51 protein-coding genes and 2 riboswitches (2 of these 53 only partly in view) are annotated in these 57,671 nt (G+C 41.8%); of the genes, 23 read left to right on the forward strand and 28 right to left on the reverse strand.

All coding sequences use genetic code 11. From position 1 onward, the window contains the following. Positions 1–938, reverse strand: the 5' portion of a protein-coding gene (locus FJ709_RS16610) for an ATP-binding protein (RefSeq protein WP_226411243.1). 3,616 nt of this gene lie to the left of the window's left edge; 938 of the gene's 4,554 nt are visible here — the first part of the coding sequence; it begins with the start codon at positions 936–938; the stop codon falls past the left edge of the window. Between the two features lie 125 nt (positions 939–1,063). Between FJ709_RS16610 and FJ709_RS16615 the strand changes: the two genes are divergently transcribed. The 11 genes from FJ709_RS16615 (at position 1,064) to FJ709_RS16665 (ending at position 12,846) form a co-directional block, all read left to right on the forward strand. Then, positions 1,064–1,975 (forward strand): LysR family transcriptional regulator, encoded by a 912-nt coding sequence (locus FJ709_RS16615; RefSeq protein WP_226411245.1) that lies wholly within the window; start codon positions 1,064–1,066, stop codon positions 1,973–1,975. Positions 1,976–2,133: 158 nt separating this feature from the next. Beyond that, positions 2,134–3,300 carry a hypothetical protein gene (locus FJ709_RS16620; RefSeq protein ID WP_226411247.1) on the forward strand — a complete coding sequence of 389 codons (1,167 nt, stop codon included), beginning with the start codon at positions 2,134–2,136 and terminating at the stop codon, positions 3,298–3,300. A gap of 90 nt (positions 3,301–3,390) precedes the next feature. After that, complete coding sequence (locus FJ709_RS16625; protein WP_226411249.1) at positions 3,391–4,032, forward strand: SprT family zinc-dependent metalloprotease; 642 nt, start codon at positions 3,391–3,393, stop codon at positions 4,030–4,032. A 198-nt stretch (positions 4,033–4,230) separates the two neighbouring features. Further along, positions 4,231–4,974: an endonuclease gene (locus FJ709_RS16630; protein WP_404829972.1), complete on the forward strand. Its 744-nt coding sequence runs from the start codon at positions 4,231–4,233 to the stop codon at positions 4,972–4,974. Positions 4,975–4,997: 23 nt separating this feature from the next. Beyond that, the gene (gene rsmE / locus FJ709_RS16635; protein ID WP_226411251.1) at positions 4,998–5,738 is read left to right on the forward strand and encodes a 16S rRNA (uracil(1498)-N(3))-methyltransferase; all 741 of its coding nucleotides are present in this window, start codon (positions 4,998–5,000) and stop codon (positions 5,736–5,738) included. 51 nt (positions 5,739–5,789) lie between these two features. Next, complete coding sequence (gshB, locus tag FJ709_RS16640) at positions 5,790–6,740, forward strand: glutathione synthase (RefSeq protein WP_226411253.1); 951 nt, start codon at positions 5,790–5,792, stop codon at positions 6,738–6,740. Positions 6,741–6,899: 159 nt separating this feature from the next. Then, entirely contained in the window at positions 6,900–8,144 is a 1,245-nt protein-coding gene (locus FJ709_RS16645) for an alkaline phosphatase (RefSeq protein ID WP_226416031.1), read from the forward strand. Positions 8,145–8,254: 110 nt separating this feature from the next. Further along, the gene (locus FJ709_RS16650; protein WP_226411255.1) at positions 8,255–9,292 is read left to right on the forward strand and encodes a methyltransferase; all 1,038 of its coding nucleotides are present in this window, start codon (positions 8,255–8,257) and stop codon (positions 9,290–9,292) included. A 270-nt stretch (positions 9,293–9,562) separates the two neighbouring features. Further along, a complete protein-coding gene (locus FJ709_RS16655) occupies positions 9,563–11,227 on the forward strand; it encodes a DUF342 domain-containing protein (RefSeq protein WP_226411257.1) in 1,665 nt (554 codons plus the stop codon). 50 nt (positions 11,228–11,277) lie between these two features. After that, a complete protein-coding gene (locus FJ709_RS16660) occupies positions 11,278–11,580 on the forward strand; it encodes a DUF4144 domain-containing protein (protein WP_264177949.1) in 303 nt (100 codons plus the stop codon). Between the two features lie 90 nt (positions 11,581–11,670). Beyond that, on the forward strand, positions 11,671–12,846 hold the full coding sequence (locus FJ709_RS16665) for a site-2 protease family protein (RefSeq protein WP_226411261.1): 1,176 nt from the start codon (positions 11,671–11,673) through the stop codon (positions 12,844–12,846). A gap of 613 nt (positions 12,847–13,459) precedes the next feature. Here the strand turns inward: FJ709_RS16665 and FJ709_RS16670 are convergent. The 3 genes from FJ709_RS16670 to FJ709_RS16680 all read right to left on the reverse strand — a co-directional run bounded on the left by FJ709_RS16670 (position 13,460) and on the right by FJ709_RS16680 (position 16,941). Beyond that, positions 13,460–14,584, reverse strand: coding sequence for a succinylglutamate desuccinylase/aspartoacylase family protein (locus FJ709_RS16670; protein WP_226411263.1), 1,125 nt, complete (start codon positions 14,582–14,584; stop codon positions 13,460–13,462). Between the two features lie 3 nt (positions 14,585–14,587). Continuing rightward, positions 14,588–15,946 carry a lysine-sensitive aspartokinase 3 gene (lysC, locus tag FJ709_RS16675; protein ID WP_226411265.1) on the reverse strand — a complete coding sequence of 453 codons (1,359 nt, stop codon included), beginning with the start codon at positions 15,944–15,946 and terminating at the stop codon, positions 14,588–14,590. Between the two features lie 79 nt (positions 15,947–16,025). Next, positions 16,026–16,201: riboswitch (Lysine riboswitch) on the reverse strand. 308 nt (positions 16,202–16,509) lie between these two features. Then, positions 16,510–16,941, reverse strand: coding sequence for a DUF3293 domain-containing protein (locus tag FJ709_RS16680; RefSeq protein ID WP_226411267.1), 432 nt, complete (start codon positions 16,939–16,941; stop codon positions 16,510–16,512). 618 nt (positions 16,942–17,559) lie between these two features. On the opposite strand from FJ709_RS16680, the gene arcA reads away from it, so the two are divergent. The 3 genes from arcA (at position 17,560) to FJ709_RS16695 (ending at position 19,767) form a co-directional block, all read left to right on the forward strand. Then, a complete protein-coding gene (gene arcA / locus FJ709_RS16685) occupies positions 17,560–18,276 on the forward strand; it encodes a two-component system response regulator ArcA (RefSeq protein ID WP_226411268.1) in 717 nt (238 codons plus the stop codon). A 200-nt stretch (positions 18,277–18,476) separates the two neighbouring features. Further along, positions 18,477–19,403 carry a D-2-hydroxyacid dehydrogenase gene (locus FJ709_RS16690; RefSeq protein ID WP_226411270.1) on the forward strand — a complete coding sequence of 309 codons (927 nt, stop codon included), beginning with the start codon at positions 18,477–18,479 and terminating at the stop codon, positions 19,401–19,403. Between the two features lie 172 nt (positions 19,404–19,575). Further along, entirely contained in the window at positions 19,576–19,767 is a 192-nt protein-coding gene (locus FJ709_RS16695) for a bacterioferritin-associated ferredoxin (protein ID WP_226411272.1), read from the forward strand. A gap of 136 nt (positions 19,768–19,903) precedes the next feature. Here FJ709_RS16695 and FJ709_RS16700 read toward each other — a convergent pair whose 3' ends face one another. The 6 genes from FJ709_RS16700 to FJ709_RS16725 all read right to left on the reverse strand — a co-directional run bounded on the left by FJ709_RS16700 (position 19,904) and on the right by FJ709_RS16725 (position 24,849). Then, positions 19,904–20,659, reverse strand: coding sequence for a heme ABC transporter ATP-binding protein (locus tag FJ709_RS16700; protein WP_226416033.1), 756 nt, complete (start codon positions 20,657–20,659; stop codon positions 19,904–19,906). A gap of 190 nt (positions 20,660–20,849) precedes the next feature. Next, on the reverse strand, positions 20,850–21,866 hold the full coding sequence (locus tag FJ709_RS16705; protein WP_226411274.1) for a FecCD family ABC transporter permease: 1,017 nt from the start codon (positions 21,864–21,866) through the stop codon (positions 20,850–20,852). A gap of 37 nt (positions 21,867–21,903) precedes the next feature. Then, a complete protein-coding gene (locus tag FJ709_RS16710) occupies positions 21,904–22,854 on the reverse strand; it encodes a heme/hemin ABC transporter substrate-binding protein (RefSeq protein ID WP_226411276.1) in 951 nt (316 codons plus the stop codon). Between the two features lie 53 nt (positions 22,855–22,907). Beyond that, positions 22,908–23,321, reverse strand: a complete 414-nt coding sequence (locus tag FJ709_RS16715; protein WP_226411278.1) for an ExbD/TolR family protein — start codon at positions 23,319–23,321, stop codon at positions 22,908–22,910. Further along, entirely contained in the window at positions 23,318–24,064 is a 747-nt protein-coding gene (locus FJ709_RS16720) for a MotA/TolQ/ExbB proton channel family protein (RefSeq protein ID WP_226411280.1), read from the reverse strand. Before FJ709_RS16720 ends, FJ709_RS16715 begins: the two co-directional genes overlap by 4 nt. A gap of 20 nt (positions 24,065–24,084) precedes the next feature. Then, on the reverse strand, positions 24,085–24,849 hold the full coding sequence (locus FJ709_RS16725; RefSeq protein WP_404829973.1) for an energy transducer TonB: 765 nt from the start codon (positions 24,847–24,849) through the stop codon (positions 24,085–24,087). Positions 24,850–25,212: 363 nt separating this feature from the next. Here FJ709_RS16725 and FJ709_RS16730 point away from each other — a divergent pair, with 363 nt between their 5' ends. The 3 genes from FJ709_RS16730 to hutZ all read left to right on the forward strand — a co-directional run bounded on the left by FJ709_RS16730 (position 25,213) and on the right by hutZ (position 28,426). After that, on the forward strand, positions 25,213–27,249 hold the full coding sequence (locus FJ709_RS16730; protein WP_226411284.1) for a TonB-dependent hemoglobin/transferrin/lactoferrin family receptor: 2,037 nt from the start codon (positions 25,213–25,215) through the stop codon (positions 27,247–27,249). Positions 27,250–27,291: 42 nt separating this feature from the next. Further along, the gene (gene hutX, locus FJ709_RS16735) at positions 27,292–27,789 is read left to right on the forward strand and encodes a heme utilization cystosolic carrier protein HutX (RefSeq protein WP_226411286.1); all 498 of its coding nucleotides are present in this window, start codon (positions 27,292–27,294) and stop codon (positions 27,787–27,789) included. Positions 27,790–27,883: 94 nt separating this feature from the next. After that, positions 27,884–28,426, forward strand: a complete 543-nt coding sequence (gene hutZ, locus FJ709_RS16740) for a heme utilization protein HutZ (RefSeq protein WP_226411288.1) — start codon at positions 27,884–27,886, stop codon at positions 28,424–28,426. Positions 28,427–28,588: 162 nt separating this feature from the next. Here hutZ and parC read toward each other — a convergent pair whose 3' ends face one another. The 7 genes from parC to nudF form a co-directional block, all read right to left on the reverse strand. After that, a complete protein-coding gene (gene parC / locus FJ709_RS16745) occupies positions 28,589–30,892 on the reverse strand; it encodes a DNA topoisomerase IV subunit A (RefSeq protein WP_226411290.1) in 2,304 nt (767 codons plus the stop codon). Next, a complete protein-coding gene (locus FJ709_RS16750; RefSeq protein WP_226416035.1) occupies positions 30,885–32,057 on the reverse strand; it encodes a PQQ-dependent sugar dehydrogenase in 1,173 nt (390 codons plus the stop codon). The genes parC and FJ709_RS16750 overlap by 8 nt, the downstream gene beginning before the upstream one ends. 92 nt (positions 32,058–32,149) lie before the next feature. Then, a complete protein-coding gene (parE, locus tag FJ709_RS16755) occupies positions 32,150–34,036 on the reverse strand; it encodes a DNA topoisomerase IV subunit B (RefSeq protein WP_226411292.1) in 1,887 nt (628 codons plus the stop codon). 50 nt (positions 34,037–34,086) lie between these two features. Beyond that, complete coding sequence (locus tag FJ709_RS16760; protein ID WP_226411294.1) at positions 34,087–34,662, reverse strand: YqiA/YcfP family alpha/beta fold hydrolase; 576 nt, start codon at positions 34,660–34,662, stop codon at positions 34,087–34,089. A 72-nt stretch (positions 34,663–34,734) separates the two neighbouring features. Then, the gene (gene cpdA, locus FJ709_RS16765) at positions 34,735–35,574 is read right to left on the reverse strand and encodes a 3',5'-cyclic-AMP phosphodiesterase (protein ID WP_226411296.1); all 840 of its coding nucleotides are present in this window, start codon (positions 35,572–35,574) and stop codon (positions 34,735–34,737) included. A gap of 36 nt (positions 35,575–35,610) precedes the next feature. Further along, positions 35,611–36,042: a DUF1249 domain-containing protein gene (locus FJ709_RS16770; protein WP_226416037.1), complete on the reverse strand. Its 432-nt coding sequence runs from the start codon at positions 36,040–36,042 to the stop codon at positions 35,611–35,613. A 41-nt stretch (positions 36,043–36,083) separates the two neighbouring features. After that, positions 36,084–36,713, reverse strand: a complete 630-nt coding sequence (gene nudF / locus FJ709_RS16775) for an ADP-ribose diphosphatase (protein ID WP_226411298.1) — start codon at positions 36,711–36,713, stop codon at positions 36,084–36,086. 502 nt (positions 36,714–37,215) lie between these two features. On the opposite strand from nudF, the gene tolC reads away from it, so the two are divergent. Next, on the forward strand, positions 37,216–38,526 hold the full coding sequence (gene tolC / locus FJ709_RS16780) for an outer membrane channel protein TolC (RefSeq protein WP_226411300.1): 1,311 nt from the start codon (positions 37,216–37,218) through the stop codon (positions 38,524–38,526). A 136-nt stretch (positions 38,527–38,662) separates the two neighbouring features. Here the strand turns inward: tolC and lysS are convergent, their stop codons facing one another. Then, the gene (gene lysS, locus FJ709_RS16785) at positions 38,663–40,165 is read right to left on the reverse strand and encodes a lysine--tRNA ligase (RefSeq protein WP_226411301.1); all 1,503 of its coding nucleotides are present in this window, start codon (positions 40,163–40,165) and stop codon (positions 38,663–38,665) included. A gap of 12 nt (positions 40,166–40,177) precedes the next feature. Beyond that, a protein-coding gene (gene prfB / locus FJ709_RS16790) for a peptide chain release factor 2 (RefSeq protein ID WP_226411303.1) occupies positions 40,178–41,276 on the reverse strand; the annotation gives its coding sequence in 2 pieces (ribosomal slippage) (positions 40,178–41,200 and positions 41,202–41,276; 1,098 coding nt in all). A gap of 154 nt (positions 41,277–41,430) precedes the next feature. Between prfB and FJ709_RS16795 the strand changes: the two genes are divergently transcribed. Next, the gene (locus FJ709_RS16795; protein WP_226411305.1) at positions 41,431–42,414 is read left to right on the forward strand and encodes a pentapeptide repeat-containing protein; all 984 of its coding nucleotides are present in this window, start codon (positions 41,431–41,433) and stop codon (positions 42,412–42,414) included. A gap of 107 nt (positions 42,415–42,521) precedes the next feature. On the opposite strand, the gene chrA is transcribed toward FJ709_RS16795, so the two are convergent. From chrA to FJ709_RS16810, 3 genes are read right to left on the reverse strand one after another with little or no spacing between them, the layout of a single operon-like run. Next, positions 42,522–43,673 carry a chromate efflux transporter gene (gene chrA / locus FJ709_RS16800; protein WP_226411307.1) on the reverse strand — a complete coding sequence of 384 codons (1,152 nt, stop codon included), beginning with the start codon at positions 43,671–43,673 and terminating at the stop codon, positions 42,522–42,524. 54 nt (positions 43,674–43,727) lie between these two features. Then, positions 43,728–44,873 carry a 23S rRNA (uracil(747)-C(5))-methyltransferase RlmC gene (gene rlmC, locus FJ709_RS16805; protein WP_226411309.1) on the reverse strand — a complete coding sequence of 382 codons (1,146 nt, stop codon included), beginning with the start codon at positions 44,871–44,873 and terminating at the stop codon, positions 43,728–43,730. Next, on the reverse strand, positions 44,863–45,321 hold the full coding sequence (locus FJ709_RS16810) for a MarR family winged helix-turn-helix transcriptional regulator (protein WP_226411311.1): 459 nt from the start codon (positions 45,319–45,321) through the stop codon (positions 44,863–44,865). The genes rlmC and FJ709_RS16810 overlap by 11 nt, the downstream gene beginning before the upstream one ends. A 214-nt stretch (positions 45,322–45,535) precedes the next feature. Here FJ709_RS16810 and FJ709_RS16815 point away from each other — a divergent pair, with 214 nt between their 5' ends. Beyond that, on the forward strand, positions 45,536–45,724 hold the full coding sequence (locus FJ709_RS16815) for a cytoplasmic protein (RefSeq protein ID WP_226411312.1): 189 nt from the start codon (positions 45,536–45,538) through the stop codon (positions 45,722–45,724). 93 nt (positions 45,725–45,817) lie between these two features. Continuing rightward, positions 45,818–46,486, forward strand: a complete 669-nt coding sequence (locus FJ709_RS16820; RefSeq protein WP_226411314.1) for an MliC family protein — start codon at positions 45,818–45,820, stop codon at positions 46,484–46,486. Between the two features lie 40 nt (positions 46,487–46,526). Here FJ709_RS16820 and FJ709_RS16825 read toward each other — a convergent pair whose 3' ends face one another. Then, entirely contained in the window at positions 46,527–46,901 is a 375-nt protein-coding gene (locus tag FJ709_RS16825; RefSeq protein WP_226411316.1) for a SpoIIAA family protein, read from the reverse strand. Between the two features lie 160 nt (positions 46,902–47,061). After that, complete coding sequence (locus FJ709_RS16830) at positions 47,062–47,622, reverse strand: TMEM165/GDT1 family protein (protein ID WP_226411318.1); 561 nt, start codon at positions 47,620–47,622, stop codon at positions 47,062–47,064. A 91-nt stretch (positions 47,623–47,713) separates the two neighbouring features. Then, a riboswitch (yybP-ykoY riboswitch) is annotated at positions 47,714–47,829 on the reverse strand. A gap of 241 nt (positions 47,830–48,070) precedes the next feature. Between FJ709_RS16830 and FJ709_RS16835 the strand changes: the two genes are divergently transcribed. Both FJ709_RS16835 and FJ709_RS16840 read left to right on the forward strand, forming a co-directional pair. Continuing rightward, complete coding sequence (locus tag FJ709_RS16835; RefSeq protein WP_226411319.1) at positions 48,071–49,273, forward strand: aromatic amino acid transport family protein; 1,203 nt, start codon at positions 48,071–48,073, stop codon at positions 49,271–49,273. A 235-nt stretch (positions 49,274–49,508) separates the two neighbouring features. Further along, positions 49,509–51,665: a S46 family peptidase gene (locus FJ709_RS16840; RefSeq protein WP_226411321.1), complete on the forward strand. Its 2,157-nt coding sequence runs from the start codon at positions 49,509–49,511 to the stop codon at positions 51,663–51,665. On the opposite strand, the gene FJ709_RS16845 is transcribed toward FJ709_RS16840, so the two are convergent. From FJ709_RS16845 to putA, 4 genes are all read right to left on the reverse strand, one after another. After that, positions 51,658–52,380, reverse strand: a complete 723-nt coding sequence (locus FJ709_RS16845) for a 23S rRNA pseudouridine(2604) synthase RluF (protein WP_226411323.1) — start codon at positions 52,378–52,380, stop codon at positions 51,658–51,660. The genes FJ709_RS16840 and FJ709_RS16845 overlap by 8 nt on opposite strands. Positions 52,381–52,386: 6 nt before the next feature. Beyond that, positions 52,387–53,076, reverse strand: coding sequence for a hypothetical protein (locus FJ709_RS16850; RefSeq protein ID WP_226411325.1), 690 nt, complete (start codon positions 53,074–53,076; stop codon positions 52,387–52,389). A gap of 139 nt (positions 53,077–53,215) precedes the next feature. Further along, positions 53,216–54,556, reverse strand: a complete 1,341-nt coding sequence (locus FJ709_RS16855) for a Na+/H+ antiporter NhaC family protein (RefSeq protein ID WP_226411327.1) — start codon at positions 54,554–54,556, stop codon at positions 53,216–53,218. 347 nt (positions 54,557–54,903) lie between these two features. Beyond that, positions 54,904–57,671, reverse strand: the 3' portion of a protein-coding gene (putA, locus tag FJ709_RS16860; RefSeq protein WP_226416039.1) for a bifunctional proline dehydrogenase/L-glutamate gamma-semialdehyde dehydrogenase PutA. Its footprint extends 427 nt past the window's final position; 2,768 of the gene's 3,195 nt are visible here — the last part of the coding sequence; its start codon lies off the right edge, out of view; the stop codon is at positions 54,904–54,906.

Below are 57,671 nucleotides of genomic sequence, written 5' to 3' on the forward strand. Positions count from 1 at the left end.
CGATCATAATGTTCTTTTAAATCGTCAGACTCACGCACAAAGTTCACTGCCGCACGTTCAACCGCTTCGATTGAACTAATAATGGCACGGCGTAAGTTATGTTGACGCTCATCTTTATCACTTGGGGTGAAATCGATAATGCCGTCGATACAGCCTGCGGTATAAAGCTCTTCTGGCGATACGCCCACTGACTTAGCGCATTCTTGCCAAGACAAGTTGTACTTACGTGCAATGCTTTGTAGGCCTTGAGGTTGAATAGTATTGAAAATACCATCACGAATAGACAACAAAATGTTAGCTGCTGCCAGTGGAATAGCACCACCGGAGTAACCTGCACCAATCACAATACCCACTGTAGGCACGTCAACGTTGGCGCTTTCTGCAATGGCTTTAGAAATAGTATGGGCTTGGTTTTGACTATTGGCGATCTCACCCGCATCGGCACCAGGTGTGTCGATAAGGTAAATAATAGGCATTGATAATTCAGCAAAGTGACGAATCGCTTTGCACGCCGCAAGGTGATGCTCAGGCATCCAGGCACCATTAGCGGTACTGCGCTCTTGGGCAATAAAACCAATTCGGCGAGTACGAGTACCAAAATTTAACTCAACTTCAGCACGGTAGAATGACCCTAGGTGGCTTTCTGCAATGATTTTACCTTTTAAATCGGCAATCATGCGTTTAGCGCCAGGACGATTTTTGTCTTGCGATGGTAAAATAACTTTATTGACGTAACCGTCAACATCTAAAGACGCCAAGCCTTTTAAGTTTGCTTGTATAGCATCTTCAGTTAATAACCCTTTAACTTCTTCCGATAAACTCTGCTTACTATGGGCAGGAAATAACGAAAAATCTTTAGCCAGGTGTTCAGCTTGTAAAAATAATGGATCCGCTGATAGTACTTGAGTCTTGTTAGCGGGCTGCTTTTTGCTGGTCATCCTTAGATCCTCTGCGTCGTTAGCCTCTGAAATTTTTAGCCCGTAAATATAACTTTGTTAATAGGCTAATTACCATATAAACTACCTTGGACGCTTTGTTCCATAAATGAGACAGTGAGGGTAATATGCCGGATTTGAACGGTATGATGCTGTTTGCAGCGGTAGTAAGGGCTAACGGATTCTCTCAAGCTGCACGAGACATCGGACAAGCTAAATCAACAATTAGCCGTAAAGTTGCTCAACTTGAGGAAGAATTAGGGGTGCGGTTACTGCAACGCAACACCCGAAATATCAGCTTAACCCAAGTTGGCGCACTATATTTTCAGCATTGTGAAGCCATTAGCCAAGAAATTGAAGCCGCTAATGCCATCATAGAAAACACCCATAATGATATTTCTGGTTCATTAAGAATTGCTATTCCAGTGTCTTTCTCACAAGAAGTAATTGGTCACTTATGCTCTAGTTTTATGCGACTTTACCCCAATATAGAATTAGATATTCAGTTTACCGACAGCGACATTGGCCTAGTGGGTGAAGGTTATGATATTGCCATTAAGTACGGTCCTTTACAGTCTTCTGATTTAGTAGCCAGATTACTGTTTGAAAGACAGCCGATTTTAGTCGCCAGCCCAAATTATATTAAAAAACATGGCGTTCCTGCTTCGCCGCAGGAGCTTAATCAGCACCAGGGCATATTATTAGGTACTAGCTTATCAGCGCCGATTTGGTCGGTAGGCAAAGGCAACCGTAAGTTTATGGCCACCTTTCAACGTAAAGTACGGGTTAACAGTGCAAAAATGGTTAAACGCTTTGCCTTAGATGATTTTGGCATTGCCTTATTGTCCAATACCAGCTGTAAGCAAGAAATTGCCTCAGGCAATTTAGTGCCGATATTGCAAGAATGGCCAATGGACTCGATTAAAGTGTATGGCGTTTACTCAAGCAGACGACAGTTAGCATCAAATATTAGTGCCTTTTTGGACTTTATTGCTAAGCGTTACAGTAATCAAGAATCATTAAGCGCGATAATGAAGTAAAGCATCAGCTTTATAATGGAGCTAATCCATGAATATAAGCTGATATTAATCCATAAACCCCTTTGCCAATAAAGGCTGTTTTTATGGTATAACCAAGTTATTAATGGCGAAATAATCAACTAGCACTCGTCGCTATCAGCTTCTCAAGGACCCCCAAGATGGTATCAATACGCCTACTCATGCTTTCTAGTTTGGCTTTAATGGCCACTGCTACTATCACTCAAGCAAACACGTTAACTAAAGATGTAGAAGAACTGCGCTTACCTTTGGCCAGTAAAACCATGCCACGTATTGTCGACCGCTATCAGGACGTCACCGAAGGCCTTAACAATAAGCTGTCCAGTGCAACCGATGAACTAGCTATTACTCAAATGGTCGCTAACGAAGGGCATCGTTTATGGCTGCAGGCTGTAAAAGACGTACAATCAGGCCATACGGATGATCGCGCTTTATATTGGAGCCGACTGATGATGCGTGAAAGCCTTAAAACACAAAGAGTCGGTTATAACATTGCGCCTTGGCAGCGTGAAATTTTGGTCAGCGCGATTGAAAAAACGTCACGTGGTTTTAGTGATATTCATTTTAAAACTGATACACGTATTAAAATTTTACTGACAGGCTTCGATCCTTTCTTCCTCGATAAAGATATTGGTCAAAGTAATCCTTCAGGTGTCACAACCTTAGCCTTAGATGGTTATCAATTCAATATCGACGGTAAAATAGCTCAAATAGAAACAGTCATGATCCCGGTACGTTTTGCTGACTTTGACAAGGGGATAATTGAATCTTTACTCAAACCTATTTATCGCGATAACAGTGTTGATATGATTTTCACTGTTAGCATGGGCCGTGAACAATTTGATATCGAACGTTTTCCGGCTCGAAATCGCAGCGCTGCAGCACCTGATAACCTTAATGTATTAACTGGTGCCTCTAAAACTAACCCATTGCCGCCAATGCTAAATAACCAACCTTTAAATGGCCCTGAGTTTGTAGAGTTTTCACTGCCAATAATAGCGATGCAAAAAGAAAAAGGTCATTGGCAAGTTAATGATAACCACCAGGTCAGCACCATTGACCGTGGCCAGTTTGAAGCAAAGTCGCTAAATGAACTACAAAGCGAAACGTCTGTTGAAGGCTCTGGTGGTGGCTACCTTTCTAATGAAATCTCTTATCGTAGTATCTTATTGATGCAACAATTTGGTCGTAACATTCCTGTTGGTCATATACACACACCTAAGGTAAAGGGTTATGATTCACAGGCTGAGCATGACATTGTCGAGCAAATTAAAGTGATGATTACGGCTGCGGCAGCAAGCCTATAACTTTTCTAGTTAACGTTATTTAACGGTTTATCGTTAAAACGAATATAATTTAACTCAGCTTGTTCAGCCCACTTATTTAAAGGTGTTACCTTGTCACAACGTTTGTACCAGCATTTTCACACTATGGCTCAAAAACTGGGCCTTAGTGTTAATTCACTTACCGCTAAATCAAAGGCGAGCTTAACTTATTCAAACCAGCAAGCTTTCACTCACACACACATTGTTCATGCTAAGGATATTAGCGAGATTCAGCAAAGTGTTATCGATAAAATTGAAATTGATTATCAATTGGCTGAGCACTATTTTAAGCAAACGTTTCCGCGTCCATTGGTTCAATTTACCTTAAGGGGTAAAAGTGCTGGTACAGCTCACTTGCAACTCAATAAACTGCGCTTTAATCCAATATTACTTGATGAGAACACAGCTATATTTATTGACGATGTGGTACCCCATGAAATCAGCCACTTACTCAGCTTTCAACTATTTGGCCGAGTTAAACCCCACGGGGCTGAATGGCAAACTATTATGCGAAAGGTTTTTAACCGCGCACCCAAAACCACTCACCAGCTTGATACACAGTCGGTACGAGGCAAACAATTCGAGTATTTTTGCGGTTGTGGCAGCGTGCAACTTAGCGTGCGACGCCATAACAATGTGGTAAAGGGCAAAACGCAGTACCGCTGTAAATCCTGTCAGCATACCTTGCAAAATGCACCGCTCTCACAAGCGTAATGCAAACTTACTGCTTACCTCATCTATAACTAATAAGCGCCAAGGTAGTAAACAAGAACCACAGCATCAAACAGATTTCATCCACCTATCATTGCATCAGTCGAAAGTATCCCTTACCATTTCGCCAAAATGACAGGCAAGGCCAGTTTTCATAACAGCTTTAGTCTGCAATATTGACATATTAAGGTCCGCGCTATCATGTTTTATACCCCCCTCAGAATGCGATTATTCGCACTTTGCACTTTGTTGTGTTTATTTTTACTGCCTTTAACAACTGTAGCGGCTGAGCACCCTGCTAGCTTCAGTCAAGCTAAACGTATTATTCGCACTATCTATCAGGACAACCTACCCCTTAAAAGCTTTTATTGTGGTTGTGACATCGCCATTGCTGGTAAAGTTTGGCAACCAGAACATCAAAGTTGTGGCTATCAAGTCCGTAAACAGCAAATTCGCGCCAACCGAATTGAGTGGGAACATGTGATTCCGGCTTGGGAGTTTGGTCACCAGTTACAATGTTGGCAGCAAGGTGGGCGTAAAAACTGCGGTAAAACTAGCCCACAGTTTAAACAGATGGAGTCAGATTTACATAACCTCACCCCAGCAATTGGCGAGGTCAATGGCGATCGCAGTAATTTTCGTTTTAGCCAGTGGAATGGCAAAGCGGGTCAATACGGTCGATGTGAAATGATTGTCGATTTTAAAGGCCGTAAGGCTCAACCGCCGGCACGCAGCCGTGGCGCCATAGCCAGAACCTATTTTTATATGCAGCAAACCTATGCATTACAAATATCATCTAGCCAGCGCCAACTATTTCAAGCATGGGATAAAAGTTATCCGGTAGATAAAACAGAATGTAAACGTGATAAGTTAATTGCTAATTCCCAAGGTAATCATAATGATTTTGTACAAAAACAATGTCAGAATCTAGGGTTAAGCCAATAATACAAGCTCGGATATTACTACCCATGAGAATCCCAAGGATTTACCAAGCGATTGATTCACTCAATATTGATCAAGTCGTTGCTTTAGATGAAGATGGTGCAGCCCACATTGGCAAGGTATTACGCATGGGTGAAGGCGATCAAATCAGTCTTTTTTGTGGTGATGGCAATGACTATTTAGCCGAAATAACTCAATCGAGTAAGAAAAACGTCTCGGTGAAGGTCTTATCTGCCACAGCGAATCAATCTGAATCACCTTTGGATTTGCATTTAGGCCAAGTGATCTCTCGCGGCGATCGCATGGAGTTTACTATTCAGAAATCAGTAGAGCTGGGTGTCACCACCATTACACCGCTATTTTCTGAACGTTGTGGTGTTAAGCTTAATGGCGAAAGATTAGATAAAAAAATTCAACAATGGCAAAAAATTGTCATTAGTGCTTGTGAGCAATCTGGCCGCAGTGTGGTGCCTAAAATTAGGCCTGCTATGGAATTAATGGATTGGTGCCAGGAGCAAACCCAGGCATTAAAACTGAATTTACATCCGCGGGCGGCTCACGGTATTAATGGCTTAACTCAATTAGACCAACATAATAAAGTGCGGCTATTAATTGGCCCTGAAGGTGGCTTGTCGGATCAAGAAATCACCATGACTGAACAATTTACTTTTACCGACGTATTGCTAGGCCCACGCGTGCTGCGAACTGAAACTGCGGCACTGACGGCGATAACAGCATTACAACTCAAATTTGGTGATATCGGTTAATACAATATACTGCAAACCGCTATCACATATTCACACTTTAAGGATATCAACATGATTAAGCTCGGCATCGTGATGGACCCCATTAGCGACATCAATATTAAAAAAGACTCAAGCTTTGCCATGTTACTTGCGGCGCAATCTCGTGGATATCAGCTGTTCTATTTAGAAATGAAAGACCTAGCCATGGTAAATGGCAGAGCAATGGGCAATATGCGATCACTAACCGTGATCAATGATGCCGCTAAATGGTATGAACTCGGCGAGGCCATCGATACACCACTGGCTGACTTAGACGTCATTTTAATGCGTAAAGACCCACCATTTGATACCGAGTTTATTTACGCCACTTATATGCTTGAACGTGCTGAAGAAGAAGGCACATTAATCGTCAATAAGCCGCAAAGCTTACGTGATGCTAATGAAAAGCTATTTACCGCCTGGTTCTCTGAATTTACCCCAGAAACGGTAGTTACCCGTGACGCTCAACGTATTCGCGCGTTCCACCAACAAAAGTCAGATATCATTATTAAACCCTTAGACGGTATGGGCGGCAGCTCTATTTTTAGGATCAAAAAAGATGATCCTAACGTCGGCGTAATTATTGAAACCTTAACTAACTACGGCCAGCAATATGCTATGGCACAGGCGTTCATTCCAGAGATCACCCTAGGCGACAAACGTATTTTAGTGGTCGATGGCGAGCCAGTGCCCTATTCATTGGCCCGTATACCGATGAAAGGCGAAACCCGCGGTAATTTAGCTGCAGGCGGTCATGGTGTGGCCCAACCTTTATCTGAAAGTGATTGGAAAATTGCCCGAGCTATCGGTCCTGAGTTAAAAAAACGTGGCTTAATTTTTGTCGGTTTAGATGTAATTGGTGATAAACTCACCGAAATTAACGTCACTAGCCCAACGTGTATCCGTGAAATTGAAGCGGCATTTGACGTTGATATTACAGGGATGTTGATGGATGCCATCGAGGCACGTGTTAACCCAGCTTAATAATCAGGAAATTTCATGCTGTTTTTAAACACTTATCGTGGATTTGCTAGCGTATTTTTGTTTGCTTTGACTAACCTTGTCGCCACAAACGCATTAGCCAATCAAACCAATATAGTCAGCGAACCCCAAGCACAAGTTAGCACGCCAGCAGCGATAGCTATGGCAAATAGCAGCCAAAACATTTCACAATCACGCCCTAAAAATATTATTGTGATGATTGGTGATGGTATGGGACCTGCTTATACATCAGCCTATCGCTATTATAAAGATAACCCTGAAACAGAAGAAGTAGAGCAAACGGTATTCGATAGACTACTCGTGGGTATGGCAAGTACTTACCCCGCTACCGTAAGTGGCTATGTCACTGATTCAGCCGCGTCAGCAACAGCTTTATCAACCGGTATAAAAAGCTATAACGGTGCTATTAGTGTTGATGTCGAGAAAAGACCCTTAACCACCTTGCTTGAGAAAGCTAAAACACTGGGCTTATCTACTGGTGTAGCCGTTAGCTCACAAGTTAACCACGCGACTCCCGCTGCGTTTTTAACCCATAATGAAAGCCGTAAAAACTATATTGAAATAGCACAAAGCTACCTTGATACTGACGCGGATGTCATTTTGGGTGGCGGACAACGCTACTTTTCAGCCGAGCTACTTAGCCAGTTTACGGCCAAAGGTTATCAGTATATTACTGAGTTTAGTCAGTTAGATACACTCAGTTCACCTAAAGTATTAGGCTTATTTGCAGATGTTCAATTACCTTGGGTTATTGATACTAAGCAAGCACACCATTTAGGCACGTTGACCCAAAAATCAATCGAGTTACTGTCGCAAAACCCAAATGGTTTTGTGCTGTTAATCGAAGGCAGTTTGATTGATTGGGCTGGACACAGCAACGATATAGCTACCGCGATGGCCGAAATGGATGGTTTTGCCCACAGCATTGAAATTGTTGAACAGTTTGTTCGTCAGCAAAAGGATACCTTAATGATAATCACAGCCGATCATAATACCGGCGGACTGTCAGTTGGCGCTAATGATGAATATGTTTGGAAACCGGCGGTGCTGCATAAGGTAAAAGCCAGCCCTGATGTAATTGCTGCAAAGGCTATTGCAGCAGAAGCATGGCAAGCTATTGTCACTAAGCAATTAGGTTTTGAGCCCAATAGTCAAGAATTTACATTACTCAACAACGCACGCATGCAAGGCAATGAAGCCATGGCAATATCACTGCGTAAGTTAATTGATGTTTATTCAAATACCGGTTGGACAACTCTGGGCCACACTGGAGATGACGTGCAAGTTTTTGCTTCAGGCCCTGGTGCTAAGCTATTTTCAGGCCATCAGGACAATACTGAAATAGCTAATAAAATATTCAGCTTATTGCCAAGCTCAGCTCAGTAAAGCACTATTAACGATTAGCTAAGCCGATATTTCAACCTTGGCTAGCTCAATATATTAAAGCGACATTAGTCGCTTTAATTTTTTCATTCTATAAATGATAGTAGGTCAATGTGTTAACTAATCCATCTCAATTATTATTAAGAAACCATCACGAATTTGCAGGCCTTAATATTCTTATCCTCAATTATGAGTCAGATACCTTAGCGCATCACTGTATTGAGAACGCCAAAAGCGTGACTGCATTGGCGTTGGATTATAATCACCACTTAACTCTATCACCTTATGAAAGTGACCGTTTACGCTGTTACTTTGCCCCTAAGTTGCCAGACGCACAGATGTTGGAAAAGTTTGATTGTGTAATTGTATATTTTCCTAAAGCTAAGCCATTAGCGGAATACTTATTTGCCTTAGCAGCCAGCCATCTTGTAGAAGAAGGATTGCTGCTGGTTGTGGGTGAAAACAAGGGCGGCATAAAATCGGTAGATAAACTATTACCCGACGCTTTTAGTTCAGCAGTTAAAATAGACAATGCCCGTCACAGCTTGCTATACCGTGCATATCTAACACAAGACGTAGCACCTTTAAAATTAACTGACTGGATGACACAATACACAGTCGACACACCCCAGGGTAACATTACCATTTGTAATTTAGTCGGTGTTTTTAGCGAGAAGAAACTGGACCTAGGTACTGAATTATTACTGTCTAACTTACCTAAACTGAGTGGTCGAGTATTAGATTTTGGTTGTGGTGCAGGGGTAATATCAGTCGCGCTACTCAAACAATATCCTGAACTTAATATCGAATGTATCGATATCAATGCAATGGCTTTAGCGTCATGTGAGCTCACCTTAGCAGCTAACCACATGCAAGCTAAGGTTTACCCATCAGATGGATTTAATCAAATTGAAGGCAAGTTCGACGGGATTATTTCTAACCCCCCGTTTCACGATGGCTTAGATAGAACATTTGCCATAGCACATGCTTTTGTCACCCAAAGTGCCACACGATTAAGTGCTAAAGGAGTGTGGCAAATTGTGGCTAATCGACATTTACCCTACGCCGACAACATAGCCAACACATTTGGCTCAGTTAACGTGCCAGCCGAAAACAATAAGTACAAACTGTACTGTAATAAAAGTAAGTAGCCTCAACTCGGATTAATATATTCAATCAATAGCAGGCCTATTGCACGTTAATGTAACCCAGTTAACAAAGTAAACATCTGCTCGGTAAACGATAATTTACCGAACAGATGTTTAATAACATATCATTTAATCAATTAAGTGGGTCAATGCATAAGTAAGCTGTGACTTTGATACTGGATAATTTAGCTAAATTCCGCTAGATTCGAGGTATAGTGATTTTTATATCAACTAGTTTTAACTCTCCAATAAAAATAATAAATAAAGGACATTATGTTAGAGCCTTCTGTTGCAGCATTTAATGCTGAAAAATCTAAAGTGGAATTGCGGCTTATCCCTAATACCCACGGGCCAATTTCTACAGATGATGTTAATCAGCTTCTTAAACAGCCTAATTTTGCTATGCTGTTTCCGATCACGCCTGCGATAGACAAAGCGGTTAAAGAAGTGAATGCCCTGTGTGGCCAAAAACCGGGAAATCACGAGCTGTTTTTCACTATTGCTGAGCGTAAAGATGGCAGTATTAGCATCAGCATTAGTGACGATAAAATGCAAGCAACAATGAAAATCACTTCAGCTTGGGGCGGTAAAGATATTTTACTAGCCGATGTACTCAATAATCTTAAAAGCAACAAAATAAAAATGGGCTTAAGTAAGCCTAAAATTATGGCGTTATTACAAAGATTAGATATTTTACCTCCTGGTGAGTTTTGCGAAGGCGAAATTGCCATCGGTAAAGCTGCAATAAATGGCGAGCATGCAATTTTAACCCGTAAAGTACCGCTTGCTCGAGAACGCTTATTACAACCGCAAGAACGCGAAGATGGTACCGTAGACATGCGCAACTTAGGCGCATTGGTTACCGTTAAACCCAATGACATATTAATGATAAAGCAACCGGCAACCTCTGGTGCGGCTGGCTATAATGTGCATGGTGATACATTAAACCAAACACCTGGTAAAGATAAGTTAATGATGCCTGGTAACGGTACAGCTCTGCATCCTAATGACCCCAATAAACTTATTGCTACGGTATCTGGTCAACCGGTCGAAAATAAAAAAGGCATGCAGGTTGATGATGTATTACAGATTAAAAATGTTGATGTAAATTACGGCCATGTAAACTTTAAAGGCAGTATATTAATTACCGGTGATGTACATGAAGGTATGCAGGTAAAATCTAGTGGTGATATTACCGTAATGGGTTTTGTTGACTCCGCCAGTCTTGAGGCAGAGGGTGATGTTATCGTCAGTAAAGGGGTTATTGGTCGCTTAATTAAAGAACAAGAATTCAGTACTAAAATTCATGCCCAAGGGCAAATTTGCGCCCAATTCGTTCAATATTCAAATCTCATCGCCGAAGGCGAAATCCTGGTGACCAAACAGCTTTTACATAGTCATTCTGACTCAGGTAGTACTATTACAGTAAGTGATGCCCAAGGTCGACGAGGAGATCTTGTTGGTGGTAAAGCCACCGCAGCAAAAGGGATACGTGCAGTTGCTTTTGGGGCTACCGCGGGGACTAAAACTGAACTATTTTGCGCCATGCAGCAACAAGAGTTGAAGCAAGAGTTAAAAGCATTGGATGAGAGTGTCAAGCAGCTTGTGCTAGCAGGTCTTGATATTGAAGCAAGACTTCGCAAGCTTCCGCCCAAAAAAGACTGGCAAAACGATGCAGGCATGATTGAACAAGTCAAAATGATGCTAGATCAAAAAAATCTTATTGCTGCAGAACGTTTGAAAGAAGAAATTGAATTTGAGCAAGTTAAGAATGAAGTAAATGGTTATTACGACCGATATTTTATTCGTGCCGAGAAACACATATTTGCCAATGTTGAATTACATATTGGTAATGCTCAAAACCGCACTCAGCGTGAACATGGACCGAGCTCGGTCAAAAATATTAATGCAGAAATCAGCTTTGATTACAGTCGCTAATGCAACCAGCTGATAAAACTATCAGATCCATTATAAATTGGCCTGCCATCGTGTTGCTGCATCAACACGATGACCTCGTCTATATTGCCGATCAATCAGCTTGGCTAGAATATCTTGATCATGAAGCAGCTAATCTAGTCGCTGAAGATAAACTCATTGATAGCACAGGACAATGCTGGCTAATGACCGAATCTATTAAGCAGCACACATTAATATCTAGCACGCCAATCAGCCTTGAGCAATTTATTACCATAGTGCAGCGATTCGCACAATTACAAGGACAGTGTTGCAGCAGTAAATTAATCTTCTCAAACTTTCAACAGGGCTTTGCAATCATTGAGCAATTAGATTGATTAAGCTAGATTGATTGAGCAATTGATTGAGCTATTGTCAGGCCTCTGGCAAAATAGCGACAATTTTACTGAGTAAGTTTGAGAGTGTGCATGGAGTTATTAAATATTGAGTGTCTTGGTAAACGGCTACGTTTAGAAGGCTCAATGGCCGGTTGGCAACAGCTATATTGGGACAACCAGTTGGTGTCACAAAAATCAGCCTCACCCAATAACCAAGCGTTTCACATTCATCAGTTTGAATTGACCTCACAATCAACCCGTCCACTCTCAACGCCATCGGCTAAGCAAAACACCGACGGTTTAGAAAATAGTGCGCTAGATGATGTCATAATTGATAACATTCAGACCAATGCGATTCCAGTAAGGCTTGAAGTCGATGTTAAATGGCAGCCTTTTTATCTTGAATACTGCGTGTTAGTTGACGAAGAGCAAATCAGCCAAGGCCAACGTACAACCAAAGACATTGAACAACAAGTCCCCGAAATAGCCGTACCTAAAGCTAATAAAATCAGTATGGTCGGTTTAGCGTCACTAGGGTTTAAGCTTTTAAAAAGCGCTAAAGTGGTCAAAGCCTTGTTCGCAGGAGCCAGTGTTGCCGCTTATTCATGGCTATTCTCTATTGAATTCGCCCTCGCCTTAATTGCCTGTCTAGTATTCCATGAATATGGCCACATTAGAGCTATGAAGCACTTTGGCATGAAAACCAAGGGCATCTATTTAATCCCCTTTATGGGCGGTCTAGCCTTAAGCGATGAGCGCATTAACACTCGCTGGCAAGATGTGGTCATCTCCATCATGGGTCCCACATTTGGCTTGTTTTTGTCTATCGCTTGCTTGGTAGCTTACTGGGTCACGGGCAATGTTTTTTTTGCCGGCTTAGCCGCCTTTAACGCGTTACTCAACCTGTTTAATCTATTGCCTATTCTGCCATTAGATGGTGGCCATATTTTAAAAAGCATCAGCTTTTCGATGAATAGCGTCACAGGGTTAATCGCCTGTGTTGCCGGAGCCGCTATTGGGGTATTTATCAGTTACAGCTTAGGCTTAGCCTTGTTAGGTTTCTTATTATTAATTGGTAGTTTGGAGATTGTTTTTGAATGGCGCGGTCGTCACCAAAGCCATTTGTTACCGCTAGACCGTTATGGACAGATCTTTTCAGCTATTTGGTATTTGCTAACCGTTAGTGCGTTAATTGGCATTATTTGGGTTATTGCGGGTACGGGTGATGATATGTTGCGGATGCCACTAGAGATACTTAAGAGTTAATTGGAGGATTACTTAGTCGGTTAATTCAGACTAATATCTCATGTTTACTAATTGCCTGCCGCAGGCCTTAGTGCAGATAATCCAGCGAGACGCCAGTTCTTGATTTTAAAATCAGCGTCCCTGTGGGCTTAACCAAAACATCTCTGTTTTGGATACTCGCTGGCTCATCTGCACCTGAAATTTCATCTCTTCGATTTAGCTTCACTCGTAACGACTACCAAAAGCAAAATATGAAGATAAATTTAGTGAATCTTTGAATGATTCATTTGAATTGAGGACATCGAGACTCTTTACTCCGAGAACCCGTGAGCTTGGCATGGATGTCACGCTAGCTTTCGTTGGGCCAAGAACGGCCCATCGGAAGCGATAGGGATTTTTGATAATGGCGAAGCAGACTACAAAAACGGCTAAAAGCTGGATCGATCCCCATCGAAAATATGCGTTTTTCAGCATTTTTCGTTTGGGGCGCTGGGTGTTCCAAGAGGGAATTACTGTTGATTCCCTCTTGACCGGTGCAGGATGGAATCCTGCGATGTTGCTTCTCTCTTTTTATAGAATCAAGTCAAATACCACGACTTACCTCGGCCGTTTAGGCCGCAAAACAAAACCAAACTTAAAGCTCGAATACATTAGTCATCACTTTATACAACTCAGTCCCTTGATGCACAGACGCCGAAGCAAAGTGCAAAATCGGCACGCAGTCTTTATCTAAACTCAGCGGTGTAACCGCTTTGTCTGAACCGTATAAATCCAACCTCAGCATATTGACTAAAGATTGCCCTGCTGCCAATGGCTCACCGACTGTGGCGCAATACTCAACCATGCCAGATTGCGGAGCATGAAACTTTTTATAATCTTTTAGATAACAGCCATAACGCGACAGTTTTGCAGGTTCAATAGCTTGTTTAATCACCCCACGATGGCTTAAATAAGCCAAAATACCATTGGCATCGACTAAAGCATCTGCCATATCAATCCGCTCTTGGCTAGCCAGCTCAAGGGTAAACGCTGCCACTGGCACATCAAAATGACGGCCTTTACTCGCGGCATAATCGGTTAGTTGCCACCAGGGACAAAACGCAGCCTCATCCATGGCGCCGCCAAAACTGTTAGGTATGATCAAACTGTATGGAATAGAGAAAAACTTAGCTGAGTCGAGATCATACTCAGGACAATACAGATGCTTACAGGATTTAGGCCCTGTATGTAAATCAAGCACGATATCGGCTTGATGAGCCAATGACTGCAAACTCACCGCTAATCTATGACCTGTAGTGATGCCCCAAGGCTGTTGTAGCTTGGTGTGACAAGCCTCAATTAGTGTTGCCTTAAACGATTTAATCAGCTCATCATTAGGTAAATCTTGATGCTGTTCATACCAGGCAGCTATGTCGATTTTATGTTCTAAGTACTCACGGTTCCAATTAACACCGGTTATTGGGTCAAATCGGCCTAGGGTAAACTCACCACTTTTTTGATTAATACCCAGCGGGTTGGCTAAAGGAGCAAGCACAATATCCCCTAAAACCTCAAGCTCTTCTAACAAGGTCATTAGTTGATAAATTACCGCATTACCTTGCACTTCAGCACCGTGCACGTTGGCTTGAACGTATACGGTCGGTGCGCTGCTGTCGATGCCTTTAAAAGTGAATAAAGGCACATCAAGGGATTGCCCAGCAGCGAGTTCACCTACATTCAGTGATGTGCGCAATGCTTTAGTCATCATTTGCTTTGTCATAGGTTACTCGAAAAGATTTTGATGTAATGCTTTAACAACGTCTGCCGCTTGAGTTTCATCAATTAATACACATAAGTTATGCGGGCTAGCACCCTGGCATATCATACGGACATTGTATTTTTCTAACACTTGAAATACTCGGCTACAAATACCCGCTGTAGAAGCAATTCTGTTACCAATAATCGCCACCAAGGCTAAGTTATCTTCCACTCTTACCCGGCAATGTTGTGATAACTCTTGCAATAACGATTCACTTAATAAGCCCTGGCCGCTTGAGTCAGAGCCTGTTTTATCTAATGTTAGCGCCACGTTCACCTCTGATGTGGTGATCAAATCTACCGATATTTTATGGCGTGCTAATGTAGCAAAGGTTTCAGCTAAAAAACCCTGGGCGTGAAGCATTTGCAAGCTATGCAGATTTAATAATGTTTGGTCTCGGCGTAATGCCACCGCGCGGTAAACTGGCGTATCTTCTACTTGATGACGGATCCAGGTTCCACCCGCTTCAGGGTCTTTACTTGAACCGACAAACACCTGAATTTTCTGGCGAACAGCTGGAAGTATCGTTGCTGGATGCAATACTTTGGCACCAAAAGTAGCCATTTCAGCGGCTTCATTAAAACTGATTTCAGCAATCGGGCGGGCATTAGGCGCCAAACGTGGGTCGGTGGTGTAAATGCCTGCTACATCGGTCCAAATTTCTACCGCATGGGCAGATAAAGCTTCAGCTAATAAAGCGGCTGAATAATCACTGCCGCCACGACCTAATGTTGTGGTGCGGCCCTGCTCATCTGCCCCAATAAATCCCTGGGTAACAATAATACTGGTGCTTAATAGCGGTTGTAAAAAATCACTCGATAAATGAGCAATTTGTTCAATTTGAGGTTCGGCACGACCAAAATGGCTATCGGTACGAAGCACCTGGCGTACATCAAAAGCCTGGGAAGATGCGCCCTTTTCACGGATAACAGCAGAGAATAATACCGACGAACAATGCTCTCCCATAGACAGCAGCTCATCCATAGCCGCTTTACTGCGGTCAAGAATTAATGACTCACTTAACACAGACATCCGGCTTAAAAGCTTATCAATTTGCGCAGCAATGTCCTGTGGCTGACTCAATTCATCAATAATACGATATTGAATTTGGGCAACTTGTTTTAGCAAGCTTAGACGACGTTCGTCGTTGACATTAGCACTGGTAAGTTCAACTAATAAGTTGGTTACACCGCTAGATGCACTGACCACCACTAAACGGGTATTAGGATTGGATAAAACGATATCAGCACAACGACTCATCGCTGAGAAATCAGCAACAGAGGTTCCGCCAAACTTGGCTACAACTAATTGATTTAACGACATATAATACACTCCGAACTAAACTTCGTTCGAAGAGCCTGGTGCAAAGATAACGCACCCTTAAAGAAGGGAAACAGCAATCACCACCAGAAGCTCTCCACCAAATAACAGGTGACAATCGCTAGGATTCAACCTAATCGACCGATAAATAAGTTAACCAAATCTTATTGTATCTCGGCGTTAATCTCCCTCGTAAGCTGTCATGGGAATTGGTCTTCCTCAAGCTTACTACCTAGTTAACGCTCCTCTTCTGTGCCTCCCTAAGGAGGGACCAGCAAAATAACAATAAACATAGGGTTAAGTCAATGCGCAAGATTGCAAGTTGAGTAAAAATAAACAAATGCATTATTTGCAGTAACGTACAATTAGGATTTGGCAGTAAAAAAGCGATTAGATGTGGTTTTGGGTAAGTTATGTGCAGGATAAAGATGACATTGTAAATGCAGAATGTTAATAGTGAGGTAAACAGAGCTTTAATATAAAATCAGTCGTTGGTATTAGCTCATTACACTCATTTGTTAAATTTATTGTCTCAATTAAAAATTAACAAATGAAAATAAAATGGTTTAACAGAATTCAGGGAAATCACTGACTAAACGTAAACGTTGATTAAAGGCTCCCATTTGCACCTCACTTTTGTGCTGATCAAAGCAGGCTACAAGCGATAACAAGCCTTGATTAACATAGTAAATTGCATGTTGTTTAAACTCTCGACCTAACTCAATAGCTTGATTTTTATCAATAAAAACAGCCCAACTTTTTTCAACATGTGACAAATCAGGTGCGACACCCATTAAGCAACGGTAAGGGCTTTGATATTGAAGGATTTTTAGTTGGAGTTCACGATCTAATAGGCGGTTTTGACTTGGGGTAAGTAAGCACCCTAATGGGTTATAAGCAGTAATAATAGCGAATGAAAAATCATGGGATAAAGACTGAGTCAGCAAAAAGTGCGTTTGTTGATAGTCCTGCCACACAGTATCGATAACATTTTGCATAACAAATCCCACTAAATAAGCCCAAAAGAGTGTAGCAGAAAGGATTTAATAGCGAAAGAAATGTAAATCCCATCATAAAAAAATATATAATTAACCATTTTAAATCAATTAACTAAATACAATATCACCCATTTTTTATACTTAATAAATTATTTATTTTAACATTTCATTTGTTAACAAATACAAATAAAGGGTACAATAACCTTCAGTTACTGATTGATCGTCACAAAAAGCAGCTTTTAAGGCTAATTCTTTACGATTAATACTATTAAGCTAAGACTTTACCGCCGTAAAATGACTGCCATATTGTTAAGTGTCTGTCTAAAAATTTCATTTTAGTTATGTCTAAATAGGAACTTTTAACTATCTTTAGGTTCACAGTCTACAGCGGCACGTATTGTTGCCACGATGAAAGGTTTTTAAGTCTTAGTAAAACTCACTCTAAGCTATTGCTTAAAATAGCAATTAAAAACATTAGAGAATGAGAGAGTGTTTAAATTCAAGGCAGACAATGTTAAACACCAATAATCCAGAATTTCTAACGTATGCAATTAAGCGTACGTAAACGCTAGCCCAATGCTAGATAACAAATTTTATTAATTTTTAGGTAATTTTATTATGCAAAATCCACATATTTTAATTGTTGAAGACGAAGCTGTAACCCGTAATACCTTACGTAGCATATTTGAAGCTGAAGGTTATGTTGTTACTGAAGCTAATGATGGCGCTGAAATGCACAAAGCCATGCTTGAAAATAAAATTAACCTCGTGGTGATGGACATCAACCTGCCAGGTAAAAATGGTTTGTTATTAGCGCGCGAACTTCGTGAAATCAACAATATTGGCTTAATTTTCCTAACCGGTCGTGATAACGAAGTTGATAAAATTTTAGGACTAGAAATTGGCGCTGATGATTACATCACTAAGCCATTTAACCCACGTGAATTAACCATTCGTGCGCGTAACTTATTAACTCGTGTAAACAGTGCCGTCACTGAGAACGAAGAGAAAGGGTCTGTTGAATACTACCGTTTCAATGACTGGAGTTTAGAAATTAATAGCCGCTCATTAGTGAATCCACAGGGTGAATCTTACAAGTTACCACGCAGTGAATTCCGTGCCATGCTTCACTTTGTAGAAAACCCGGGCAAAATACTAACCCGTGCAGATTTACTAATGAAAATGACTGGCCGTGAGCTTAAGCCACATGATCGTACTGTTGATGTCACCATTCGTCGTATTCGTAAGCACTTTGAAAGCTTAGCTGACACGCCTGAAATCATCGCTACCATCCACGGTGAAGGCTACCGTTTTTGTGGTCACTTAGAAGATTAATTATCGACCATCACATATGGGTACGATAAAATAAAACCGAGCCTATGCTCGGTTTTTTTATGTCTGAGGTTATTTTTATGATATGAATTAGGCGAGTTGATTTATCCTCCTATTCTGATGATTTAAAGTTTATATAATTTGATTCCGTTATGCCTCATGCCTAATATACTGCTGACTAACATTAAATGGATTAATCCTTCATGGCCAATAAGTTACTATTACTGACGCGCGAAAATGAAATTTACCGTGAATTAATAAACCAGTGCAACTTACCCGATTTAGTCATCTTAAATGACGAGTCAGACAGTATTATTGAAGCCGATATTTGGTTTGCAGAACCCGCCCTTGCTGCACCATTAATTAGCCAGACTAAAAATTTACGTTGGCTGCAATCAACCTTTGCTGGTGTAGATAAACTCGTCATACCAACACTGCGACGTGACTATCAACTGACTAATATTCGCGGTATTTTCGGCCCATTAATGAGTGAGTATTTATTTGGCTATTTACTCGCCCACCAGCGTGAGCACCTAAAATATAAACAGCAACAACAGCAACAAATTTGGGCTCCTGGGCGTTATAGAACGCTACAGGGGCAACATTTACTGCTGCTTGGCACAGGTTCAATTGCACAGCATATTGCAGCAACGGCTGAGCATTTTGGGATGACAGTAACAGGGATAAATCGATTAGGTACTGCAACCTATGGATTTGATCGGGTCGATAGTATTGATAACTTAGCTCTACACCTCAGTCAAGCCGATGTAGTGGCCAGTATTTTGCCTAATACCCCTGACACCGATAATATTCTCAACCAGCAAACCTTAAGCTTACTAAAACCAGAAGCCATCATTTTCAATTTAGGGCGTGGCAATGTGCTCGATTTAGATGCACTCACAGTTCAATTGAATCAAACACCAAATCAACAGGCTATTTTGGACGTATTTAGTCAAGAACCCTTACCTAAAACGCACCCAATTTGGTCTTGTGCTAATGCTATTATTACTCCTCATATCGCTGCACCGAGTTTTCCCGAGCAAATTGTTGCACTATTTAGCAGCAATTATCAGTTATGGCAAAATCAACAACCATTAAATTTTATTGTCGATTTTGATAAAGGCTATTAAAGATCAGTGGCTTAATTTAGCTATTTATATTGCAGACAGTATAAAAACAATAAATGTCGTATTTTTATCCAAAAAGTTATTGCCAATGATAACTGTTTTCATTTAGAATTAGATTCATCCAAGGGAATGGCTATATTGATATCCCTTTTTCATCTGAGTTCTAGAGGCTAATATGTACGTTTGTCTTTGTCATGCAATTACAGATAAGCAAATTAAAGAAGCAGTTCGCCAAGGCGATTGCTCGTTAGCTGATGTCAGAAAGCGTTTAGGTGTTGCCGATCAATGTGGTAAATGTGCCAGAATGGCGAGCCAGATTATTAGCACTCAATTAGAGTTCGAGCCAAACTTCTACGAAGTGGCCTAAACCACAAGATTATTTAAAGCCCCTAATTCAATAAAAATGCAGCCAGATGGCTGCATTTTTGTTTATGGGTTTGATATGCATTTATTATCCCGAGCTGAGGTTACTTATAATTTATCAGCGCAATATTTTAATACTGTTAAAAAAACAGCGGTGTTGAATCTTCAAACTCTTTTATCATTAACGGATCATATTGCCAGACCTGATTAATTATATCTGCCGTTAATACTTCACTAGGGCTGCCATCTCCCACAACAACCCCTTGGTTCAAAATCACTAATCTATCCGCATAACGAGACGCGAGATTAAGATCATGCAATACCACAATAACTGAGTAGTTATGATCAGTAGCTAAACTCCTTGCCAGAGCTAACACCCTGTGTTGCTGCGCTAAATCTAACGCTGACGTGGGTTCATCTAACAGTAAAATAGGTGAACTGCCAGCTTGAGCAAGCTGAGCCAATACTCGTGCTAACTGTACCCGCTGTTTTTCCCCTCCAGAAAGCGTAGGGTAACGACGGTATTTAAGTGCTGATAACGCTACTTTATCTAATTGTTGATCGACTAAAACATTACCTTGCTGCAGGCTTAGCGTCAGTGGATATAAACCCATTTGTACCACTTCAAATACTTTAAAAGGAAATGTCAGTGAGGCATGCTGTGGCAATACCGCTAATGACTTAGCCAGTTGTGCGCGATCCCAGTCCTTAAGCGGACGTCCTAAAACAGTTATTTGTCCGCTAGCTAAAGAGACTTCTTGGCATAAGCTTTTTAATAAGGTTGATTTTCCTGCGCCATTGGGGCCGAGTAACGCGGTCACTTGTCCCGAGTGCAGTTCAAGATTAACGTCTCGAAGAACAGCTTTATTCGCTATATTAACCGACAAATTAGTCATACTGATGGTGGCAACTCGAGCGGCAGTATCGGCATAATTGCTTACACTGTTTGGGAGAACACAATCATGACTCGAACGGCTATGATCATTAACGCGATAGTCAGCAGGGCATAAACTGGCTGAACTTAACGCATCAAGGTTGGTGCCCATTGTGGATGAGTAAGATTTCATGGATAAATATTTCAGCATATTAACCTAACTTATTACGCTGTTTAAGAAGCAGAACAATAAAGAATGGTGCGCCGAGTAAAGCGGTAACTAACCCTACAGGAAGCTCAGATGGAGCCACGATTGAGCGAGCCCCTATATCAGCAATAACTAGCAAGGCAGCGCCTAAAATAGCACTTAACGGTAATAACAAACGATGATCTGGGCCAATCAGCATTCTGACTAAATGCGGCACAACCAAACCAATAAAGCCAATAATCCCCGTTGCAGCGACAGCAATTCCCACCCCTATTGCACACAGTACAATTAGCTTAAATTTGAGTTTATCGACATCTAAACCTAAATGTCGAGCTTCTGCTTCACCGAGTAATAATGCATTAAGTGCCTTAGCATTTTGATTAAACTGCCAACTGATCACTGCCAGTGCAACTAAACTCAGGATCACATAATGCCACTGAGCACCAGCAACTGAGCCCATTTGCCACAGGGTTAAATCCCGTAATGCCATGTCACTGGCCATATAGGTGAGTACGCCAATACCCGCCCCGGCCAAGGCTGCAACCGCCACCCCTGACAGCAATAGTAATACCACTGAAGTACCGCTGGGGCTTGCAGCTAAACGATACACCACTAAAGTGGTCAACAAGCCTGCAAAAAAAGCACTGAAAGCCACTAAATATTCGCCGCCATGTGGAAATAGCACTATACAAATCGCCGCACCTAAAGCGGCACCGGATGACACACCAATAATGCCAGGGTCAGCTAAAGGGTTACCAAACAAGCCCTGCATGACAGCCCCGCATTGAGCAAGCGTTGCCCCAACAGCAAGTGCTAGCAAGGTGCGTGGTAAACGCACATTATTAATCACTAGCTGCTCGTGAGGAGCGACACTGGCAAAGTCTTGCTGGGTCGCCCAATTCACCATGGCATTAAAGCTAGTCATCGGACTAATTTGTAACGGCCCAATGCTGACCGATAGCAGGCTGGTGACCATCAATGCGGTGCATAAACAAGGCCAAAGCCAGCGTTGATTTTCCATGATATATCCTAATAAAGCCGACTTTTTTTGATATAAATCATGATGATTTTTTTATTGTCATAAAATCACTGGCAAGCTGGTCTGCCGCCAATATGGCACTTAAACCGAGTCCACCGAGTAATGCTTGAGATGGCAGACTTTTAACTTGGTTCTGCTCACCCGCTGGGGTGTGTTTAAGTAATGGCATGGCTTGAAGTAGTTCATTAGCGGGATCGGTTGACTCAGCGTCACTGCGGTTTGAAATAAGAATCACATCGGGTTGCAGCGCTAAAATGCCTTCCTGTGAAACACTTTTGTAGCCGTCAAAGCCTGCAATATTTTGTCCACCCGCTAAGTTGATAATAATGTCAGCGGCGGTGCCATTACCGCCTACACGAGCTGGTCTGTCGGGTTGTAATAACAAAAACAGCACTTTTGGTGCCTCGCCTAATTGGGCTATTTGCTGCTGTTTGGTATTCAATCGACTAAATGAAAGTACAATTTCTTTCTTTAACTCAACCGCCTGCGCCTTACGGGACAGTAACTCCCCTATTTGATCAACATGACTTAGCAGCTCAGCCTCAGTCTCTGCACTAGGTAAACTCACCACCTTAACGTTTGCGCTACTCAGTACCTCAAGCGTACTGTTAGGCCCCATTGCATCTGAGCCGATGAGTAAACTCGGTGAGAGTGCCAAAATACCTTCCGCAGACAACATTCGGTGATAACCCAGCTTTGCTACAGAATCTAGCGCAGCGGGTATATGACTTGTAGAGTCGACACCCACTAACTCATTACCAGCGTCTAAAGCTAACACAAGTTCGGTGATGCCAGCGCCAGCGCTGACAACCCGATTTTCAGCGATTGCAGCTTGGCTAAAAATAGCTGCTTGTCCAAAAACGATGCTAACAAGCAGTGCGGTCATCCTCATCATATTGGTGGGTAATGACTTGTTTGAACTCAACACAGATAGCTGTTGTGTCTGCGATAACTGGGGTAGCTTGAACATAACTTAACTCCGAATAAATAAATCGTGCTGAATCGCCTATATGATGGCTACCGTTACGGTTCCATTAAAATTTGAGTATTACTAATTTGTTGTCGTTGCAATAAGGCTAATAGCGTCATTAGCGGCTGAACAGGCGCATTCTTATCTGCTGCCACCACCACGCGGATATCAGGGGTATCATTCAATATATGAATAAAAGCGGCTTCAAATTGATCAAAATCAGTAAATGTTTCACCGTCTAATGCCCAGTACGGCTCAGTGGCTAAAATATTGATCGCGATATGCTGCTCCTGAGACAAGGCTGTTAATTCAGAATTAGCTTCAGTAGGTATATCGACGGGTAATGTCAGCAGCTGGGTATTTGCCGTCAGTAATAAAAACACCAACACAATAAAGATAATGTCGATAAGTGCGGTTAAATCTATCCCAGTACTAGATTGTCCAGCAGGTGTCTCTGCGCAGATCATCTATTTGGCTCCGTTAATTCAGTTGTCATTGGTGTTGCTGCATTAGTCATCTGGGCGCGAACAATAGCTGATACTTTTCGATAGGGTTCATCACAGCCAATACTTAACGCCTGGTCAAAACCTTCTAGCCACAAATTCAATTGATTTAATCCATGGGCGATATGGTTACAACGCTTGTCAGCCCACAAACCCAATAAATTCGACAAGGTAATTGCGGGTACGGCAATAATCAATCCTGCCGCTGTGGTATTCATCGCAAGCCCCAAGCCAGTGGCTAATTGTGACGGGGTCACTGGGCCATCTGATAGTCCTAATTGAGTGAACATTTCAATCAGCCCAAGTACCGTGCCTAATAAGCCAAGTAAGGGAGTGATAACACCAATAATGTGCAATACCTTTAAACCGGATTGCAGTTTATCTTTTTGCTTTAATAACCACATGTTTAAGATTTCTTCACGCATTAAACGGGGCTGTCCACCATGGGATAACAGCAATGCGCTTCCTTGTGCTAGCATGCTACGGCCTTGGCTTAATAAGGTGATAAGTTGCTGCCGTTTCTCGGGTGTCGCACTGCGGGCTTGTTGCCTTAGCTCTGTCAACCATGCATCACGGTTTAATAACTCGTTGATAATCAGTGCAACACGTTCAAGCACAATTAACAGCGTTAAAGAAGCACAGATAATCATTGGCCAAGTTAGATAGCCTAATTGGTCTGAAAGCTGCAAATATAATGATTGAGACATATTGGTTTCCTCTATTGAGACTAATTAAGTGCAAATTTCACTGGCACTCTAACCGTATATGCATAAGCGGTTTGCGGTGTCGGGGCCGAAAACTGCCATTGCTCAACCGCATCTATCGCTGCGGCATCAAGTAAGTTATACCCCGAGCTATCCACCAGCGTGAGCGATAACTGCTCACCAATTTGGTTAAACATCACTTCCACAGTCGCTGTGCCCTCAAAGCCACGTTTACGGGCTGCTTTAGGGTAATGAGGCTGTGTCGGAGGTGCTAAAAATGTCGGTTGTGGCAAGGCCACTGTTTGCTGTGTGACCCCAAGCGAAGCGGATGCTAAAGTTTTTTGCGTTAAAGTATCCGCAGCAAGGCTAGCCAAATAAGTAAGCGCTGAATCATCGGTATCAGCTTTAATAATCTCAGTATCTATTGCGGGTTGAATGGTAGGTTTAGATAAAGGTTGGACGGTTTTAACCGCTGCCATGACCTTTTCAGGTTTAGCCTCAGGCGTCACCATGGTATGAGCCGTTGATTTAACCTTAACGATTGGTTTAAGGTTAACCGCAGTTTCAGCTATGGGCTCATCAATTTGAGTCGGTTCTTTTGCAGCGTTAACCGTACCTTGAGCTTGAGTGCTAGCTTGCATAGCTATAACGACACTGACCGCTTGCTTTACGCCCATTGCAGCGCCTTCAGATAGCTGAATAGTCGACTCACTTATTTGAGAGGCAAGCACTCCTCCTTGAATTAAAATCGTTATACATCCAAAAGCAAAATATCGTTTAGGTGTCATCAGCAATATTCTTCTACTGTATCTGTGTGGTCAAATATCAACACTTCCCATCAAAGTAAGTCATATTTAGAATGTTTACATTCTTTACAAACATATTAATTACAGCGGGTTATGTTGAAAGATTATATTTAATAAGCAGAATATACATCAACAGTAATGAGATCGCAAATGATAATGATTTTCATTTGATCTATGTTTTGTTATCCGGTAGAGTGTGGAAATAACCCGTCAATGATTACGTTTGGTGCTTAAGTAACCTCACATTTCTGCTCAATAGATTGTTAGCAAAACTGCACTTATCAGCATTGTGATTGCACCGCGTACTCAACAATATTTCAAGTTTATGACTTTAAGGATTTAACAATGACCAAAAAGCCACTCGTTGTAGCAATGGCAATGGTTTTCAGTACCACCGCATATGCACAGCAAAATAAGACTGTTACTGAATTTGATGAAGTATTGGTTACCGCAACGCGTATTCACGAAAAAGTATCCGATACTAGCCGCAGCGTAGTGGTGATAAGCGAAGATAATATACAAGAGTCGCAACCATCTTCTGTTGCAGATGCATTGAAAAATCAAGCTAACGTTAACGTCACTAATGGCCCGCGAGCTTCATCTCAAGGGGTTGAAATTCGAGGATTAAGTGGACAACGTGTATTACAAACTATTGATGGTGCTCGTCAGAATACTAATTCTGGTCATCGTGGTAGCTATTTTATGGATCCTGAGTTACTGAGCTCAATTGAAGTAATACGCGGCCCTGCAAGTAGTTTGTGGGGCAGTGGCGCAATTGGTGGCGTTGTGGCGCAAAACACTAAATCAGCTCAAGACTTTTTAGAACAAGACGATAAGTTTGGTGGTTACATTAAGCAAGGTTTTGAAAATAATGGCGATAAAATTAAAACCAGTGGCACCATTTACGGTTTAGCGGATCAAATTGATTGGCTATTAAGTGGCAGCTATCACGACAGTAACAACATCAAAATAGGCAATGACCAAGCCCTTGAGAACAGTGCAGCAGAATCCACAAGTGGCTTAGCCAAATTAGGTTGGCAACTCACCGATGATCAACGTCTGCAATTTTCAGCACGACTTGCTGATAACGACGAATTAGTCCCAAGTAATCCCTCGACTCATGTCGGCAGTTCGGTGCCATTAGTGCAACGTCATATCCAAGATCAAAATGTCACTGTGGCCTATAGCTTGAACCCTACTGACAATCTATTACTCGATCTCAACAGCACTGTGTATTGGAACAATACCCGCTTTGATGAGGATCGCGTGACTAAAGGTCAATTTGATACCACTGAATTTGAAACTATAGGTTTTAGCTTAAATAATAGCTCAACGTTTGCTTCTACTGTACTGACCTATGGTGTTGATGGTTATCAAGATAAGATTAATACTGTCCGTGACGACTTTAATCAAGTGGGTCAACGTCCTGATAGTATTGATGGTGAAACGTCGGTTTGGGGCGCCTTTACCAAAGCCGATATCGCATTAACCGACAGCATAGCTTTAGATGCCGCGGTACGTTATGACACCTTTAAAAATCAAAGTAATAACTTGAAGCTGTCATCTGATGATAATGCATTAAGCCCTTCCCTTGGTCTAATGTGGGACGCCACTAAATGGCTCACTTTGAGTGCACGATATGATGAAGCATTTCGCGCCCCAAGCATGGAAGAAATGTATTCAACAGGTTCACATTATTGTATTCCGTCCATTCCAAGATTCTTACCTAATGGCTTATGCAATAACTTCCAAATCAATCCTGATTTACGTGCTGAAAAAGCACAAAACAAAGAGATTAAGGCCGACATGCGCTTTGCTAACTTAGCGGGTGATGATGAATTAGCCATGACCTTAAGTGTATTCCGTAATGATGTAGATGACTTTATCGAGCAAACCGTATCTAACCCGCTTCATGGTATTCCTGGGCTTGAGCAAACAACCTCGTGGGATAACGTTGATGAAGCCAAATTAACGGGTTTTGAATTCACAACTCGTTATCGCTACCAACAAACTCGCCTAGCGGTTAACTACGGTCAAACAGAAGGCAAAGATAAAACCACTGACCAATATTTATCAAATATTCCGGCTCAAAAAATCGGCTTTGATTTATCGCAATCTATCATGGAAGGCGATATGAAATTGGGCACACGTGTTAATTACGTTGCAGAACAAGATCAATTACCCAAAGCCAACAAGCAACAATATGACTCATACACCCTATGGGATGTCTACGTAGCCTGGGAGCCTGCGATGGGCACCTTTGAAGGTTTACGTGTCGACTTTGCCATTGAAAATATCGGTGATGAAGAATATCGCCAAGCATGGCAAACCTTGTACGAACAAGGCAGAAACTTCAAATTAGCGGCACGTTATTCATTCTAATGATGATATCTCGCACATTAACCAACACATTGGAGCTATTCCATGGCGATATCAGTCGACATAATTAAGCAGTATTTAAATGACAACCCAGCGGCAATGCCCGCACAAGTGGCTGCCGAATTAAATGCCACTGAACTTGAGGTGGTACTGGCTTTACCTGCAGAGCAGTTGGCTTTATTGCCGCTCACTGAAAAAGATACCTTACTGACCTCACTACCAGAATGGGGGCCGATGACGACGATAATCTCGATATCAGGCAGTATTTTTGAATTTAAAGGGCCATTCCCAAAAGGAAAATACGCACATGGGTACTACAACTTAATCACCAAAGGTGATGGTTTACACGGCCATTTAAAATTGGACGATGTGAGCGCAATTGCACTTATCAGTAAGCCATTTCGCGGGTCAGAAAGTCATTCAATTAACTTTTTTGGCCAGCAAGGTGAAGTGATTTTCAAAGTGTATTTAGGCCGAGATCAACAACGCGTATTGCTAAGCGATCAAGTTGCACGTTTTCAGGCATTAAAAAACAACGTGTAACCCAAAGCTTAAAGCACTTATTTGAGCGGTACTCGCTGTGCAGCTCAATGATAAAACGATTAGACAACGTATCAATACAGTGGAGAAAATCCTGATGTCGGCAGATAAAGATCAACGTTTACGAGAAAAGCTACTACCAGAAATTGAGGAATTTAAAGGGCAACGTTTAAGCCTACAACTTGCTACCCAAGATGCCGATGGCGTTCCCAATGCTAGTTATGCACCGTTTGCCCTCGCTGATGATGGCTTTTATATTTTAGTGAGTGAAATGGCTCGCCATGGCACTAACTTGAAAGTCTGTCAAAAGCTGTCTGTCATGCTAGTTGAAGATGAATCAGAGTGTAAAAGCGTATTTGCCCGAAAACGCTTAACTTTCGATGCAACTGCTGAAATAGTTACCCGTGACAGTGAAGCATTTATCAAAGGTGTGGCGGCATTATCTGCACGTTTTGGCGAGATGATTGATAATTTAGCAGCACTAACCGACTTCAATCTATTTAAACTCAATCCACACCAGGGTTTATATGTTAAAGGGTTTGGTCAGGCATTTAGTTTGTCAGGCGCAGAGCTATTAGATGTAGATTGGAAGCGTGATGGCCACCACGGTAGTGCGGAAAAAATAGTTAAAATTGCCTGATATCTATACTTATCTAGAACAAGCATTTTGGCTGAATTTTTACTCCCTCTCACTGAAAATTATCATAAATCAACAAAAAAGCTCACGTTAACGACGTGAGCTTTTTTGCATTAAACATTGTATAGCGAGTCAGTATTTAACTGCTGACTTTGATTCGATAAATTACTCTTCACTGTCCAGCTTATCAATTACGTTATTATCACTGACAGTACCCATAGCTTCAATTTCAACACTGTCTACTCGCTGCAAGCCTCTTGGCAGTTTAGCGCCACGTCGGCCACGCTCGCCGCGGTAATGCTCTAAATCACTGGCTTTAAGGGTGAGTTTACGCTTACCGGCCCACAGGGTCACCGCTGCCCCACTTGGTACTACGTTTAAGTGCATCAATAATTCTTCACGGTTTTTGGCACGCTCGGTTGGAATGCCAATAATTTTATTGCCCTTACCTTTAGATAATTGTGGCAAGGCATCTAAACTGAACATCAGCATGCGTCCTTCACTGGTGATGGCTAATAAAGCATCATCAGCACCTTTAGTAATAAGCTTAGGTGTTAGCACCTGCGCATTAGCCGGTAAAGATAACAAAGCTTTACCCGCTTTATTACGGCTGACCATGTCTGAGTAAGCACCAATAAAGCCATAACCTGCATCACTGGCTAATAGGTAACATTGTTCGTCCTCACCCATAATGACATGCCGCATCACAGCACCTGGTGCCATGTTAAAGCGAGTCGTGATCGGTTCGCCCTGGCTTCTAGCCGATGGTAAAGTATGGCTGTCGGTGGCAAATGCACGACCTGATGAGTCGACAAATACTGCCGCTTGATTACTTTTACCTATGGCGCTGCACAAATAACTGTCACCCGCTTTATAGCTTAAGCTTTGTGGGTCAACATCATGACCTTTAGCACAACGTACCCAACCTTTATCAGACAATACAACCGTAACAGCTTCTGTTGGAATAAGTTCTTGTTCGGTTAATGCCTTTGACTCTTTACGCTGAATAATTGGCGAGCGACGATCGTCACCAAATGTTTCACCATCTTGAATTAGCTCTTTTTTGACTAAGGTTTTTAAGCGGCGATCTGAACTTAAAATCAGTTCTAGCTTGTCACGCTCGGCCATTAGCTCATCTTGCTCAGCTTTGATTTTAAATTCTTCTAGCTTGCCAAGGTGACGTAGCTTTAACTCTAAAATAGATTCAGCTTGCTTGTCACTTAAGTTAAAACGAGCCATTAACTCCGCTTTAGGATCATCATGAAAGCGAATAATTTCAATCACTTCATCGATGTTTAAAAACGCGACCATTAAGGCTTCAAGAATATGCAGACGCGCAATCACTTTGTCTAAACGGAATTGTAAACGACGGGTCACCGTAGACACGCGGTACTCTAGCCATTCAGTTAACATGGTCAGCAGGCCTTTCACCTGCGGGCGACCATCAAGTCCAAGCACGTTTAAGTTGATGCGAAAGCTTTTCTCTAAATCCGTTGTAGCAAATAGATGGGTCATTAATTGGTCGCAATCAACTCGATTTGAGCGCGGTACAACGACTAACCTCACAGGATTTTCATGATCAGATTCATCACGTAAATCACTTACCATTGGCAGCTTTTTGGCCTGCATTTGCAAGGCAATTTGCTCTAGAATTTTGCCACTACCCGCCTGATGTGGCAGTGATGTGATGATAATTTCATGATTATCAATACTGTATACCGCGCGCATTTTAATTGAGCCACGACCGGTTTCGTAAATTTTGGCAATATCAGCACTTGGGGTAATAATTTCTGCTTCGGTTGGATAATCTGGCCCAGGCACCAGTTCCATTAAACGTGCTAAATCGGTTTTAGGGTTATCTAATAACTCGACACAGGCAGAGACTAATTCACGCACATTATGCGGCGGAATATCGGTTGCCATACCGACTGCAATACCGGTGATGCCATTTAATAAAATATGCGGTAGTCGAGCAGGTAATGTTTTAGGCTCTTTCATGGTGCCGTCAAAGTTAACGCCCCACTCTACAGTGCCTTGGGCTAACTCTGACAATAATACTTCTGAAAACTTGGACAGAGTCGCTTCGGTATAACGCATCGCCGCAAACGATTTAGGATCATCTGGGGCACCCCAGTTACCTTGACCTTTTACTAGCGGATAACGATATGAGAAAGGCTGTGCCATTAATACCATGGCTTCATAACACGCGCTGTCACCATGGGGATGATATTTACCTAACACATCACCGACAGTACGAGCTGACTTTTTAGGCTTAGATTGCGCATTAAGGCCAAGTTCGCTCATGGCATAGATGATACGACGCTGTACTGGCTTTAAACCATCACCAATATGCGGCAATGCACGATCCATGATCACGTACATTGAATAATTTAAATAAGCCTCTTCGGTGAATCGGCGTAATGGCATTTGCTCAACGCCATCTAGGCTTAATTCAATCGCATCACTCATCTGTGCTTTCCTGTATTGGATCAGTGGCTTTATAGAACAAACGGTATATATTGCCCTTTAAATCATCTGAAATATAAATTGCGCCATCTGGTGCGGTTAGCAAATCAAATGGTCGTGCGACGGGAAACTCTCCGTCTAAAAAGCTCACTACCGTTTCCCGGTGTGTAATCGTTGTTTTCGGCTGGCTGTTATCTAGTGCCAGCATCACTATTTGGTAACCCACCTTACTTGAGCGGTTCCATGAACCATTTTCAGCCACAAATAACTGCTGTTGATAACGCTCAGGGAACTGAGTGCCGGTATAAAAATGTAATCCGGTTGGGGCTACATGAGCCGGTAATTCAAAAACAGGCGGAGTGATTTTTAAATTGGTTGGCTTATCATATGCAGGTTCTTTAATATCACTTGCATGTATGTAGGGAAAGCCAAAATGAGTGCCTTTTATATCCAGTCGATTAATCTCATCGGCGGGCAAATTGTCGCCCATCCAGTTGCGGCCTAAATCCGCAAACCACATTTGGTTAGTGCCAGGTTCCCAATCAAAACCCGTTACACTGCGAATACCTAAGGCAACTTGCTCACTAGCACCAGTTTGAACATTAATCGCTAGCACACTGCCATAGGGAGCTGGTGCTTCACACACATTACAGGGCATGCCCAAGGCAACATATAATCGTCCATCTGGGCCAAAACGCATCGCGCGGCTATAGCGCTTCTCTAGGTCAGGCAGATTTGAGTAGACTTCTTTAGCGCGTGATGGGCGACGTAAACGATCTTCAATCTCTTCATATTTGATAATTCTGTCTTCTTCACTGACATAAAGATCGCCTTTATAAAATGCTAAAGCATCAGGGTTTTCAAGCCCTCTGGCGATAACATAACGTTTATCTACCTGGCCATCTTGATCATTATCAACTAACGCGTAAATGGTGCCATTTTTTTGCGAACCAACAAATAAGGTGCCATGTTCACCTAATGCCATTTGTTTAATATCGCCTAAATCAGAGGCATACAAAGAAAGGCCGAAACCTTTAGTCACTGTAATCATCACAGATTGAGCGGCATGAACTTGGCTAACAAGCATTGTGCTAAAGCCAAATAATGCACAAGTTTTTGCCGCCCATTGCCAATTAAGCCGGAATGATTTCGATTTGATATACAACATGTAATTATTCATTTGCCTCTAATTTTTATTATTGGCGGTCAAAAACCCATTTAATCAATGGTCTCAGTAAACTTTCTCAATAAAGCAACAGCTTAAACCTGCGCTAAGTCACCTTTGGTTTCTAACCAACTCTTTCTATCAGATGAACGTTTTTTGGCAAGCAGCATATCCATTAATGCATCAGTGCCATCATCATCACCTATGGTGAGCTGCACTAAGCGACGGGTATTAGGGTCCATGGTTGTTTCGCGTAATTGTAATGGGTTCATTTCACCTAGACCTTTAAATCGAGTGACTTGAACTTTACCTTTTTTCTTTTCAGCGATAATACGATCTAAAATACCGGTTTTTTCTGCTTCATCTAAGGCATAAAAAACTTCTTTACCTAAATCGATACGAAATAAAGGCGGCATGGCAATATACACGTGGCCTTTTTCGACTAACACTCGGTAATGCTTTAAAAACAATGCGCAAAGTAAGGTGGCAATATGTAAACCATCCGAGTCAGCATCGGCTAGAATACAAATTTTACCATAGCGCAATTCATCGATATTAGCGCTATCAGGATCGCAGCCTATCGCGACAGAAATATCATGTACTTCTTGAGAAGCCAATACTTGAGCTGAATCCACTTCCCAGGTATTTAAAATTTTACCCCGCAGCGGCATAATCGCTTGAAACTCACGATCTCGCGCCTGTTTGGCACTGCCACCAGCAGAGTCACCTTCCACTAAAAATAGCTCGCCGCGCATAGGGTCTTGACCCGAACAGTCGGTTAACTTACCCGGTAACGCCGGCCCTGAAGTGACTTTTTTACGGGCCACTTTTTTAGCGGCTTTAAGGCGACGCTGGGCGTTACTAATACATAATTCTGCTAATTGTTCAGCAAGATCGGTATTAGAATTAAGCCATAATGAAAATGCATCACGCACAATGCCCGATACAAATGCTGAACTTTGACGGCTAGAGAGTTTCTCTTTAGTTTGCCCGGCAAATTGAGGGTCTTGCATTTTGATTGATACAATAAACGCCGCTTTATCCCAAATATCTTCAGGTGACAGCTTAATACCACGGGGAACTAAATTACGAAACTCACAGAACTCACGCATCGACTCTAATAGACCTTGTCTAAAGCCGTTAACATGGGTGCCTCCTAATGGGGTAGGAATTAAGTTTACATAACTTTCTGTTAAGCTTTCGCCACCTTCAGGTAGCCAGGTAATAGCCCATTCTGCGGCTTCTAAATCGCCTTTAAAACTGCCGACAAAAGGCTCTTCTGGCAATAAAACCGAATCTTTAACGGCTTCTTTTAAATAATCTGTTAAGCCACTTTCATAAAACCATTCGTGGACTTCACCGTTGTGTTTATTGGTGAATTTAATTCTAAGCCCTGGGCACAATACAGCTTTGGCTCGTAGAATATAAATAAGCTTAGTGGTTGAAAAATTGGCAGAATCAAAATAGCTACTATCTGGCCAGAAATGAACGCTGGTGCCAGTATTACGACGACCACAAGTCCCTGTTACAGTTAACTCTTCGACTTTGAAGCCATTCTCAAAGGCCATTTCATAGATTTGGGCGTCACGACGAACGGTTATCTGAACCCGCGTAGAAAGAGCATTAACAACAGAAATACCCACTCCATGTAAACCGCCCGAGAATTGATAGTTCTTATTGGAAAATTTACCACCCGCATGCAGCTTGGTGAGAATAAGCTCAACCCCGGGAATACCCTCTTCAGGGTGAATGTCGACTGGCATACCGCGGCCATCATCGGTCACTGCTAATGAGTTATCAGTGTGTAATGTCACTTCAATTTTTGATGCATGTCCAGCAAGTGCTTCATCGACACTGTTATCGATGACTTCTTGACCTAAATGATTAGGACGAGTTGTATCGGTATACATGCCTGGACGGCGTTTAACCGGATCAAGTCCATTAAGGACTTCAATTGCATCTGATGTATATTGATTAGTCATATTCCACACATTGTTGTTATTCACTCAGCTATAAAGCAGAGTGTTGATTATTAAGGCAGCTGAAGAAATCGACAAATTTTATCAAGCTGTTGCTCGTATCCCACAAAACTGTGGTCGCCATTAGGTTCTAGATGTAATTCACAGCAATGATACTTGTGCACAGCCTGACGATAATCTAACACTTCGTCACCAGTTTGCAACAAAACCAAGAATCTATCGGGGTGGTTAATGACATTTGTATCATATTGCGCTACGGCTATACGATCTTCAGGTAGCACCTGATAATGCTCGTCAATATATGGATTATATTGGGGTCCTAAAAACTCTTCAAATAAATCATACGGTTTTACCGCAGGGTTTACTAATACCGCTTTTCCACCATACTTTTCGGCTAAAAAACTGGCGAAATAGCCACCAAGGGATGAGCCGATAAATCGAAGTGGCTGGCCATTGGCTAATGCTTGTTCGGTGATCTTAGTTAATAATGCCATCGCTTCATGGATTGATGTTGGCACTTGTGGCTGAAAAAATACTAAATCGGGATAATATTGCTTGATATACATCTCTGTTTTCAGCGCTTTATCTGACTGATTTGAACTATTGAAACCATGTATATAAAGCAGCATATATCCTCACGCAACGGTTAATTAACATTAACACGTATTCACAAAACTTATTGAAAAGTGTGTCGAAAGAAGTTAATAACCGCTGGCTTCATTGTCTGGTGTGAAATGATCGCCCGCAACACGATGAACCTCAGTGTGAATGCTACCATCGCAAAGCAGCTCCAGCAAACGATAACCCGGTTGAACGCCATCTAAAGCAAAATGATCGGATAAAGGCTTAAATTGTATACAGGTAGAAGGGGTCGCCATTAATGCGATTGCCCCATGTGGGCCTTGGTGGTGCTGGTTTACTTGCTGATGAACATGCCCCCAGAGTAAACCTTTGACTTGTGGGTATTGACTGACTCTTTGGATAAAGTCGCTGCCATTCGCCATACAGTGTTGATCTAACCAGCCGCATTGCATCAAAATAGGATTATGATGCATGGCCAGTAATACGTGTTTATCTGGCTCAGCATTAATTGCGGCATCAATGATCGAAAACTGCTCTTCTCCCATAAATCCGCCAGGCTTACCACGCACCGTGGAATCCAACATGAGGATTTGCCATTTGCCAGCAATAATCCGTTGCTGACCAAAAATATTGTCACCCTGCATATGTAACGCCATCATACGAGGATCGTCATGATTACCAGGTAAGTAGTGGCATGGTAATTTGGTGGATGATATTTGGCGAACAAAATTATGATAAGAAGTGGCTGAGTAATCCTGGCTAATATCACCAGAGGCGATCACTAAGTCAGCTGTTGCAGAAGAAGCCATGAAAGTATCAATAACCGCTTGCAGGCTATTAGCTGTGTTTACACCTAAAAGCTGAGATTCAGGATCGGCAAAAAGATGCGGATCCGTAACCTGGACCAATCGCACCGATTGATTTTCCTCAAAAGTGTATTTAACAGCTGGTTTCAGCACGTACAATTCCCAAATATATAGTTTTCAAGCAAGTCACTAAAAAGTAATGCTGTGACAACCTATCTTAAGTAGTTCTTCTAAAAATGCATTCACTTGAAATTTTTCATCTGCCTGATGCATGTGTATATTAGGATAATCATATACCGGTTTAAAACTAAAAATCTGTTGGCTAGTTAACACTTCTGCTAATTGAGCATCATGATATATTCGAACCACCACTGTCGGAGACGACACAAATAAGCTGTGCGGTAAATTTCGAGATATCTCAACTAATTGGGTATATCGAGTATTTTCAACCAATGTAATAGCAAGTGAACCAAACTCACCTTCAACTACCCAAGAGGTATCGGCTTCACCCACGTCTGGCAACCACTTTAAAATCAGCGCATAATTTCGCCCACACAATGCTAAAAAAGCACTGACGTTGGGTTGATATCTACTCTTATCTTGGGAACTTAGCTGTGCCAATTGATTCACTTCACCTCAAATATGTAACCAGTTGTTTTAACCTAATCCACTTGATTCTGGTATTGCTGATAATTCAACATTAACCACTGTATACCCAGTACCGTTGATGCATTATCTATTCGACCGGACTTCACCCAATCATAAGCTTGCTCACGGCTAACCACATGAACTTTAATGTCTTCATTTTCGCTATCAAGTCCATGAATTCCGTTTGCTTGACTAGCATCGACACGCCCAAGGTACATGTAAAAACGCTCGCTTGTACCGCCGGGGCTAACAAGATAACTATTGATATAATCAATATGACTGGCGACTAAGCCTGACTCTTCAAATAACTCTCTTGTAGCAACTTGCTCTGGTTTTTCGCCGGGCTCGATCATACCTGCCACAAGCTCAAGAAGCCAGATTGATTTAGTCGTTACTAATGCAGGCACGCGTAACTGTTCGATTAATACGACTTGATCTCGAATTGGATCATAAGGCAATACCACAACGGCATTTCCACGCTCAAATACTTCTCGAGTGACTTCACCACTCCAGCCACCTGCAAACAACTTATGTTTAAAGCGATATTCGTCTAACCGAAAAAAACCTTGGTAGAGCACTCGTTTAGACAAGAGTTCAAAGTCATTGTCGGCATCAAAATTTACTGTCGGTATTGTATTTTTCATAAAAAACCCAATGTTAAGTGGATATATGGTTAAGAAAGTATTCACCACATAATAAGATGAAATAAATTGAATTATTGTTGAGGTTGCCCGGTGTGAAATAAAATCTGTTACACTTCAGAGTTGACTTAAATCGATAAGTTTTTAATAGTCGGATATGTAGCATTCTACGTCTATTGAATAAAAGCTCACTTTGGCCAACTATAAGATACTTAAGCTTAGAAAAAAATCACTTTTTGTAAGTGATATTGCACAAATACAAATACATTAAGATACCGCTATTTGTTATGCTTTTTCTAAACTAATAGTGTTTACAAAATTTAAGCTTTATCGCAATTGCGTTTAAAATGGCGATAATGCTGCCAGTATTTTCCACTTTAATCATTTGATTAAGTGCACTGAAATCGACCTATCAAGGCTAATGCCGTTAGTAATAGATAGGTTTAATAATTAGTTCGTTATATCTTTAACTACAATATTTAAGCATTGTCTAAAAGGGCAGAAAATGAAATTCAAAATGGGTACTCTATACGCAGCGTTATCGTTTGCAGTGTTCGCGCCAGCTCTACAAGCTGACGATTTAATGCAAATTTATCAACAAGCTCTCACCAGCGATCCTATTGTATTGCAAGCACAAGCTCAGCGGAATGCATTATACGAAAACATTGAAGAAAACCGTGCCCCTCTTCTACCAACTATTAGTGCCAGTGTAGGTTATGCCAAAGCATGGAATAAGTACGAAGGTGAATCAACGTTAGAACCCGAAGGATTTACCGGTGGCTTAAAACTAAACCAATTAATATACGACCATAGCGCATGGGTAGGATTAGACCTGGCTGAAATGGCGGCATCGCAAGCCGATGCCTCTTATGCATCAGCACTTCAGTCGCTTATCATTCGCGTGACTAATGCTTATTTCAACGTATTAACAGCTAAAGATAACTTTGAATTCCAAGGCGCTGAAAAAGCGGCTATCGAACGCCAACTTGAACAGACTAAACAACGCTTTGCTGTGGGTTTAACTGCGATTACTGACGTGCATGAAGCTCAGGCACAATACGATTTAGCCTCTGCACAAGAAATTTTAGCTGAAAACACTTTAGCCAATAGCTATGAAGCGCTGCGTGAAATTACTGGCATCGACCATAAATCAATTAATATTCTCGACACTAACCGCTTTTCAGCGGGTGCTCCAGCACCTGAAACCTCTGCTGATTGGTTAAAAATGGCTGAAACGAGTAACCTAGCGTTACTGGCGCAGCGTATTGGTAAAGACATTGCCAACGAGACCATCAACCTTTATAAAGCGGGCCATATGCCAACTCTAAATTTTGATGCGGGTTACACTAAAGGGTTTGAGCAAAAACCGACTACTGACTATGATAGTACTAATATTGGTATCACCTTGCGAGTACCCATCTTTGAAGGCTTCAAAGTTTCTTCACAGGTTAAGAAAGCACAATATCAATATGTTGAAGCCAGTGAAAAACTAGAGCAAACACACCGTGGGGTAGTTAAAGATGTGCGTAATAACTTTAACAACGTCAATGCTTCTATTAGTTCGATCAGAGCATATGAGCAATCAGTGGTCTCGTCTGAAAGTGCATTAAAAGCGACTCAAGCTGGTTTTGAAGTCGGTACACGTACTATTGTTGATGTATTGAATCGTACCCGTGACTTATATGATTCCAAGCGTAAATTATCTGATGCCCGTTACGGTTATATCAATTCAATCGTGGCACTTAAACAAGCGGCCGGTACATTGAATGAAGATGATGTGAATGCCATTAACAATGGCTTAATTAGCCAGTTATAGTCATACCATCAGTGTCATAAAAATGGTCCTTAAAGGGCTATTTTTTTGTCTGTGATCTAATATCTATTAGATCACACATGAGGCATAAAAAAACCAGCTCAAGGGCTGGTTTTTTCATTCTGATTTGTTGCAGGGATTAGCCCTGTGGACGCATCGCTGGGAATAAAATCACATCGCGAATGGTATGCGTGTTAGTAAATAACATCACCAAACGGTCGATACCAATACCTTGACCCGCTGTAGGCGGTAAGCCGTGCTCTAGTGCGGTAATATAGTCAGCATCATAGAACATTGCTTCGTCATCACCGGCATCTTTAGCATCAACCTGTGCTTTAAAGCGGCTGTCTTGGTCTTCTGCATCGTTAAGCTCAGAGAAACCGTTAGCCACTTCACGACCGCCAATAAAGAACTCGAAACGGTCAGTAATAAAATGATTGTCATCATTACGACGCGCTAACGGTGAAATGTCCGCTGGATAACCAGTAATGAACGTAGGTTGCATTAGCTGAGTTTCTGCCGTTTCACCAAAGATTTCTTCTAACAATTGACCACAAGTCCAGAACTTCTCAATTTTCATTCCAATGCTTTTGGCAAGGGTACGCATAAATTCAACGTCTTTAACTTCTTCATAGGTCATTGACTGAATGGTAGCATTGTCTGGATTGTATTTCTTAATCGCATCTAACATGCTTAAACGTGCGTAAGGGCCACCAAAATCAACAGTATGCTCGCCGTATGGAAGTTGTGGAGAACCACAAAGTTCAGTCGCGATAGAGCTTAGCATTTCTTCGGTTAAGTCCATAAGGTCATTGAAATCAGCGTATGCCATATAGAATTCCATCATAGTGAATTCTGGATTATGACGTGGCGATAAACCTTCGTTACGGAAGTTACGGTTAATTTCGAATACTCGCTCAAAACCACCTACAACTAAACGCTTAAGGTAAAGCTCAGGCGCGATACGCAAGTACATCGCCATATCTAAAGCATTATGGTGCGTTTCAAAAGGGCGGGCTGAAGCGCCGCCTGGAATGCTGTGCATCATTGGCGTTTCAACTTCCATGAACTCTTTTTTGATCATGAAGTTACGAATAGCTGAAACCACTTTAGAACGCATAATAAAAGCATTACGTGAATCTTCATTGACAATCAAATCAACGTAACGTTGACGATAACGTGTTTCTTGATCCGTTAAACCGTGGAATTTTTCAGGTAATGGACGCAATGCTTTAGTCAGTAGCTGATACTGTTCCATGTTGACATATAAGTCGCCTTTACCTGACAGGTGAAGTTGACCGGTAACACCAATAATGTCGCCAATATCTAAACCCTGAAACGTCTCTTTCAAGTCTTTTTGAACATCTTTACCCGCATAAGCCTGGATACGACCGCTCACATCTTGAATCACTAAAAAAGGACCACGCTTAGCCATAACACGACCAGCGATAGAGCGCTGAATGCCCATGCCTTCTAATTCTTCTTTAGTGTGGTGACCGAACTCAGCTTCAATGTCAGCAGCCTTATGTTTTCGATCGAAGTTGTTTGGGTGACCATTTGCTGGGCAATTCGTGCGGATGTGATCCAATTTTGCACGACGTTCTGCAATTAACTTGTTTTCATCTTGAGTGTGTTCAGTCATCTTCTTCTCTCGTTAAAGGCCAGATTTAAGGCTAGCTTCAATAAACTTGTCCAAATCGCCATCTAAAACGGTTTGGGTATTTCGGTTTTCAACACCGGTACGTAAATCTTTAATGCGGGAGTCATCTAAAACGTATGAACGAATTTGACTGCCCCAACCAATATCAGACTTAGCGTCTTCAGCGGCTTGCTTATCAGCATTTTGCTTATACATTTCCAACTCGTACAACTTGGCTTTTAATTGCTTAAAAGCCGAGTCACGGTTTTTATGCTGTGAGCGGTCATTTTGACACTGCACCACGGTATTTGTTGGAATATGGGTAATACGTACTGCAGAATCCGTTTTGTTAACGTGCTGACCACCGGCACCTGATGCGCGGTAAGTATCAATACGTAAATCAGAAGGATTGATGTCTATTTCAATATCATCTTCGATTTCAGGGTATACAAATACCGAGCAAAAAGAAGTATGACGCTTACCTGATGAATCAAAAGGGGACTTACGCACTAAGCGATGTACGCCAGTTTCTGTCCGCATCCATCCGAACGCATATTCACCAGTAAACTTAATGGTTGCGCCTTTAATACCGGCAACATCCCCTGCGGTAACTTCAATCAATTCTGGGCTAAAATTATGCGCTTCGCCCCAGCGTAAATACATACGCAGTACCATATTGGCCCAATCTTGTGCTTCTGTACCGCCTGAACCTGATTGAATATCAAGATAACAGCTTGCAGCATCATTTTTGCCAGCAAACATACGGCGAAACTCTAGATCTGCTAGACGCTTTTCAAGTTCAGCAATTTCGTTACTGGCGTCATTGAAGGTCTCTTCATCGTCTTCTTCAATGGCTAATTCCAATAACCCAGCGACATCTTCAAGGCCAGAATCCATATCATCAATGGTTTTTACAACGGCTTCAAGTGCTGAACGCTCTTTCCCTAACGCCTGGGCACGCTCAGGTTCACTCCATACTTCTGAACTTGCAAGCTCTTGGCTAACCTCTTCTAAACGCTCACTTTTAGTAGCGTAGTCAAAGGTACCCCCTAAGAAGTTCTGTGCGCTCGGCCAGCTCCTTAATTTTGAATTTTACCGGATTAACTTCAAACATGAATTTTCAACTTAAAAAATAGCGGTTAACAAAAGGTTTAACGACGTATTTTACCCCATGCGCGGCACTAAACCTAGACCGAAGTAGGGTTAATTAAGCCGAATAAATTTCAACTGTATTTATCAAGATTTGATAGCTTAGCTATACTGTAATAATGAACTCAGATAATCCAACTTGTTGCTACCACGAAGACGAAGGATTTTCCTGCCATGAAACTGCAGAGCCTTCAGGTCTTTGTTACTGGCATGACCCACGCATTATTAAAAACAAGCCTGACGACAAAGCTAGGCTTGAAGCTTTTGCTCGAGGCGGAGGAATGCTTCGCGGCATTAGCTTAAAGCGGGCAAACTTAGCGGGTGTTGACTTAGTTAAACATCATGCAAAAACAGGTTTTGATATGAGTCATGCCGAGCTATATCGGGCTAACCTTCAAGGCGCACATATGTTCAATGTCAACCTTGAACAAGCTAGCTTAATGAAGGCCGATTTACGTGATGCCAATATGCATTGCGCCAACCTAACCAACACCAATCTATTAGGCGTAAAATGGAAAGGTGCCAAAATTGAAAACATTCATACGGGCACGAAAATCAAGCAAGAACGTATGGCTCGTAAAGCAGATAGGTTGGGAGAAATAGAAATTGCCTTGGATTATTACCAACAGTCTGAAGAGATATATCGTGACTTACGTAAAGCTGCCGATCGTGAAGGCTTATTTGCCATGGCCGGACATTTTATGCGTAACGAGCTAATAATGCGACGACATCAGATGCCTAAGTGGTCATCAAAACGCATGATATCTAAGTCAATTGATCTATTGTGCGGTTATGGTGAAGCGCCGCTTCGAGTCATAGGATTTTCTATGGCACTGATTGTATTCTGTGCAATGTGTTTCTTTTTCACCGGTCTTAGCTATGGTGAACAAATCCATCAATTCGACTTCGACAATAGTATTAGCCAAAACATTAAGCTGCTTCTAAACTGCATTTACTATTCAGTTGTTACCTTTACCACCTTAGGTTATGGCGACTTTACACCCATTGGCTACTCCAAATTGGTTGCGGCAATAGAGGCCTTTACGGGTAGCTTTACGATTGCGTTATTCGTGGTGGTATTTGTAAAAAAAATGAATCGTTAATCATTTCTTACTTAAGGCTAACTTTCCCAACACTCTTGCCATGACAAACACTGAACCAGGTTCTACTGTGGTAATAAAAGCGTGATACAACGGATATTAATGCTAGCTTACAACAAGCTTAACAGTGCACCAACAGCTGCAAAACTGGCAACAAGCAGCACAATACTAAGCTTAAATATTTTTAATACTCCAAAGCCAATTACCACCAACGCCATATCGAGCGAACTCACCACACCACTGCTAAAAACGGGCTGATACAGGGCGGCAAACAGTAACCCTACCACTGCGGCATTCACCCCAGCTAATCCACCAGCAATAGCCGGACGTTGACTAATGGCTCCCCAGCTATTTAATGCCACTAACATCAATAAAAATCCGGGTATGAAAATAGCGATGGTGGCGACAAGTGCACCTAAAATGGGTGATTCTTGCCAAATATCAGCCCCAAGAAACGTGGCTATAGTAAACATGGGTCCTGGTACAGCCTGTGCTAGCGCATAGCCAGTTAAAAACCTATCTTGGGTAACAAGATCGCCAACATTAGCCTCAAGTAGCGGCAGTACAACATGGCCACCACCAAACACTAAACTGCCAACTTGATAAAACTGTCCAAAAATTTGCCCAAGACTATCGGGCTGAGACGCTAAAAAGTAAGAAGCAATTAACCCTAAAACAAAAATAGCTAACCACAGTAAATTCAACTTTATTTCAGGTATATCAGGGGAGGTATTTTCACCGCGAGTCAGAACTAAGGCACCAATAATAGCCGCAACAGTTAATACCACTATTTGTGTTAATAATGCCGGAAATAATAAAATACACGCGACAGTGGATACCATTAAACATTGCGCCGTTTTACGTTGGCAAAATTGCTTAAACATACCCAGAGTAGCATCAGCGACTACAACAACAGCAAGTAATTTTAAACCGTGAATAGCACCTGCAACCATGTCCAATTGCAACCAACTAGCAGTGGATATAGCAAATAGAAATAACAGTAAAAATGAAGGCAGTGTAAAACCTAAAAATGCTGCAAATGCCCCGGGAAATCCACCTTTATGATAACCAATCGCAAAGCCGACTTGGCTTGAGCCTGGCCCTGGCATAAACTGGCTTAAGGCGACAAAACTGGCGTATTGCTTATCATCCAGCCAATTTAAATCTTGTACAAAGGTTTTTCTAAAATAACCAATATGTGCAGCTGGGCCACCGAAACTAATTAATCCTAATGCTAAAAAACGACTAAAAATTTGCCACATGCTGAGATCCTAATATTCTTATATCGATTTAGTTTATGACACTATTATGAATACTTAATGACAAAGAGAGTCCTTTTCTAACATCACTAGCACTTCATAGTGGTCGGTATGTGGAAACATATCAAACAACTGCACCTTGGTAATTTTATATCCTGATATCATCGCCAAATCTTTCACTAAACTGGTTGGGTTACAACTCGAATAGACTATCGCTTTCGGCGAAAATGCGCTTAATGACTGACAAAGCGACTCGCCTATTCCGCGCCTTGGCGGATTAACAATAATTAAATCAGGCTTATCATTTGCTGCGATCCCATTAGCAAAATCGGTAGAATCCAGCGCCCTAAAGCTGATGTTTTCTATACCCATTTCTGCGGCCGACATCTTGGCGCACTCTATCGCTTCAGCCTCAATTTCAATCCCAGTTAACCGAATTGTTCCACTAGCACAATGTAGTCCGAATCCACCCACCCCACAAAATAAATCCCAAATATGTTGTGGATTAAATGCAGCTACCCACTCCCGAGCCGTTTGATAAAGTTGCTCAGCTACCTGCGGATTGGTTTGAAAAAAACTTTTAGGACGAATATATAAAGGCACATCATTAAAGCGATCAGCAAGACGGGTTTGATCGGTTAAAAATATTTCTTGATCGCCCTCTAAAATCGCCATATGAACAGGTTGAATATTAACCGACACTAAACTGAGTTTAGGAAACTCAGCCTGTAAATGAGGTAGTTCTCGCTTAATTCGTGAAATTGCCTGTTCACTGTTCAGCACAAAGCGCAGCATAAATTCACCAGAGATATAACTTCTGGTTAGCAGAATAAATTTAAGCTCACCTTTACTTTTATCGACTCGATACGGCGGAATTCCCGCTTGTTGCACAAACAATTGCAATCTATGCAATAGCTGCCGCATATCTTCAGGATAGAGTTGGCAATCGCATAAACTAATGGGCTGCCCCTGGGGATCGACAATACCTAAAATAGGTTGATGTGCTGCACCTAACACCACCATTTTGGCTTTATTGCGAAAACGATTTTCTTGGCTTGCAATAGGTACAAGCCATTGCTCAACAGGCAATTGGCCAAAAAACTGCTGTAGTTTGGTCATTTTATGCTGTAACTGTTCTGACATAGGGATTTGAATATCACGACAGGATAAACAATGATCTTTTTCAAAAAACTCACACTTCACAACTTGATGCCTTATCAGAATTAAGTACTTTTAACGCGTTATCACATAAACTTTTAAGCTGCTGAAGTTGTGCCAGATCGCCACCCACTTTACAACGCATCATTTCAGGGACTGATTCAGCTTGTTGGCGAAGCATTTGACCTTGTTCGGTAAGGTGTAATACTCGTACTCGCTCATCTTCCTCACTACGGCCTCGTATTACTAACTTTTTTACTTCTAAGCGCTTAAGTAAGGGGGTTAACGTGCCTGAGTCTAAATGCAATCGCTCGCCCAAGGTTTTAACGCTTATGCCCGCCTCTTTCCACAACACTAACATGACTAAATACTGCGGATATGTCAGTGATAACTCCTCAAGCAAAGGGCGATAAGCACGGATCATCGCATTAGTGACACTATATAATGAAAAACACACCTGATTTTCAAGTGCTAATGGGTTGGCTGGTGGCATAAATATTCCCTTTAAAATTTGCTCAAGTATAACATATTCTAGTTGTGCACAATCTATAATATTTGCCAACAACAGAGAATACTTTGCCAAGAATTTATTATATTTTGCTAGGGAGGCATATTAATCCGATATCTTTGCTACAGTATTCAATACGCCTGCCGATATACAAATAGACAGAATACAAAAACCATTATTTAATAAAAGTGAGGTTTATATGACAATTTCGGTAAACGCTCCAAGCAACATGCCAGCAAATATTGATTCAGGCCATAGCTTGAAAGCCGCTGTTATGGCGAAGGATCAACAAAAAGTGGAAGGTCAAATGGCACTGCAACTTATTGAAGCAGCAGCGCCTCCAGCACCTGTTGGCAATGCAGGTCACAATATTAATACGACTGCCTAAATTTTTACTGTGTAATTAGCTATCTTAAATTGCGACACCTTAGTGATTACGTCATTATGGTCTGTCATGAATAATGGATAGAGAAATACATTGATGAAAAATTTATCGGCTTTGGCTGCTGTTGGGTTAACTGCGGTTGGTTTAACTGTGATTGGTTTAACTCCAATTGCGCAGAGCTACGCCGCTACGTCTGTGGCTCAAGCGCCTAGCTTTGAGTGCAATAAAGCACGCGGGTCTATTGAGAAGCTTATTTGCCAATCTGAAGAGTTGGCTCTACTGGATATTCAGTTACAGCCCCTTTTCAGCCAATTAGTTTCACAAGTCGATGGGCAGCAAGTTAACCAGATTAAAGCTGAGCAAAGAGGCTGGATTAAAGGCCGTAATGATTGCTGGAAAGCCAATAACCCTAAAGAATGTACTAAGCTTAATTACCAATCTCGTATAACTGAGCTACAAATTCTAGCAGGCGCTGTAGAGGTGCCAAGTGCAACTTATTATCAATGTGGCCATGATCCACAGAACAAATTAACAGCCTATTTTTATAATAATACCGTCATCCCAGCCGCAGTATTCAGCTACAGTCAGGCGAAAAAAACATCTAGCGTGCCTCCAGCAAATTTATCCCAATTAGGACTATTAACCCGTACGGCTTCTGGCGCTAAATACCAGGCGCAGAATACTAGCCTATGGACTCATCAACAACAGGCGACGATTGAACAAGTTAATCAGCTGCCAATAAGTTGTAAGTTAATAGTCGAGTAAATAGATAACATGGCAGTCTAAAGTAATCAAATAAGGGTGGTTAATCTTGCAACCACTCAAAAGCTTGAGGTTTGTCGTTGAAAGACATCATCTCGCCGTTAATAAACCATCCCCCCACTTTTACAGCTAAATCTTGCCAATTTTGGTCACCAAAAATAGCCACTTTATTAAAACTGGTACGGTGTTTAACTCCAAGCTTTAAGTCATCCCAAGCGGCCTGTAACTCCCAGCCCTCAAGTTCGCTTATATCCACAAACATGTTCATCTTAGGCTTAGCAACTTGCGCTAATGCATCATCCAGTATCGGAGTAATAATTTGATAGTCTTCATGGGTGAGCTTACCCACCACCTTCATAATGATAAAAAAGTGTTGTTGATGACGCTCAATTCCTATTGTGATCCCATGTCTTTGCATAGCTCAACCTCTACATTTATTTTCAATGGTTAATCTAGGTTGAAGTAAAGCTAAGTTAAGCTAACCCCAACCCGATTATCAACTGACTATAATTTAAGCACTTTTAAGCAATAGATAACGCCGATTAGCGCACACTTAATAGAATCGGCTTTTGTAGCGATCACACGCCATACAATAGAGTGACTACGCCGAGCACCACAAATAAAGCTGCACAAGTTCTGTGGATCATTTTCATCGGTAATTTATCAGCACTAAAATGACCCAGTAATACCACTGGCACATTGGCTATTAACATCCCTAATGTAGTGCCTATTACCACCATGGCAAGTGCATCATATTTAGCCGCTAATACGACTGTGGCAATTTGAGTTTTATCACCCATCTCGGCAATAAAGAACAAAATGAAGGTAGCCATAAACGCGCCTAGTTTATAAAAGCTATTATCATCCTCATCCATTTTATCGGGTATCAGAACCCATAGGGCAATAGCAAAAAATGACAATGCAACGGCATAGCTAGCCCATTGAGGATCAAGCCAGCTAATAGCAAACTGTCCGACCCAAGCCGCGACAAAATGATTGAGTAGTGTTGCCAACAAAATACCTAGAACAATGGCTGATTTATTGCGAAAACGCGCCGCTAACAATAATGCTAACAGTTGAGTTTTATCGCCAATTTCAGCAATAGCCACGGTAAAGGTTGAAGTAAGAAGTGCTTCCAAGGGAAAATCCTAGCGTTATTAGAGGGCATATAAACCAAGCACAAGCAACAGCAAGCCCTCTAAGCTACTGTTACCGTACTAGGTCTTGCTTAACAAAGGGCTTCTTTGTTGTTTATACCATGGCAATATGGCCAATTATGTTGATATAAACGCCAAAAGTTATTGATGGCAACAACTTAAAGCTAGCTACTCCCCTAAAACGAGGGCTGCAATATAACCCAAACTTAAAAGGCATACAACATCATAATGCCCTTCTTCTCATTTCCTAATTCCCAAGCCAGCTAATGAATGCACAATACAAATATTGGCTTTGATGTTGGCGGGCTAAATGTTATGTAATTGTTTCTACACAGTGCAAAAATTCTTTAAACGACTAAGTTTCTTGCTTGAGCTGTTTGCCTTCTGCTAATGTCGCTTGCAATAAAACAATAACTATATGGACGCGTTCGTGAATTTTAAAACACTTGGATCTATTTCGATAGTCGCTGGTACTGCTATTGGTGGTGGCATGCTTGCATTACCTTTAGCCACTGCGGCACTGGGGATCGTCCCAGCTATCTTGCTGCTCATTGTCATTTGGGGCATCTCTGCATACACCTCTTTACTCATGTTAGAAATCAATTTACGTACCGGTATAGGCGATAATGTCCATGCCATTACCGGTAAAACATTAGGTAAGGTAGGGCAATTAATTCAAGGTGGATCGTTTTTAAGTTTATTATTCGCCTTAACCATGGTGTATTTAATGGGTGGCTCCTCCCTACTGGAAACCCGCTTAGCCCCATTAGGTCTTAACTTAAGTAATCAAGCAGCAGTGCTATTATTCACCCTCGTTTTTGGTGGCATTATTGCCGTAGGTGTTAGCTGGATAGATAAAGTCTCTCGAGTGCTGTTTACCGCTATGGTGGTGTTACTCGTATTGGTAGTCGCCTTTTTACTGCCCGATGTTAATTTAAGCACCGCATTGACTAACACAATGAGTGAAGTCGCTCAAGGCAATGAGTTAACTCACTTATGGCTAGCTGCTATTCCTGTGGTGTTTACCTCATTTGGTTTCCATGTGTGTATTGCCACGATTGTGCGCTATCTTGATGGTGATGCGATATCACTGCGTAAAGTACTGTTAATTGGCTCTACAATTCCATTAGTTTGCTACATTTTATGGTTATTGGTCACACTAGGTACGCTAGGTGGCTCAACAGTTCATCAACTTGGAGGCTCATTGCCTAAACTGGTAATGGCACTACAAGGGTTAGTTGAGTCACAAATTGTCAGCCAATTTATTGATATTTTTGCCAACCTCGCACTCATCACTTCATTTTTAGGCGTCACCATGAGTCTGTTTGATTATGTGGCTGAACTGACTCGTGCTCGAAGTGATGTCGCTGGCCGTATTCAAACCTGGTTAATTACCTTTATTCCGCCATTATTATGTGCTTTATTCTATCCAGATGGCTTCTTTCAAGTATTAGGTTTTGCGGCTATTCCTTTAGTTGTGATGATCATATTTTTACCGATCGTGATGGCACTAAAGCAGCGGCCTCAGAACTTAGGTGGTTATCAAGTGATGGGTGGCATGCCGGCACTGATAATAGCAGGTATTATCGGGGTCTTAATTGTGATTGCACAGTTAATGGTCGCATTGGGTTAATGGATAGCTAACAGAATTAAATTTAGTTTGTAACTGGTTTTTTCTGACGCTGTTAACCTGTTACAAGTTTTGTTAAAGTCAGGCCTAGGCCTGACTTTTTTGTGGGTCAATATAGTCGTTTAAACATCACGCTAAATATCTAAAATAATAAATACACTAATGTATATTCGGTTTATTTCACATACTGCCAAACCCCTTGAGCATGTGATTACTTTATCAAAATGGACTTATAACAATGAAAACATGGTTACTTACGGCGGCGATTGCTGCCAGTTTTACTGCCCAAGCCGATGAAGGCATGTGGCAGCCACACCAGTTACCCGCCATGGCTGACATGCTCAAAGAAAAAGGCTTAGAAATAGATGCGAAATCAATTTCTAAACTCACTGAATTCCCTATGAATGCGGTCATTAGTTTAGGAGGTTGTACTGCCTCTTTTGTGTCACCAAAAGGCTTAGTTGTTACTAACCATCACTGTGCTTATGGTGCAATTCAGTACAACTCAACCCCAGAAAAAAATCTATTAAAAGATGGCTTCTTAGCCAAAACATACAAAGAGGAATTACCGGCAACACCGGGGTCGCGCGTTTATGTTACCGAAGCGGTAACCGATGTGACCGATAAAGTCAAAAAAGGCCAAATGGATAAAGTAGGCAACGACTTTTACACCGGTATCGAACAGCAGGAAAAAGCCTTAGTTGCTGAATGTGAGAAAGAAGACGGTTACCATTGTCAGGTTTACAGCTTCCATGGCGGCTTAGAATATTATCTCGTTAAGCAGCTCGAAATTCGTGATGTTCGTTTAACCTATAACCCAGCTGGTAGTGTCGGTAAATATGGTGGCGATATCGATAACTGGATGTGGCCTCGTCATACTGGTGACTTCTCATTTTATCGCGCTTATGTAGGCAAAGATGGCAAGCCAGCGGACTTCCATGCAGACAACGTCCCGTATGAGCCAAAAAGTTTCTTAAAAGTGTCAGCTAAAGGAGTTAGTGATGGCGACTTTGTGATGGTCGCAGGCTATCCGGGTAGCACTAATCGTTACCGCACTGCAAACGAGGTTGAAAATCAATTCGAATGGGCTTATCCAGAAGGTAAGATTCTGCGTGAACGCATGATTGAAATCATCAAAGACACTGCAGCAGAAGGCACAGATGATCGCATTAAGTATGAAAGCTTAATTGCTGGACTAGCAAACTACGCTAAAAACTTTGCCTCTATGATTGAGTTCTACGGCAAAATGCCTATGTTAGATGATCGCAAAAAGGTAGAAAGCGACCTAGCATCATGGATTAATGCTGACTCGGCGCGCCAGGAAAAATATGGTAAAACCTTAGTTGAATTAGATAAATTAGTCACTAAAAGCCAACAAAACCAGCAGCGTGATACCTTATTAGGCTACATTACCTACACAACCATGCTGACAACAGCGCGTGATTTATATCGTTTAGCTAACGAAAAAACACTACCTGACATGGAGCGTGAACCAGGTTATCAAGAGCGTGATATAGCCAATTTCACCTCAAGTATGGAACGTATTGATCGTCGCTATGCAGCTAGTGTCGACAAGGCATTGTTAATAGAAATGTTAACGCGTTACGCCAACCTACCAGTAGAACAGCGCTTACCAGCATTTGATAAAGCCTTCAATATTGGCAACAAGTTCGACGCTAAGAAGCTGAATAAAACCGTAGATAAGATGTTTGCTAAAACAAAATTAGCTGATCAAGCTACCCGTTTAGCATGGATGGATAAGTCGGTTGCAGATTTTAAAAAGTCTAACGACCCCTTCATTCAGTTTGCCGTCAGTACCTATGATGAAAGCATGAAGCTAGAGCAGGCACAGAAGCAATTATCGGGTGACCTAATGAAAGTACGTCCACAGTTTATGGACGCTATCATTGCTTATAATCGTGAGCTTGGTAAACCCGTTTATGCTGACGCCAACTCAAGCTTACGAGTTTCCGTAGGTAATGTGAAAGGCTATTCACCACAAGATGGTTTGGTGGCAGTGCCCTTTACACGCTTAGAAGGCATCTTAGCTAAAGATACAGGCATGGACCCATTTGATGCGCCCGCTAAGCAGCTCGAGTTAATCAAACAAAAACAATATGGTGACTACTATGTCAAAGCCATTGATTCTGTTCCAGTTAACTTTTTATCAACCTTAGATACGACTGGCGGTAACTCTGGCTCACCAACACTAAATGGCCGCGCTGAATTAGTCGGTTTACTATTTGATGGTGTGTATGAAAGTATTATTGGTGATTGGGGCTACGATGCCAATAAAAACCGTTCAATCCAGGTTGATAGCCGCTACATGTTATGGATTATGGAGCATGTTGATCACGCCGATAATCTATTAGCAGAAATGGAAATCGTTAAGTAACGCCTATTGGTTGCATTAACATGCTTAATTCGGCGGCCGTTAACGGTCGCCGTTTTGTTTCTGGCAAATCACCTAATTCTACCTCCCCAATCGCGACTCGCTTTAAATCAATCACCCGATAGCCTAGTGTTTGACACATTTTACGGATCTGTCGGTTTAATCCCTGGGTCAATACTATTTCGAATTGTACCGAAGCCAAAGACTTTACCAGGCACGCTCGAGTCGTGACGTTTTGACTGGCTTGATGATAGGTCACGCCCGCTGCCATTTTCGTCAAAAACAGCTCATCAAAAGGTTTATCAACACTGACATGATAGGTTTTTGAATGATGAAAATCAGGATGCATTAATCGCTGGGTTAATTGACCGTCATTGGTGAGTAATAATAGTCCTCGGGAATCTTTGTCTAATCGCCCTGCAGGATACAATCTTGGCCCTTTAGGTAAGTGATGCAGTAAACTACTAGGGTCGCTTTCAATTAAACGACAATCGACTCCTACAGGCTTATGATATAACCAATAGACTTTATCTTCAGGCTTAAGAACTTTTACATCGTCGACACGAATATCATCAATAAAATCAGTATCAATAACCGTTGAATGTAAAGCTAAACAGCCATTAATAGTGACTCGACTAGCCTCAATAATTCTTGAACATTGACGCCTTGAGGCGATGCCGCAAAGGGCAAGGTAATGGGCTAAACGATATTGAGCCATACTGGTTTATGCTGGCACAACGTGACGTGATAATGACTGTTGTACAACTATGTGTTGGCGTATGCTTAATCCAAGGCATACACACCATAAAATATTCGCTTGAGTTAACACCCACATACTAGACGATACCCAACAGAAATGACTACCATTGTCATCGCAGGAAGGGAAATCAAGTAAATGCCAATCTAATAAACGAATTAAGTTAACGGACGTGACTATTGCCACTATCGATAATCCAAACACCACTCGAGTCATGGTGCTTTTGGGTTTAAAGTAATCAGCGAAACATAAGCAATGTAAGACTAGCGAACCAACTAAGTACAAGGTTGAAACCTTGCGATGCAACTCTAAGAAGTTAATTGGAAACATCCCCATCAGCGCAATACTCAAGCCAACAATACCCCCTACAACGGCAATTCCTCGGCTTAAGACATCCGAAAAAGTAAAATAAATAGCCAAAGTGCCTAACAAGAAACATACACCAGCTGCAAGCAAAGACAGGTTAAACACCACAGCTAAAGGAGAATTCATATAATCCCCTAAAATATCAGGACGAATAGTAAAGATGCTGGTTTGCATTTGTTGTACTTGTGAAAATAATGCAGACGAGACGCCAACACTGGCAATAATTGCCGCAGCTAATGACATAAAGACAATCACTAGATGTAAGTCGTAATTTGTATGCTGTTTATTCAAGGGGATCTATTATTAGAAATAAGACAATCGAGCTTACCTGTATCTTTAAAAAAGTAAAAGCCCTAAACACGGTTTAGGGCTTGCTGGTACTAATGCTAATACAGTCAGCAGATGGTATATTTAAATCAATATTGATAGATTATGCACGCTTTCGAAATATCACAATAATGACCGCAACAACCGCTAAAATCATACAATACCAGGCATTCGATACCGCCGTTAACGGGCTGATAGTAAACACTGATGCAATTAATAATGCTTGGGCACCATGTGGGATTAATCCCTGAATAATACAGGCAAAAATATCCATCACACTGGCAGCTCGCTTAGGGCTGACACCGTGTTTTTCTGCTAGGTCTTTAGCGATATCACCAGTCACCACAATGGAAACCGTATTATTTGCCACGCAGGTATTTGTCGCGGCCACAATACTTGCAATGCCTAATTCAGCTGCGCGCGGTGACGTATCGCCCGCAGACTTAGAAAAACGGCTAATTAGCCCTTCGACCTTATCATTCACAAATGCCAAGCCACCCTGCTGTTGCATTAGTGCAGCTAAACCTCCCACCAACATAGAGAGAATGAAGATTTCTTGCATATTGGTAAAGCCAGTATAAATATCATTACCAAATTGGATGACATTGTAATCTGCAGCTAATATCCCTGTCAGGCCAGCCAGTAAAATACCCAAGGTTAACACCACAAATACATTCAACCCTGCAACGGCCAAAATCAGTATAGTTAAATAAGGTAATACTTTTATAAATTCAATTTGTTGCGGGGCAATAATAGCCTGCCCTTGGCCTGCAAATGAAAAAGCAACAAGCGTTAAAATTGATGCCGGAATAGCAAAGACTAGGTTTTCACGAAACTTATCTTTCATATCACACCCCTGGGTGCGAGTCGCAGCGATAGTCGTATCCGAAATAATGGATAAATTATCACCAAATAATGCCCCAGACATTACCGCACCGGCCATTAGAGCGTATTCAATTTGTGCCTGGTCTGCCACACCTAAAGCCACAGGAGCAACTGCTGCTATAGTGCCCATTGATGTCCCCATAGCAGTGGCAATAAATGCCGCTATCATAAAGAAACCGGGTAATAATAAGTCCGCGGGAATAAGCGATAAACCTAGAGCAACTGTAGCATCAACGCCACCAGTCGCTTTAGCAACAGAGGCAAATGCACCCGCCAGTAAATAAATTAAACACATGGCGATAATATTGCTATGGCCAATCCCCCCAATGAAGGTTTCAATGGCGTTGTTAATTTTTTGTTTAGAGAGCAGCATTGCCAAAATGATCGCAGGTAAAATAGCAATCACACTCGGCAGCTGATAAAAAGCATAATCGACACCTTGGCTTTGAAAGTACACTCCAGCGCCAATAAATAGTCCGAGAAAAACAAATAAAGGAAACAAAGCAATAAAGGATACGGTTGGCGAGCCTTTACTTGTGGTGGGTTTAGTCAAAGTCATCTCTCTTTTTCTATATTCTTTAGGCTTATGACGGACAAGCAATATTCATCTGAGTAAATACTGTGTTTACATCCTACACATCCTATTCATCTGAGCCAAGAATAAGAGAAGTTATTTTAAATTGCAACACAGACGTCTAGACTTCTTTCCTTCCGACCAACTTTTTACAAAGATAGCTCAATAATTAAACAAAACACCACTAATATAGCCAATCATGTAACAAAAATACCATTCCACTCTCACACTTACCCTGCCATAAAGTATGGCTAAACTGAGTTGTAGAATAAAATAAACAATAATGCCCGCTATTGCGGGCATTATTGTGACTAACATTAAGCGGTTAACACTTATTCGTCAGAGTCACCTAACGATAACAAGGTCGCATTACCACCAATAGCGGTAATGTTATTGGTGCGGGTTTTCTCGGTAACAAAACGGGTTAAATAGTGTGGACCACCCGCTTTAGGACCAGTACCAGATAAACCTTGACCACCAAATGGTTGTACGCCTACTACCGCGCCAATTTGGTTGCGGTTAATGTACACATTACCCACATTTACTTTATCAGCAAGATTTAAAGCATGACCCTCGTTACGGCTATGAATACCTAAGGTTAATCCATAACCCGTGCTATTAATTTCATCGATAACCTTAGCTAAATCAGCCGCTTTGAAACGGATAACATGAAGGATTGGGCCAAAATGTTCTTTGTCTAACACTTTAATCGAATCAATCTCTACCGCTGTCGGGGCGACAAAGTGACCATTTTCAGTCCCTGCAGGTAACGCAAGTTGGTTAATTAATTTACCCACTTGCTTGATATGATCGATATGGGCATTTAAGTTAGCTTTAGCCGCCGCATCAATTACCGGGCCCACATCTGTTTTCACAGAACTTGGGTTGCCAATGGTTAATTGCTCCATTGCGCCTTTCATCACTTCAATTACGCGATCGGCAACATCATGTTGTACATATAGTACTCGTAATGCTGAACAACGCTGACCGGCACTGGTGAAAGAGGCAGACACAATATCATTAACCACTTGCTCAGGTTGTGAAGTTGAATCCACCACCATCGCATTTTGGCCACCGGTTTCGGCAATTAACGGAATAATTGCACCATCACGGTTTGCTAAAGTACGGTTAATTAGCTTAGCCGTACCGGTAGAACCAGTAAAACATACACCACCAATACGCTCGTCAGCGGTTAATACAGCCCCTACTGTCGCGCCAGTACCTGGTAGGAATTGCAACACGTCGGTAGGAATACCCGCTTCATGCGCTAACTGAACCGCGCGATAACCCACTAGGCAAGTTTGCTCAGCAGGTTTAGCAATAACGGTATTACCCGCAGCTAATGCCGCACTGGCTTGACCTAAGAATATCGCTAATGGGAAGTTCCAAGGGCTGATACACACAAATATACCGCGGCCTTGTAAAAACAACTCATTCAACTCACCTGTTGGGCCAGGAAGCAATTCTGGCTTAGCCATCATTTTCTTCGCTTGCACCGCGTAATAGCGACAAAAGTCAACTGCTTCACGGACTTCATCAATGCCGTCTTGGATACTCTTACCCGCTTCACGGGTACAAAGTGCAATTAACTCTTCACGATTTTCTTCTAATAAGTCAGCCAGTTTTTGCAATGCAGTGGCACGGATTTCAACTGGAGTACGTGACCAGCGAGCAAAAGCACTCTCAGCTGATGCAATAGCAGTTTCAATCGCTTGGCTATCAGCAAAAGCCACTTTACCGACCATTTTAGTGGTATCAAATGGGCTAACTACGTCTCGCATTTCACCGGTTAAGGTTTTGCCATTAACCAATGGGCCTGCTTGCCATTGTGTTTGAGCGTATTTCTCGATTGCAGCAAAAAATGGCTCAGACTCTGAAATAATGTTCATATTTAATCCTTTAGAATTTTTACGTTCAGCACCGAATATATCCGCCGGTTTAACAATCTTATGATTGGTAAAGCTCTTATAGCCTTTTAGAGTCACCAAAGGGTGTACCACTAAAGACTCGATAGGGGTTTTCGGGTCGACCAACTTATGCACAAATGATGTATTAGCACCGTTTTCTAATAAACGGCGCACTAGGTATGGGAGTAAATCCCTGTGGGCACCAATTGGCGCATAAATACGCACCGTTTTAGCACCACTTTCTGCAAGCATAGTGTCATAAAGCTCTTGTCCCATACCGTGTAGACGTTGGAACTCGTATATGCGATCTCCCGCCATAGCGTCTATGCTAGCGACGGTTTGTGCATTATGGGTGGCAAACTGTGGGTAAATGTTACCGCGAGTTGATTCGGATAATAAAAAACGTGCACAGGCTAAATACGATACATCGGTACCCGCTTTACGCGTATAAAGCGGATAACCTGCCTCACCCGCTTGTTGAGCCCATTTAAGCTCGCTGTCCCAATAGGCACCTTTAACCAAGCGCAACGGAATTTCATCACCTTGATCTTTAGCAAGGCGGTTAATCCAACATAATACCGGTAAACAACGCTTAGAATAAGCCTGAACAACAATACCGAGTAAGCCCCAGCCCTTTGCTTCTTCTGATTGATACAGCTTTTTGAATAAAGCTAAAGATAACTCTAAACGATCAACTTCTTCAGCATCAATTGAAATGCCAATATTCAGCTCACGAGCTTGCACTATTAGCTTAATAACGGTGTCATATAATTCAGTCAATACGCGGTCAATATTGGCCACTTCATAACGTGGGTGCAACGCTGAAAGTTTAATTGAAATAGTCGGTCTTGGCGCGTCAGTTTCATCGTATGCCTGCGCACCGAGATCGCGAATAGCATGACTGTAATCGGTAAAATATTTTTGTGCATCTTTAGCGGTTAACGCAGCTTCACCCAACATGTCATAACTGTGGGTATAGCCCATTTCACGTTTGTCTTCGCTATTCTTTAATGCTTCTTTAACATTGCGACCAAGTACAAACTGTTTACCCATAATCTTCATCGCAGCAAGCATAGCTTGGCGGATCACAGGCTCACCTAAACGGTTAACTAGACGATTAATCAAATGGCTTGGAGTACCATCTATTTTTCGATCTAACTTAACGATTTTACCCGTCAGCATTAATCCCCAAG

It is taken from the genome of Shewanella glacialimarina (assembly GCF_020511155.1).
Lineage (GTDB): Bacteria > Pseudomonadota > Gammaproteobacteria > Enterobacterales > Shewanellaceae > Shewanella > Shewanella glacialimarina.

What these genes read in the sequence shown, in the direction of transcription:
- FJ709_RS16615 (WP_226411245.1), top strand. Translation starts at nt 1,064, where the DNA reads ATGCCGGATTTGAACGGTATGATGCTGTTTGCAGCGGTAGTAAGGGCT.
- FJ709_RS16620 (WP_226411247.1), top strand. Translation starts at nt 2,134, where the DNA reads ATGGTATCAATACGCCTACTCATGCTTTCTAGTTTGGCTTTAATGGCC.
- FJ709_RS16630 (WP_404829972.1), top strand. Translation starts at nt 4,231, where the DNA reads ATGTTTTATACCCCCCTCAGAATGCGATTATTCGCACTTTGCACTTTG.
- rsmE (WP_226411251.1), top strand. Translation starts at nt 4,998, where the DNA reads ATGAGAATCCCAAGGATTTACCAAGCGATTGATTCACTCAATATTGAT.
- gshB (WP_226411253.1), top strand. Translation starts at nt 5,790, where the DNA reads ATGATTAAGCTCGGCATCGTGATGGACCCCATTAGCGACATCAATATT.
- FJ709_RS16645 (WP_226416031.1), top strand. Translation starts at nt 6,900, where the DNA reads ATGGCAAATAGCAGCCAAAACATTTCACAATCACGCCCTAAAAATATT.
- FJ709_RS16655 (WP_226411257.1), top strand. Translation starts at nt 9,563, where the DNA reads ATGTTAGAGCCTTCTGTTGCAGCATTTAATGCTGAAAAATCTAAAGTG.
- FJ709_RS16665 (WP_226411261.1), top strand. Translation starts at nt 11,671, where the DNA reads ATGGAGTTATTAAATATTGAGTGTCTTGGTAAACGGCTACGTTTAGAA.
- FJ709_RS16670 (WP_226411263.1), bottom strand. Translation starts at nt 14,584, where the DNA reads ATGACAAAGCAAATGATGACTAAAGCATTGCGCACATCACTGAATGTA.
- lysC (WP_226411265.1), bottom strand. Translation starts at nt 15,946, where the DNA reads ATGTCGTTAAATCAATTAGTTGTAGCCAAGTTTGGCGGAACCTCTGTT.
- FJ709_RS16680 (WP_226411267.1), bottom strand. Translation starts at nt 16,941, where the DNA reads ATGCAAAATGTTATCGATACTGTGTGGCAGGACTATCAACAAACGCAC.
- arcA (WP_226411268.1), top strand. Translation starts at nt 17,560, where the DNA reads ATGCAAAATCCACATATTTTAATTGTTGAAGACGAAGCTGTAACCCGT.
- FJ709_RS16690 (WP_226411270.1), top strand. Translation starts at nt 18,477, where the DNA reads ATGGCCAATAAGTTACTATTACTGACGCGCGAAAATGAAATTTACCGT.
- FJ709_RS16695 (WP_226411272.1), top strand. Translation starts at nt 19,576, where the DNA reads ATGTACGTTTGTCTTTGTCATGCAATTACAGATAAGCAAATTAAAGAA.
- FJ709_RS16700 (WP_226416033.1), bottom strand. Translation starts at nt 20,659, where the DNA reads ATGACTAATTTGTCGGTTAATATAGCGAATAAAGCTGTTCTTCGAGAC.
- FJ709_RS16705 (WP_226411274.1), bottom strand. Translation starts at nt 21,866, where the DNA reads ATGGAAAATCAACGCTGGCTTTGGCCTTGTTTATGCACCGCATTGATG.
- FJ709_RS16710 (WP_226411276.1), bottom strand. Translation starts at nt 22,854, where the DNA reads ATGTTCAAGCTACCCCAGTTATCGCAGACACAACAGCTATCTGTGTTG.
- FJ709_RS16715 (WP_226411278.1), bottom strand. Translation starts at nt 23,321, where the DNA reads ATGATCTGCGCAGAGACACCTGCTGGACAATCTAGTACTGGGATAGAT.
- FJ709_RS16720 (WP_226411280.1), bottom strand. Translation starts at nt 24,064, where the DNA reads ATGTCTCAATCATTATATTTGCAGCTTTCAGACCAATTAGGCTATCTA.
- FJ709_RS16725 (WP_404829973.1), bottom strand. Translation starts at nt 24,849, where the DNA reads ATGACACCTAAACGATATTTTGCTTTTGGATGTATAACGATTTTAATT.
- FJ709_RS16730 (WP_226411284.1), top strand. Translation starts at nt 25,213, where the DNA reads ATGACCAAAAAGCCACTCGTTGTAGCAATGGCAATGGTTTTCAGTACC.
- hutX (WP_226411286.1), top strand. Translation starts at nt 27,292, where the DNA reads ATGGCGATATCAGTCGACATAATTAAGCAGTATTTAAATGACAACCCA.
- hutZ (WP_226411288.1), top strand. Translation starts at nt 27,884, where the DNA reads ATGTCGGCAGATAAAGATCAACGTTTACGAGAAAAGCTACTACCAGAA.
- parC (WP_226411290.1), bottom strand. Translation starts at nt 30,892, where the DNA reads ATGAGTGATGCGATTGAATTAAGCCTAGATGGCGTTGAGCAAATGCCA.
- FJ709_RS16750 (WP_226416035.1), bottom strand. Translation starts at nt 32,057, where the DNA reads ATGTTGTATATCAAATCGAAATCATTCCGGCTTAATTGGCAATGGGCG.
- parE (WP_226411292.1), bottom strand. Translation starts at nt 34,036, where the DNA reads ATGACTAATCAATATACATCAGATGCAATTGAAGTCCTTAATGGACTT.
- FJ709_RS16760 (WP_226411294.1), bottom strand. Translation starts at nt 34,662, where the DNA reads ATGCTGCTTTATATACATGGTTTCAATAGTTCAAATCAGTCAGATAAA.
- nudF (WP_226411298.1), bottom strand. Translation starts at nt 36,713, where the DNA reads ATGAAAAATACAATACCGACAGTAAATTTTGATGCCGACAATGACTTT.
- tolC (WP_226411300.1), top strand. Translation starts at nt 37,216, where the DNA reads ATGAAATTCAAAATGGGTACTCTATACGCAGCGTTATCGTTTGCAGTG.
- lysS (WP_226411301.1), bottom strand. Translation starts at nt 40,165, where the DNA reads ATGACTGAACACACTCAAGATGAAAACAAGTTAATTGCAGAACGTCGT.
- FJ709_RS16795 (WP_226411305.1), top strand. Translation starts at nt 41,431, where the DNA reads ATGAACTCAGATAATCCAACTTGTTGCTACCACGAAGACGAAGGATTT.
- chrA (WP_226411307.1), bottom strand. Translation starts at nt 43,673, where the DNA reads ATGTGGCAAATTTTTAGTCGTTTTTTAGCATTAGGATTAATTAGTTTC.
- FJ709_RS16810 (WP_226411311.1), bottom strand. Translation starts at nt 45,321, where the DNA reads ATGCCACCAGCCAACCCATTAGCACTTGAAAATCAGGTGTGTTTTTCA.
- FJ709_RS16815 (WP_226411312.1), top strand. Translation starts at nt 45,536, where the DNA reads ATGACAATTTCGGTAAACGCTCCAAGCAACATGCCAGCAAATATTGAT.
- FJ709_RS16820 (WP_226411314.1), top strand. Translation starts at nt 45,818, where the DNA reads ATGAAAAATTTATCGGCTTTGGCTGCTGTTGGGTTAACTGCGGTTGGT.
- FJ709_RS16825 (WP_226411316.1), bottom strand. Translation starts at nt 46,901, where the DNA reads ATGCAAAGACATGGGATCACAATAGGAATTGAGCGTCATCAACAACAC.
- FJ709_RS16840 (WP_226411321.1), top strand. Translation starts at nt 49,509, where the DNA reads ATGAAAACATGGTTACTTACGGCGGCGATTGCTGCCAGTTTTACTGCC.
- FJ709_RS16845 (WP_226411323.1), bottom strand. Translation starts at nt 52,380, where the DNA reads ATGGCTCAATATCGTTTAGCCCATTACCTTGCCCTTTGCGGCATCGCC.
- FJ709_RS16855 (WP_226411327.1), bottom strand. Translation starts at nt 54,556, where the DNA reads ATGACTTTGACTAAACCCACCACAAGTAAAGGCTCGCCAACCGTATCC.